Annotated in this window: 53 protein-coding genes and 2 pseudogenes (2 of these 55 cut by a window edge); 37 read left to right on the top strand and 18 right to left on the bottom strand. The window is 58.2% G+C overall.

Going from position 1 to position 57,671, the window contains the following annotated elements:
• The 3 genes from AC07VV_RS19685 to mnmH all read left to right on the top strand — a co-directional run.
• Positions 1-7,499, top strand: the 3' portion of a protein-coding gene (locus AC07VV_RS19685) for an autotransporter-associated beta strand repeat-containing protein (RefSeq protein WP_495037198.1). 3,022 nt of this gene lie to the left of the window's left edge; only the last 7,499 of its 10,521 coding nucleotides appear in the window; the start codon falls outside the window, past its left edge; it ends in the stop codon at positions 7,497-7,499.
• A gap of 99 nt (positions 7,500-7,598) precedes the next feature.
• Positions 7,599-8,633 carry a selenide, water dikinase SelD gene (gene selD, locus AC07VV_RS19690; protein ID WP_096823073.1) on the top strand — a complete coding sequence of 345 codons (1,035 nt, stop codon included), beginning with the start codon at positions 7,599-7,601 and terminating at the stop codon, positions 8,631-8,633.
• Positions 8,633-9,736 (top strand): tRNA 2-selenouridine(34) synthase MnmH, encoded by a 1,104-nt coding sequence (mnmH, locus tag AC07VV_RS19695; RefSeq protein WP_495037199.1) that lies wholly within the window; start codon positions 8,633-8,635, stop codon positions 9,734-9,736. Before selD ends, mnmH begins: the two co-directional genes overlap by 1 nt.
• A 31-nt stretch (positions 9,737-9,767) precedes the next feature.
• Here the strand turns inward: mnmH and AC07VV_RS19700 are convergent, their stop codons facing one another.
• Positions 9,768-10,442 carry a histidine phosphatase family protein gene (locus tag AC07VV_RS19700; protein ID WP_096823071.1) on the bottom strand — a complete coding sequence of 225 codons (675 nt, stop codon included), beginning with the start codon at positions 10,440-10,442 and terminating at the stop codon, positions 9,768-9,770.
• Between the two features lie 297 nt (positions 10,443-10,739).
• Here AC07VV_RS19700 and AC07VV_RS19705 point away from each other — a divergent pair, with 297 nt between their 5' ends.
• From AC07VV_RS19705 to hemB, 3 genes are all read left to right on the top strand, one after another.
• Complete coding sequence (locus tag AC07VV_RS19705) at positions 10,740-11,438, top strand: glutathione binding-like protein (RefSeq protein WP_495037200.1); 699 nt, start codon at positions 10,740-10,742, stop codon at positions 11,436-11,438.
• A gap of 75 nt (positions 11,439-11,513) precedes the next feature.
• Positions 11,514-13,250: a caspase family protein gene (locus AC07VV_RS19710; RefSeq protein ID WP_495037201.1), complete on the top strand. Its 1,737-nt coding sequence runs from the start codon at positions 11,514-11,516 to the stop codon at positions 13,248-13,250.
• Between the two features lie 101 nt (positions 13,251-13,351).
• Complete coding sequence (gene hemB / locus AC07VV_RS19715; protein ID WP_003223551.1) at positions 13,352-14,326, top strand: porphobilinogen synthase; 975 nt, start codon at positions 13,352-13,354, stop codon at positions 14,324-14,326.
• Between the two features lie 4 nt (positions 14,327-14,330).
• Here hemB and AC07VV_RS19720 read toward each other — a convergent pair whose 3' ends face one another.
• Entirely contained in the window at positions 14,331-15,866 is a 1,536-nt protein-coding gene (locus AC07VV_RS19720) for an FAD-dependent oxidoreductase (protein ID WP_495037202.1), read from the bottom strand.
• A 184-nt stretch (positions 15,867-16,050) separates the two neighbouring features.
• Between AC07VV_RS19720 and AC07VV_RS19725 the strand changes: the two genes are divergently transcribed.
• Positions 16,051-17,139: a DUF1615 domain-containing protein gene (locus AC07VV_RS19725; RefSeq protein ID WP_495037203.1), complete on the top strand. Its 1,089-nt coding sequence runs from the start codon at positions 16,051-16,053 to the stop codon at positions 17,137-17,139.
• 78 nt (positions 17,140-17,217) lie between these two features.
• Here AC07VV_RS19725 and AC07VV_RS19730 read toward each other — a convergent pair whose 3' ends face one another.
• The 12 genes from AC07VV_RS19730 to AC07VV_RS19785 all read right to left on the bottom strand — a co-directional run bounded on the left by AC07VV_RS19730 (position 17,218) and on the right by AC07VV_RS19785 (position 30,161).
• Complete coding sequence (locus AC07VV_RS19730; RefSeq protein WP_495037204.1) at positions 17,218-17,580, bottom strand: hypothetical protein; 363 nt, start codon at positions 17,578-17,580, stop codon at positions 17,218-17,220.
• Between the two features lie 113 nt (positions 17,581-17,693).
• A complete protein-coding gene (locus AC07VV_RS19735; RefSeq protein ID WP_495037205.1) occupies positions 17,694-18,389 on the bottom strand; it encodes an anti-sigma factor in 696 nt (231 codons plus the stop codon).
• Entirely contained in the window at positions 18,386-18,919 is a 534-nt protein-coding gene (locus AC07VV_RS19740; RefSeq protein ID WP_495037206.1) for a sigma-70 family RNA polymerase sigma factor, read from the bottom strand. The genes AC07VV_RS19735 and AC07VV_RS19740 overlap by 4 nt, the downstream gene beginning before the upstream one ends.
• 42 nt (positions 18,920-18,961) lie before the next feature.
• Positions 18,962-19,483, bottom strand: a complete 522-nt coding sequence (locus AC07VV_RS19745; protein ID WP_493155750.1) for a DUF3455 domain-containing protein — start codon at positions 19,481-19,483, stop codon at positions 18,962-18,964.
• Positions 19,484-19,572: 89 nt separating this feature from the next.
• Complete coding sequence (locus AC07VV_RS19750) at positions 19,573-21,198, bottom strand: ABC transporter ATP-binding protein (protein ID WP_495037207.1); 1,626 nt, start codon at positions 21,196-21,198, stop codon at positions 19,573-19,575.
• A gap of 14 nt (positions 21,199-21,212) precedes the next feature.
• Complete coding sequence (locus AC07VV_RS19755; protein ID WP_096823062.1) at positions 21,213-22,235, bottom strand: ABC transporter permease; 1,023 nt, start codon at positions 22,233-22,235, stop codon at positions 21,213-21,215.
• Positions 22,235-23,299: a microcin C ABC transporter permease YejB gene (locus AC07VV_RS19760; protein WP_096823061.1), complete on the bottom strand. Its 1,065-nt coding sequence runs from the start codon at positions 23,297-23,299 to the stop codon at positions 22,235-22,237. Before AC07VV_RS19760 ends, AC07VV_RS19755 begins: the two co-directional genes overlap by 1 nt.
• Before the next feature lies 1 nt (position 23,300).
• A complete protein-coding gene (locus AC07VV_RS19765) occupies positions 23,301-25,172 on the bottom strand; it encodes an extracellular solute-binding protein (protein ID WP_495037208.1) in 1,872 nt (623 codons plus the stop codon).
• A 110-nt stretch (positions 25,173-25,282) separates the two neighbouring features.
• On the bottom strand, positions 25,283-27,988 hold the full coding sequence (locus AC07VV_RS19770) for a TonB-dependent receptor (protein WP_495037209.1): 2,706 nt from the start codon (positions 27,986-27,988) through the stop codon (positions 25,283-25,285).
• A 208-nt stretch (positions 27,989-28,196) separates the two neighbouring features.
• Complete coding sequence (locus AC07VV_RS19775) at positions 28,197-28,598, bottom strand: ExbD/TolR family protein (RefSeq protein ID WP_085703293.1); 402 nt, start codon at positions 28,596-28,598, stop codon at positions 28,197-28,199.
• Positions 28,598-29,302, bottom strand: a complete 705-nt coding sequence (locus tag AC07VV_RS19780) for a MotA/TolQ/ExbB proton channel family protein (protein WP_007959058.1) — start codon at positions 29,300-29,302, stop codon at positions 28,598-28,600. The genes AC07VV_RS19775 and AC07VV_RS19780 overlap by 1 nt, the downstream gene beginning before the upstream one ends.
• Before the next feature lie 49 nt (positions 29,303-29,351).
• Positions 29,352-30,161, bottom strand: a complete 810-nt coding sequence (locus AC07VV_RS19785) for an energy transducer TonB (RefSeq protein WP_495037210.1) — start codon at positions 30,159-30,161, stop codon at positions 29,352-29,354.
• A gap of 1,090 nt (positions 30,162-31,251) precedes the next feature.
• Here AC07VV_RS19785 and AC07VV_RS19790 point away from each other — a divergent pair.
• Positions 31,252-31,875: a glutathione S-transferase N-terminal domain-containing protein gene (locus tag AC07VV_RS19790; RefSeq protein WP_495037211.1), complete on the top strand. Its 624-nt coding sequence runs from the start codon at positions 31,252-31,254 to the stop codon at positions 31,873-31,875.
• Positions 31,876-31,887: 12 nt separating this feature from the next.
• Here AC07VV_RS19790 and AC07VV_RS19795 read toward each other — a convergent pair whose 3' ends face one another.
• Positions 31,888-32,328 carry a CBS domain-containing protein gene (locus AC07VV_RS19795; RefSeq protein ID WP_096823056.1) on the bottom strand — a complete coding sequence of 147 codons (441 nt, stop codon included), beginning with the start codon at positions 32,326-32,328 and terminating at the stop codon, positions 31,888-31,890.
• Positions 32,329-32,517: 189 nt separating this feature from the next.
• Here AC07VV_RS19795 and AC07VV_RS19800 point away from each other — a divergent pair, with 189 nt between their 5' ends.
• The gene (locus AC07VV_RS19800; RefSeq protein WP_495037212.1) at positions 32,518-34,878 is read left to right on the top strand and encodes a DNA polymerase II; all 2,361 of its coding nucleotides are present in this window, start codon (positions 32,518-32,520) and stop codon (positions 34,876-34,878) included.
• Here AC07VV_RS19800 and AC07VV_RS19805 read toward each other — a convergent pair.
• Together AC07VV_RS19805 and AC07VV_RS19810 are read right to left on the bottom strand one after the other, a co-directional pair.
• Complete coding sequence (locus tag AC07VV_RS19805) at positions 34,843-35,313, bottom strand: DUF1810 domain-containing protein (protein WP_495037213.1); 471 nt, start codon at positions 35,311-35,313, stop codon at positions 34,843-34,845. The genes AC07VV_RS19800 and AC07VV_RS19805 overlap by 36 nt on opposite strands.
• A 29-nt stretch (positions 35,314-35,342) precedes the next feature.
• Positions 35,343-36,164: an aldo/keto reductase gene (locus AC07VV_RS19810; RefSeq protein WP_495037214.1), complete on the bottom strand. Its 822-nt coding sequence runs from the start codon at positions 36,162-36,164 to the stop codon at positions 35,343-35,345.
• Between the two features lie 432 nt (positions 36,165-36,596).
• On the opposite strand from AC07VV_RS19810, the gene AC07VV_RS19815 reads away from it, so the two are divergent.
• The 28 genes and pseudogenes from AC07VV_RS19815 (at position 36,597) to AC07VV_RS19950 (ending at position 57,510) form a co-directional block, all read left to right on the top strand.
• On the top strand, positions 36,597-37,112 hold the full coding sequence (locus AC07VV_RS19815) for an Hcp family type VI secretion system effector (protein ID WP_007918282.1): 516 nt from the start codon (positions 36,597-36,599) through the stop codon (positions 37,110-37,112).
• A gap of 127 nt (positions 37,113-37,239) precedes the next feature.
• A pseudogene (locus AC07VV_RS19820) lies at positions 37,240-40,145 on the top strand (type VI secretion system Vgr family protein).
• Positions 40,142-44,854, top strand: a complete 4,713-nt coding sequence (locus AC07VV_RS19825; protein ID WP_495037215.1) for an RHS repeat-associated core domain-containing protein — start codon at positions 40,142-40,144, stop codon at positions 44,852-44,854. The pseudogene AC07VV_RS19820 and the gene AC07VV_RS19825 overlap by 4 nt, the downstream one beginning before the upstream one ends.
• Before the next feature lie 13 nt (positions 44,855-44,867).
• A complete protein-coding gene (locus AC07VV_RS19830; RefSeq protein WP_495037216.1) occupies positions 44,868-45,461 on the top strand; it encodes a hypothetical protein in 594 nt (197 codons plus the stop codon).
• A 190-nt stretch (positions 45,462-45,651) separates the two neighbouring features.
• Positions 45,652-46,008, top strand: coding sequence for a hypothetical protein (locus tag AC07VV_RS19835; protein ID WP_495037217.1), 357 nt, complete (start codon positions 45,652-45,654; stop codon positions 46,006-46,008).
• Positions 46,009-46,057: 49 nt separating this feature from the next.
• On the top strand, positions 46,058-46,390 hold the full coding sequence (locus AC07VV_RS19840; RefSeq protein ID WP_192558488.1) for a hypothetical protein: 333 nt from the start codon (positions 46,058-46,060) through the stop codon (positions 46,388-46,390).
• A gap of 67 nt (positions 46,391-46,457) precedes the next feature.
• Complete coding sequence (locus AC07VV_RS19845) at positions 46,458-46,721, top strand: PAAR domain-containing protein (RefSeq protein WP_495037218.1); 264 nt, start codon at positions 46,458-46,460, stop codon at positions 46,719-46,721.
• 191 nt (positions 46,722-46,912) lie between these two features.
• Positions 46,913-47,317: a hypothetical protein gene (locus tag AC07VV_RS19850; protein WP_495037219.1), complete on the top strand. Its 405-nt coding sequence runs from the start codon at positions 46,913-46,915 to the stop codon at positions 47,315-47,317.
• Between the two features lie 140 nt (positions 47,318-47,457).
• Positions 47,458-47,856 carry a hypothetical protein gene (locus AC07VV_RS19855; protein ID WP_495037220.1) on the top strand — a complete coding sequence of 133 codons (399 nt, stop codon included), beginning with the start codon at positions 47,458-47,460 and terminating at the stop codon, positions 47,854-47,856.
• Positions 47,857-47,947: 91 nt separating this feature from the next.
• Positions 47,948-48,193: a hypothetical protein gene (locus AC07VV_RS19860; RefSeq protein ID WP_495037221.1), complete on the top strand. Its 246-nt coding sequence runs from the start codon at positions 47,948-47,950 to the stop codon at positions 48,191-48,193.
• A 27-nt stretch (positions 48,194-48,220) separates the two neighbouring features.
• Positions 48,221-48,319, top strand: a pseudogene (locus AC07VV_RS19865) (PAAR domain-containing protein); the annotation flags it as partial.
• A gap of 37 nt (positions 48,320-48,356) precedes the next feature.
• Positions 48,357-48,725: a hypothetical protein gene (locus AC07VV_RS19870; RefSeq protein WP_495037222.1), complete on the top strand. Its 369-nt coding sequence runs from the start codon at positions 48,357-48,359 to the stop codon at positions 48,723-48,725.
• Between the two features lie 101 nt (positions 48,726-48,826).
• Positions 48,827-49,423 (top strand): hypothetical protein, encoded by a 597-nt coding sequence (locus AC07VV_RS19875; protein ID WP_495037223.1) that lies wholly within the window; start codon positions 48,827-48,829, stop codon positions 49,421-49,423.
• Positions 49,424-49,611: 188 nt separating this feature from the next.
• Positions 49,612-50,073 carry a hypothetical protein gene (locus AC07VV_RS19880; protein ID WP_495037224.1) on the top strand — a complete coding sequence of 154 codons (462 nt, stop codon included), beginning with the start codon at positions 49,612-49,614 and terminating at the stop codon, positions 50,071-50,073.
• Positions 50,074-50,139: 66 nt separating this feature from the next.
• A complete protein-coding gene (locus AC07VV_RS19885) occupies positions 50,140-50,439 on the top strand; it encodes a hypothetical protein (protein WP_495037225.1) in 300 nt (99 codons plus the stop codon).
• Complete coding sequence (locus AC07VV_RS19890) at positions 50,436-50,906, top strand: hypothetical protein (protein ID WP_495037226.1); 471 nt, start codon at positions 50,436-50,438, stop codon at positions 50,904-50,906. The genes AC07VV_RS19885 and AC07VV_RS19890 overlap by 4 nt, the downstream gene beginning before the upstream one ends.
• A gap of 224 nt (positions 50,907-51,130) precedes the next feature.
• Positions 51,131-51,481: a hypothetical protein gene (locus AC07VV_RS19895; protein WP_495037227.1), complete on the top strand. Its 351-nt coding sequence runs from the start codon at positions 51,131-51,133 to the stop codon at positions 51,479-51,481.
• 216 nt (positions 51,482-51,697) lie between these two features.
• Complete coding sequence (locus AC07VV_RS19900; protein WP_495037228.1) at positions 51,698-52,084, top strand: hypothetical protein; 387 nt, start codon at positions 51,698-51,700, stop codon at positions 52,082-52,084.
• A 142-nt stretch (positions 52,085-52,226) separates the two neighbouring features.
• Positions 52,227-52,808: an Imm15 family immunity protein gene (locus AC07VV_RS19905; RefSeq protein WP_495037229.1), complete on the top strand. Its 582-nt coding sequence runs from the start codon at positions 52,227-52,229 to the stop codon at positions 52,806-52,808.
• A 4-nt stretch (positions 52,809-52,812) separates the two neighbouring features.
• Complete coding sequence (locus tag AC07VV_RS19910; RefSeq protein WP_495037230.1) at positions 52,813-53,436, top strand: hypothetical protein; 624 nt, start codon at positions 52,813-52,815, stop codon at positions 53,434-53,436.
• A 52-nt stretch (positions 53,437-53,488) separates the two neighbouring features.
• Complete coding sequence (locus tag AC07VV_RS19915; protein WP_495037231.1) at positions 53,489-54,160, top strand: hypothetical protein; 672 nt, start codon at positions 53,489-53,491, stop codon at positions 54,158-54,160.
• Between the two features lie 131 nt (positions 54,161-54,291).
• Complete coding sequence (locus AC07VV_RS19920; RefSeq protein ID WP_495037232.1) at positions 54,292-54,723, top strand: DUF4265 domain-containing protein; 432 nt, start codon at positions 54,292-54,294, stop codon at positions 54,721-54,723.
• A 222-nt stretch (positions 54,724-54,945) separates the two neighbouring features.
• Positions 54,946-55,200 carry an Imm32 family immunity protein gene (locus tag AC07VV_RS19925; protein WP_495037233.1) on the top strand — a complete coding sequence of 85 codons (255 nt, stop codon included), beginning with the start codon at positions 54,946-54,948 and terminating at the stop codon, positions 55,198-55,200.
• 85 nt (positions 55,201-55,285) lie between these two features.
• Positions 55,286-55,717, top strand: a complete 432-nt coding sequence (locus AC07VV_RS19930; RefSeq protein ID WP_495037234.1) for a hypothetical protein — start codon at positions 55,286-55,288, stop codon at positions 55,715-55,717.
• A gap of 86 nt (positions 55,718-55,803) precedes the next feature.
• On the top strand, positions 55,804-56,274 hold the full coding sequence (locus AC07VV_RS19935; protein ID WP_495037235.1) for a hypothetical protein: 471 nt from the start codon (positions 55,804-55,806) through the stop codon (positions 56,272-56,274).
• A 70-nt stretch (positions 56,275-56,344) separates the two neighbouring features.
• Positions 56,345-56,788 carry an SUKH-3 domain-containing protein gene (locus AC07VV_RS19940; RefSeq protein WP_495037236.1) on the top strand — a complete coding sequence of 148 codons (444 nt, stop codon included), beginning with the start codon at positions 56,345-56,347 and terminating at the stop codon, positions 56,786-56,788.
• Between the two features lie 149 nt (positions 56,789-56,937).
• Positions 56,938-57,153 (top strand): hypothetical protein, encoded by a 216-nt coding sequence (locus AC07VV_RS19945; protein ID WP_495037237.1) that lies wholly within the window; start codon positions 56,938-56,940, stop codon positions 57,151-57,153.
• 93 nt (positions 57,154-57,246) lie between these two features.
• A complete protein-coding gene (locus tag AC07VV_RS19950) occupies positions 57,247-57,510 on the top strand; it encodes a PAAR domain-containing protein (RefSeq protein WP_495037238.1) in 264 nt (87 codons plus the stop codon).
• 109 nt (positions 57,511-57,619) lie between these two features.
• Here the strand turns inward: AC07VV_RS19950 and AC07VV_RS19955 are convergent, their stop codons facing one another.
• On the bottom strand, positions 57,620-57,671 hold the final stretch of the coding sequence (locus tag AC07VV_RS19955) for an aldose epimerase family protein (protein ID WP_495037239.1). 1,097 nt of this gene lie beyond the right edge of the window; the window shows 52 of its 1,149 coding nt (coding positions 1,098-1,149); the start codon falls outside the window, past its right edge; the stop codon is at positions 57,620-57,622.

The raw sequence follows: 57,671 nt of genomic DNA on the forward strand, positions 1-57,671 counted from the left end.
GCCTGACCAAAAGCGGCCCCGCCGATCTGATCCTCAACGGCGCCAACACCTACTTCGGCAACACCGCACTCAACGTCGGCAAGCTGATTGTCGGCAGCAATACCGCGATCGGCAGCGGCGCATTGAACGCAGCGGCCGGCACCACACTGGATACCAACACGGCCGTCACACTTGGCAACCAGGTCAACCTGGCCGGTGCGATGAACATCGGCGGCAGTGCGGATCTGACCCTCACCGGAACCGTCGCCGGTGCCGGCAGCCTGGTGAAAAACGGCGCGGCCAACCTGAACCTCAACGGCACCAACACCTACGTCGGCGGCACCACACTGAACGCCGGTACGGTAACCGTCGGCAATAGCTCGGCACTCGGTACCGGTGCCTTGACCGTCGGCGGTGCGGCAACCCTCGACAGCAGTTCACCGCTGGCCAGCCTGGCCAATGCGGTGGTGCTCAATGCGGCGCTGAGCGTCGGCGGCACCCAGGACCTGACCCTCGGCGGTGTGATCAGCGGCGCAGGCCAGTTGATCAAGAACGGCGCGGCCAACCTGACCGTCAATGGCACCAACACCTTCAGCGGTGGCAGCACGCTCAACGCGGGCACACTGACACTGGGCTCGGCCGCTGCACTGGGCAGTGGCGGCTTGACCGTCGGCGGCGCGTCGACGCTGGATACCAGCACCGGCATGAGCGTCGGCAACAACATCACCCTCAACGCCGGTCTGACCCTGGCCGGCAGCAACACCCTGAACCTCAGCGGTGTGATCGATGGCGCCGGCAGTCTGACCAAGGACGGGTTCGGCGATCTGACGCTCAGTGGCAACAACACCTTCACCGGTGCGCTGAACATCGCCTCCGGCAGCGTCACTACGGTGAGCAGTGGGGCGCTGGGCAACACCTCCGGCGCCAACATCAGCGCCGGTGCCAATCTCTATCTCAATAGCAGCGCCAGCCTCAACGGGCTGAGCGGCAGCGGCAGTGTGCAGATCGCCGGCGGCAACACCCTGACGGTGGGCGGCGTGAGCAGCACCAGCACCTTCGACGGCGACCTCGGTGGCAGCGGCGCCCTGACCAAAGTCGGTACCGGGACGCTGAACCTCACCGGCAGCAGCGGCCTCACCGGCAATACCAACGTCAACGCCGGTACGCTGAACCTCACCGGTTCGCTGGCCAGCACCCAGCTCAACATCAACAACGGCGCCACCCTTACAGGCACCGGTTCGGCGCTTGGGTTCATCACCATCAACAGCGGCGGTCATCTGGCGTTGTCCTCGGGCAATACCTTGTCCACCTCGTCGCTGATCCTCACGGCCAACAGCAATGTCGACGCGAGCCTCGCCACGCCATCGACCAGCTCGCTGATGAACATCGGCGGCAACCTGACCCTCGACGGCAATCTGAACGTCACCGATGCCGGCGGTTTCGGCGTCGGGGTCTACCGCTTGTTCAACTACATCGGCGCGCTGACCGACAACGGCCTGACCGTGGCCGGTGTGCCGGTGGGTTACGGCCTCGGCGACATCCTCGTGCAGACCCTGGGTAACCAGGTGAATCTGGTGGTGTCGGCGCCGAACACCAACCTGCGTTTCTGGGACGGCAGCCAGACGATCGCCAATGGCACCGTGGATGGCGGCACTGGTACATGGACTGCCGGCGGCACCAACTGGACCAATTCCAACGGCACGCTGAACCAGACCTGGGCCGGCGACTTCGCGGTGTTCCAGGGCACGGCGGGCACGGTGTCGGTCAACGGCACGCAACTGTTCACCGGGATGCAATTCCTCACCGATGGCTACAACGTGGTGAACGGCACGTCGGGTCTGCTGACCGCCGTCAACGGCACTGGCGGCACCACGGCGATGCGGGTCGATCCGGGCGTGACCGCCACGGTCGGCGTGAACATCGACGGCAGCGGCATCCTCAACAAACTCGACGCGGGCACCCTGGTGCTCAACGGCGCCAACAGCTACACCGGCGGCACACAACTGGATGGCGGCACTCTGGTGGTCGGCAGCAACACCGCCCTGGGCACTGGCGCGTTGATCGCCAACGCCGGCACGCAACTGGACAGCAACACCGCCGTGACCCTGGCCAACGCGGCCACGCTCAACGGCAACCTCACCGTGCTCGGCAGCAATGCCTTGACCCTCAACGGTGTCATTTCCGGCACTGGCGGCTTGATCAAGAACGGTTCGGCCAGCCTGACCCTCGGTGGCAACAACGCCTTCCTTGGCCCGGTAGCCCTGAATGCGGGCGGCCTGATTCTGGCGTCGAACAGCGCGCTGGGCTCGGCCACCCTGAACGCTGCGAACGGCACCACCCTGGATGCCAGCGGCGCCTTCACGGCGGGTAACGCGATCAACCTGGCGGGCAACCTCGGCATCGTCGGCAGCAACGATCTGACACTCAGCGGAGGCATCAATGGCGCCGGCAGCCTGACCAAAAACGGCGCGGCCAACCTGATCCTGAGCGGGGCCAACAACTTCCTCGGTGGCATCACCCTCAATGCCGGCACCCTGACCACCGGCAGCAACGGCGCCCTCGGTCTGGGCAACCTGACCGTGGCCGGGGCGTCGTCGCTGGACAGCAACACCTCGGTGTCGCTCGGCAACAACGTGGTGCTCAACGCCAACCTGACCAACACCGGCAACAGCGACGTGGCCCTCAGCGGCGTGGTCAGCGGCAGCGGCGGACTGATCAAGAACGGCGCCTCCAACCTGACCCTCAATGGCATCAACACCTACAGCGGCGGCACCACGCTGAATGCCGGTAACGTGACCCTTGGCACCTCGTCGGGCCTGGGCTCTGGCGCGGTGACCGTGGCGGGGGCGTCGACCCTCGACACCACGGCGCCGCTGGTGCTGGCCAACAACATCAACGTCAATGCCAACCTGAGCGTGGCCGGCAACAACAACCTGACCCTGGGTGGCGTGATTGCCGGGGCGGGCACCCTGACGAAGAACGGTCTGGCCGACCTGACGCTGTCCGGCAACAACACCTTCAGCGGTACCTTCGACGTGCAGGCCGGCAGCCTGACCACGCTGGGCAACTCGGCACTGGGCAGCAACGCCGGGGTCAATCTCGGCGCTGCGGCGACCCTCAATCTCGGCGGCTCGGGCAGCCTCGCCAGCCTGACCGGCAGCGGTACCGCACTGATCGGCGGCGGCAACACCCTGAGCATCGGCGGCAACAACGCCAGCAGCATTTTCGACGGTGTGCTCACCGGCACCGGCGAACTGAGCAAACTCGGCACCGGCACGCTGACCCTTAGCGGCATCAACAGTCTGACCGGCAACACCACGGTCAACGCCGGCACCTTGAACGTCAGCGGCTCGCTGGACAGCGCCAGTGTGCTGGTCAACAGCGGCGGCACCCTGACCGGCGGCGGCTCGCTCGGCGGGGCCGTGACCGTGGCGGACGGCGGTCATCTGGCCGGCGCCACCGGCAGCACGCTGTCGGTGAATTCGCTGGTGTTCAACGCCAACTCAAACTTCGATGTCGGTCTCGGCGCACCGGTTTCCGGTGGTGGCAACGCGCTGGTCAACGTCGGCGGCAACCTGACCCTCGACGGCACCCTCAACGTCAGCGACATCGGCGGCTTCGGCAGTGGCGTGTACCGGTTGATCAACTACACCGGCGGCCTGACCGACAACGGCATGCTGATCGGCACCGTGCCGGGCAGCGTCACGCCGGGTGATCTGACCCTGCAAACCGCACTGGCCAACCAGATCAACCTGCTGGTCACCGCCCCGGGCGTTACCGTGCAGTTCTGGGACGGCAATCAACTCGTCGCCAACGGTTCGGTGGATGGCGGCAGCGGAACCTGGGGCACCGGTACCACCAACTGGACCGACGTTAACGGCACCACCAATCAGGCCTGGACCAACAGCTTCGCGGTGTTCCAGGGCGCAGCGGGCACCGTGACCGTCAACGGCGCGCAAACCATCACCGGCATGCAGTTCGTCACTGATGGCTACAGCCTGCAAAACGGCACGGCTGGTTCGCTGAATCTGGTCAACGGTTCGCTGGGCAATGCGACCGTGCGGGTCGATCCGAACGTCACCGCGACCGTGGGCGTCGCGCTCAATGGCGCCGGCACGCTGGGTAAATACGACACCGGCACCCTGGTGCTCAACGCGGCCAACGGCTACACCGGCGGCACCGCGCTCAACGGCGGCAAGATTGTGGTCGGCAACAACGCGGCCCTCGGCACCGGCGTATTGACCGCCGCCAACGGCACGGCGCTGGACAGCAACACAGCGGTCAGCCTGGCCAACGATGTGGTGCTCAATGGCGGACTCACCGTCGCCGGCTCCAACGCATTGACCCTCGGCGGTGTGGTCAGCGGCAGCGGCAGTCTGATCAAGACCGGCGCTTCGAGCCTGACCCTCAACGGCAGCAACACTTACAGCGGCGGTACCCAACTGTCTGGCGGTACGCTGATTCTGGGCAACAACAGCGCGATCAGCAGCGGCGCTCTCAGTGTGCTGGGCAACGGCACCCTCGACAGCACCTCTGCGCTGCAACTGGCCAACGCCATCAACCTGGGCGCGCAACTGACCCTGGCCGGCAACCAGAACACCACGTTGATCGGTGCGATCACCGGCAGCGGCAGCCTGGTGAAAAACGGCGCTGGCGACCTGGTGCTCAGCGGCGCCAACACCTACAGCGGCGGCACGACGCTGAACAGCGGCAGCACCCGTGGCGACACCAGCAGCCTGCAAGGTGCAATCGTCAATAACGCGGCGCTGACCTTCGAGCAGAACAGCGACGGCAGCTACACCGGCAATCTGACGGGCACCGGCACCCTGAACAAAACCGGCACTGGCGCCTTGTTGCTCACCGGCAACAACACCTTTATCGGCAACACCGCCGTGCAGGCCGGTACGCTCAACGTCAACGGCGTGCTCAACAGCGCCAACGTCAATGTCGCCAGCGGTGCGAAGATCGGTGGCAGCGGTCAATTCGGTGGGACTGTGCAACTGGCCAGCGGTGCGACGCTGCTTGGCGGCAGCAACGCCGCGCCGTTGTCGGTTGGTTCACTGGTGTTGTCTTCGGGGACCAATCTGGACTTCACCCTCGGCTCGGCGGCCAGCTCCACGACCGTGGTCAACGTCGCCGGCAACCTGACCCTCGACGGCACACTGAACATCACTAACGCCGGTGGCTTCGGCGTCGGGGTGTATCAGCTGTTCAGCTACGGTGGCACGCTGACCAACAACGGTCTGGTCTACGGCAGCCTGCCGGTTTCGGCGGCCAATCTGACCCTGCAAACCGCGCTGGCCAATCAGGTCAACCTGCTGGTGCAAGGCACGCCGGGCGAAGTGCAGTTCTGGAACGGTGGCAAGACCAACCCGGACGGCAGCATTGGTGGCGGCAGCGGCGTGTGGGGGCCTGGCACCAACTGGACCGACCCGACCGGCACTCAGGCACTGGGTTCCAACGGCCAGTTTGCAGTGTTTGGCGGGCAGGGCGGGACGGTCACCATCCAAGGCAACCAGAACTTCACCGGGCTGCAATTCCTCGTCAACGGCTACAGCCTGGAACCGGATGCCGGCGACACGCTGACCCCGGTCAACGGGCCTGGCGGCACTCCTGCGCCAATCCGCGTCAATGCCGGTGCCACTGCGCAAATCGATGTGCCGCTGATCGGCACTGGCGGGATCGAGAAACTCGACTCTGGCACGTTGGTCCTCACCGGCGCCAACACTTACAGCGGTGGCACCACGGTCAGCGGCGGTACGCTGATCGGTAACACCACCAGCCTGCAAGGCAACATCATCGATAACGCTTCGTTGGTGTTCCAGCAGAATACCAATGGCCAGTTCAATGGTGTTCTCAGCGGCCTCGGTGCGCTGGCCAAGCGTGGCGTCGGGACTTTGCTGTTGACCGGCGATCAACCGTTCAGCGGCACCGTGTCGGTCGATCAAGGCGTGCTGCAGGTCGGCAGCCGTTCAGCGCGGGCCTCCCTGGGCGGACAAGTGACCGTGGCCAACGGCGCGGCCCTGAGCGGTAACGGCAGCGTCGGTTCGGTGGTCAACCACGGTGTGGTGGCCTCCGGTGGCGCAGACGGCACCTTGAGTGTGGCGGGTAACCTGACCAACGCTGCCGACGGTGTACTGGCCCTGACCGTCAGCTCGCCCACCGCTACGCCTCTGGCCGTCGGCGGCACCGCAACCCTGGGCGGTGGCCTGCAAGTGAACAGCCTGGCGCCGTTCACCGGCAACACCGTGTATTCGCTGATCACCGCCGGCGGTGGGGTGACCGGCACCTTCAGCGCAGCCGATCTGCCGCAATATGCGTTCCTCGACACGGCGCTGGTGTACAGCCCTGACGCGGTGAACCTGGTGGTCAGCCGCAACGGCAATTCGTTCGCCGACGTCGCCGCCACGAGTAACCAGCGCAACACCGCCTCGGCGTTGATGAGCAACGGGCCGGCGGGTGCTGCGTTGCAGAACGAGATCGTCAACCTCAGCGTGGCCGGCGCGCGTCATGCTTTCGACAACCTGTCCGGGGAGATCCATGCCAGCACCGCGAGCGCGGTTCTCGAGGATTCACGCTTTGTGCGTGAAGCAGTCAATGACCGTATGCGTCAACCGACCTGCAGCGCATCGGATGATCCACACCGTACATTGGCACCGAGCGACACCCAACTGAGCAGCAACGGCTGCCACGGTGAAATGGTCGGCTGGGCCCGGGCCATTGGCGCCTGGGGCGACATGGGCGGCGACAGCAACACGGCGAAAGTCGATCGCAGCCTCGGCGGTTTCATGCTCGGCACGGACAAGCAACTCGACGATCAATGGCGCGCCGGGATGGCAGCGGGCTACACCCGTGGCAATCTCAACGCCCATGATCGCAACTCCGATGCCAAGGTCGACAGCTACCACCTGGCGGGTTACCTGAGTTCGCAGTTCGATGCACTGGCCGTGCGCCTCGGCGCGGCTTACAGCTGGCACAGCATCGAGACCAAACGCGACGTCAGCGTCGGTGCCTACAACGATCGCCTGAAGGCTGACTACGATGCCCGCAGTGCCCAGGTGTTCGGCGAAGTGGGTTACGCCATCAATGCGGCAGGCGTGGCCATCGAACCGTTCGCCGGCCTGGCCTACGTCAACTACGACAGCGACACCGCCAAGGAAAAAGGCGGAGTGGGGCGCCTGAAAGGCGATGCCGATCAGGACATCACCTACTCGACCCTCGGCGTACGCATCGGCAAGTTGGTGACCCTGGCCAACGGCAGCCAACTCACGCCACGGGCGGCGATCGGCTGGCGGCATGCCTACGGCGACACCAAACCTGACGCCGACCTGACCTTCATCGACGGCGGCGCGTCGTTCAGCACCCAGGGCGTGCCGATTGCCAAGGACAGTGCGCTGCTCGAAGCCGGCGTGGACTTCCAGATCAGCCCGACCGGCAAGCTCGGCATCGGCTACTCGGGTCAGGTGTCCAGCGACAACAACGACAGCGCGATGACCATCAGCTTCAGCCAAAGCTTCTGATCATGGTCGAAGCACTTTAGCCGCCCGAAAGGGCGGTTTTTTTTGCCCGCCAAACCCTCTGCTAGAATTCGCCCCTGTCCCTTCCCGGAGATTGCCCCGATGAGCGAGCCCATTCGTCTGACCCAGTACAGCCACGGCGCCGGTTGTGGCTGCAAGATTTCGCCCAAAGTGCTGGAGGTGATCCTCGCCGGCAGCGGGGCGCAGAACCTTGATCCGAAACTGTGGGTCGGCAACGCCTCGCGTGATGACGCGGCGGTGTACGAGATCGATGCCGAGCGCGGCGTGGTGTCGACCACCGACTTCTTCATGCCGATCGTCGATGATCCGTTCGATTTCGGTCGGATTGCCGCGACCAATGCGATCAGCGATATCTACGCCATGGGCGGCGATCCATTGATGGCCATTGCCATTCTGGGATGGCCGGTGAACGTGCTGGCACCGGAAGTCGCGCGCGAAGTGATTCGTGGCGGTCGCGCGGTATGCGATGCGGCGGGAATTCCCCTGGCGGGCGGGCATTCGATCGATGCGCCGGAGCCGATCTTCGGTCTGGCTGTCACCGGACTGGTGGAAAAACGCTTCATGAAGCGCAACGACACGGCCACCGCCGGGTGCCTGCTGTACCTGACCAAACCGCTGGGGATCGGCATCCTCACCACCGCCGAAAAGAAGGGCAAGTTGCGCAACGCCGATATCGGTCTGGCCCGGGACTGGATGTGTACGCTGAACAAACCCGGCAGTCGCTTCGGCAAACTGGCCGGGGTCACCGCGATGACCGACGTCACCGGTTTCGGCCTGCTCGGGCATCTGGTGGAAATGGCTGACGGCAGCCACCTCACCGCACGCATCGTCTATGACCGGGTGCCGCGTCTGGACAGCGTCGAGTATTACCTCGAACAGGGCTGTGTGCCGGGCGGCACCTTGCGCAATTTCGACAGCTATTCGGACCGACTCGGGCGGGTGCAGGAACTGCACAAACGGCTGTTGTGCGACCCGCAGACCAGCGGCGGGTTGCTGGTGGCCGTGACCCCGCAAGGCAACGCCGAATTCCTTGCCGTGGCGGCGGAACTGGGCTTGAGCCTGGAACCGATTGGCGAACTGGTCGAGCGACAGACCCACGCCGTCGAGGTGTCTTGATGGACCCTGACTACGGCGATTACCGGGATATTTTCCTCAACGACCGACCGCTGATGGATGTTCGCGCGCCGGTCGAGTTTCACAAAGGTGCGTTCCCCGGCGTGGTCAATCTGCCGCTGATGAATGATCTGGAGCGGCAGAAGGTCGGCACTTGCTACAAGCAGCATGGCCAACACGCTGCCATCGAACTGGGCCACCGCTTGGTGTCCGGCGCGGTAAAGGCCGAACGTATCGAGGCCTGGGCCGAGTTTGCCCGGGCCCATCCCGACGGTTATCTCTATTGCTTTCGCGGCGGCTTGCGTTCGCAGATCACCCGGCAATGGCTCAAGAGCGAGGCCGGGATCGACTATCCGCGCATCGCGGGCGGTTACAAGGCGCTGCGCAATTTCCTGATCGACACCCTCGAGCAAGCCGTGACCCAGTGCGATTTCGTGTTGCTGGGCGGCATGACCGGCACCGGCAAGACCGAACTGCTGGTGCAGTTGGACAACGGTCTGGATCTGGAGGGCCACGCCAATCATCGCGGTTCCAGTTTCGGCAAGCGCGCCACGGGGCAACCGTCGAACATCGATTTCGAAAACCGCCTGGCCATCGACCTCCTCAAGAAACGTGATGCCGGCATCGGTCAGTTCGTGCTCGAAGACGAGAGCCGGGTAGTCGGCAGCTGCGCCTTGCCGCTGCCGTTGTATCAGGGCATGCAGCAATACCCGATGGTCTGGCTGGAGGACAGTTTTGAAGATCGTGTACAGCGCATCCTGCGCGATTACGTGGTGGATCTGTCGGCCGAGTTTTCGGCAGTGCACGGCGAGCAGGGTTTTGCGCTGTTCTCTGAACGGTTGCTCGAGAGCCTGAACAACGTGCAGAAGCGTCTGGGCGGCGAACGCCACCGCCGGATGCTGCTGTTGATGGAAGACGCACTGGCAGAGCAGGGGCGCAGCGGCGCGGTGGATTTGCACCGGGGCTGGATCGAAGGGTTGCTGCGCGAATATTACGACCCGATGTATGTGTTTCAGCGCGAGAAGAAGGGCGCGCGGATCGAGTTTGCCGGGGAGCGCGGGGCGGTGATCGAGTATCTGCGCCAGCGGTTGAATCAAAAACGCTGAAACCGTAAACCCGGCGCCGGCTCCAGAACACTCAAGTCGGGCACGTGACCTTGCCGTTATCCAGCCCCTGCTTGTAGCTGTGGCTCTGCAGGCTGGCCTTGCCGTTGTGCCAGGTCAGGGTCAGCACGTACAGCGAGTCGTAGTCGCCGGACGCCCAGTCCTCGGTGATGGACTGTTTCTCGCCAACAGCCTTGCCGGCGACCTTGTTGATCAGCTCCGGCAGGTAGCCGTGGGACCACGCGGTGTAGATGGTCGAGTTGTGATACTTGTCGGCGGTCAGCTCCCGAGCGAGGTCGCTGGTGTCGTTGGCCGAAAACTCGATGTTCACCGGCAGGCCGAGCTTGATCGCGGCGGGGCTGATGGTCATCAGCGGGCGGATGTAGCTGTAGGAGTTGTCCAGCTCACCTTCCTCGACATTGCGCGTCGGGTTGGCGGCGAACACGTAATCGGCCTTGCCGAATTTCTCCGGCAGCAGCGTCGACAGCTCGATGGCGCGGTTCAGGCCCTGGCAGTTGAGCTGGCCGAGGCCGCCGGCAGGTTTTTCCCCGTGGCGCAGGAAGATCAGGGTCTGGGTGCCGTCCACCGGTTGTGCACGGCTTTCGCTGGATTCGAGCGACAGAAACAGCGCGCTCACCGCCAGCAGCGAGGGCAGGGCAACATAGGCGCGATGTTTGAAGCGTTTGGCGACTTTCATCAAGTTCGTCATGAGATCAGGATTCTTCAGCGTGTTCGGTTAAGGCTGACAAACCTCTACACCACGGGCTGCCGGGGCCGGGTGTTTTTCCCTGTCTTGATTGGTTTTCTTGGAGCCCCCGCAGGCCTTTTGGTTCGATCCGCTTGCCGGGGCGCACTCTAATGGCATCGTCCAAAGGCTTGAGGGAAGGTTAGCGACAGGATGTTGCGGATTTAAGTAAGCACGGCGGCCACAGCAAAAAAGAACCCGAGCCAGAGCGGAAAACGTGGATTATGCTCAGGCCTTTCATTTTGTGACTGGATGCTACACATGACTGATCTGTCCGCGTTCCCGATCACCCAGAAATGGCCGGCGCAGTACCCTGACTGGATTCAGCTCTATTCCCTGCCGACCCCCAACGGCGTCAAGGTCTCGATCATGCTCGAAGAGATCGGTCTGCCCTACGAGCCGCACCGCGTGGGCTTCGACACCAATGACCAGATGTCCCCGGAATTCCTGTCGCTGAACCCGAACAACAAGATCCCGGCGATCCTCGATCCCCACGGCCCGGATGACAAACCGCTGCCGTTGTTCGAATCCGGTGCGATCCTGATTTATCTCGCCGACAAGAGCGGTCAGTTGCTGGCCCAGGAAGGCGCGCTGCGCTACGAAACGATCCAGTGGCTGATGTTCCAGATGGGCGGCATCGGCCCGATGTTCGGCCAGCTCGGCTTCTTCAACAAATTCGCCGGCAAGGACTACGAAGACAAACGTCCCCGTGACCGCTACGTCGACGAAAGCAAACGCCTGCTCAGCGTCCTGAACACCCGCCTCGAAGGGCGCGACTGGATCATGGGCGAGCGCTACACCATCGCCGACATCGCCACCTTCCCGTGGGTGCGCAACCTGATCGGCTTCTACGAGGCGGGCGACCTGGTCGGCATCAAGGACTTCCCGAACGTCACCCGGGTACTGGAGCGTTTTCTGGCGCGGCCGGCCGTGGTGCGCGGGCTGACCATTCCCGGTTGATCAGGGCAAAACCCGATTTTTGAGCATTTGCAGGATGGCTTGCGCGAGCCTTCCTGCCTTTAAAGGAATAAGTCTGTGGAAAAGCTGGCGCTGATCATTGGTAATGCAAATTACGCTTTCGAACCGATCCCTAATGCCGTCAATGATGCGCGCCTGATGGAGGAGACATTGACCGCTCGCGGATTCACTGTCACCCGGCTTGAGAATCAGGACGCGAACGATATGGAGGCGGCGGTCACGGTGTTCGCCCAAAAAGCCCTAGAACAGGGCGCTCTTGCGTTGTTTTATTTTGCGGGCCACGCGATTGAATTGAATGGTGCTGCATATCTCTTGGGAACCGGAATGTCACAGGACCTTCGCCCGGATAGCGTCCTGCGTGAAGCGTTTGCCTTGTCAGAGTTTTTTCAACTGACGACGGATGTCAAAACTCCTCGTATTGTCGTACTGGATGCTTGCAGAACGACGACGTCAGATTGGAGTGTTGATCAATGGCGGATGTTTGCCGAACGTATTTCCCATGAACGTCTTGAGGGTAAGAACAGGCATGACAATGTTTTGATCGGATACTCGACGAGTTCCGGGGATCCAGCGGCCGACGGGCTGGGTGAGAACAGTCTGTACACCCTGGAACTGTGCCAGCGGATTTTGATGCATGGCATCACGATCGAGGACAGTTTCAAGGATATTGGCCTGTCGATTGTTCAACAGTCGGAACAGCGACAGAGGCCATGGTTTTATTCGAGTTTGAATGCCCAGGTAACGTTCAGTGATCTGCCGTCTTATCGAAAGTTTCACAGTTTTCATGTCCCTATCAACCCTCTTGAGGGCGGTTTGTTTTCACCACCTAATGATGAGCTGAAGGCATTCTCGATTGTGGGGAATGTGTTACACCTGAATAGTTCCGGATTTGAGTTGAGCAAGTTTTTCACCAAGATTTGCAGCTGCGCTGTTACTGCAAAAGGCGAATTTATTGTGGTCAATCCTGAGGGGCAGGTGATCATTGGTGACCAAGTGCTTAAGTGTCATGAAGCGCATGAGTATGGAGTGGTCGTCAGTCCAGGCGGCACTAGCTTTATTGTTTTTGGTGAGAGCACTTTTCAGGTTTTTCGTCGCAGTGGTAAATCCTGGGAGGTTGTCGCCAGTCATGTAGGGAAGCAGGGCAAACCCTGGGTGTGTGCGTTGTTCGTGTCCGATGACGTGGCTCTTGTTGGAGGTCATTCGAATCAGTTGGTGCGGATTCAGGGCATCAAAGGCAAGCCGACAGTCACGTCACTGGTTTCAAAGTACTTGGGCGACGTCAACTCTATGGTGGCATTAGGTGGTGGTGATGTGCTGTGTACCCTTTCCGAGGGTGAACTCCGGATTGTTTCATCAAATTCTGAGTGTGCAAGTCAGTGGGGCTCTTTGGGGCGTTTTGTCAAAACGGCCTCTTCGCGTCGGGGTTCGCTGATCAATAGCGTCAATGATGACGAAACAGTTCACAGACTTGTATTTGAGCCGGAAACCTACACCGAGGCAGACATCAGGTTTCTTGAGTCACATCTCCAGTCCAATCATCTTTTGTTCAGCGCGTTGAGCCCGCTGTATCCATTACTCGCAGTGGGCAGCGGGGAAGGATTGATTTACTTCATCGACACTCGAAACACTGTCACCGTGCAAATCATCAATCATGGTGTTGGACAGGCTGATAGCCTCGATGGCCTGGCGTTTGCGGACAATGGCAATCTGGTCGTTTTGGGGCGGAACACGGTGAGCTATTACGAGCCCGTGTTTGAGCCTGGCAAGTCAGACGAATTGTTGCCTGATCTGTAACAGACCTTTCTTCGGCTGCTATTTGTGCCTTGCACCACGCAAGGCATAAGCTTCGCCCCCTACGACTTTCGTCTCATCTGCCCGTTTTCAGGAAAGGCCCCATGTCCAGTCAGTTCCCCGAAGCACGTCCACGCCGTCTGCGCCGCAATGCGAGCCTGCGCAGCCTGTTCCAGGAAACCGAGTTTTCGCTCAACGATCTGGTGCTGCCGATCTTCGTCGAAGAAGAGATCGACGACTTCGTGCCGATCAAGAGCATGCCCGGCGTGATGCGCATTCCGGAGCGCAAACTGGCCAGCGAGATCGAGCGTTACGCCCGGGCCGGGATCAAGTCGGTGATGACCTTTGGCGTGTCTCATCATCTCGACGCCAACGGCAGCGACACCTGGCGCGAAAACGGTCTGGTGTCGCGCATGTCGCGGATCGCCAAGGACGCCGTGCCGGAAATGATCGTGATGTCCGACACCTGCTTCTGCGAGTACACCGACCACGGCCATTGCGGCGTGATGCACAACCATGAAGTCGACAACGACCAGACCCTGATCAACCTCGGCAAGCAAGCCGTGGCTGCCGCCCGTGCCGGCGCTGATGTGATCGCACCGTCGGCCGCGATGGACGGTCAGGTGCGGGCGATTCGCCGGGCACTGGACGATGCCGGGTTCACTCAGATTCCGATCATGGCTTACTCGACCAAATTCGCCTCGGCGCTCTACGGCCCGTTCCGCGAGGCCGGTGGCAGCGCGCTGAAAGGCGACCGCAAAAGCTATCAGATGAACCCGATGAACCGCCGCGAAGCCCTGCGCGAGTCATTGCTCGACGAGCAGGAAGGCGCCGACGCGCTGATGGTCAAACCGGCGGGCGCGTACCTGGACATCATTCGCGATATCCGTGAAGCCTCGAACCTGCCGCTGTCGGCGTATCAGGTCAGCGGCGAGTACGCGATGATCAAGTTCGGCGCCCAAGCCGGGGCCATCGACGAGGATCGTGTGGTGCGCGAAAGCCTCGGTGCGATCAAGCGCGCAGGTGCGGATCTGATCTTCACCTACTTCGCGATGGACCTGGCCCTGGCCGGGATCTGATCCGTCAGGGGCAACTGAAAAACGGCCGGATCCCGTGATCACGGAAATACCGTTCGATCACCTTCGGATCCGCGCTGTTGTCGGCAATCGCCACGTAGGTATCCGGGCGCAACAGGTAAAAGCCGTTGCGCCCCAGTCCTGCCGATTCAAACGCCGGGCGCCAGTCGAACACGTGCAGCGGCAAGTGGTGTTCATTGCACCAGGCGATCATCTCGTCGCTGGTGTCGCCGTACACATGCACCTGCCAGCATGGATTGCGCAGCGGTTCGTAATTATCCCCCTCGCCATCATGGGCCCACGGCAAGCGGTCGCCGCCGTGCACATGCCCGGCCACTCCCTCGCTCAACGCCATGCCCCGATAATTGACGGTGATTTGCGAGACGGTGCGAAACAGGAATTCGCGACTGGTTTCGAATGAGGCCATTTTCGGGATCAGGAACGGTGCCAGTCGTGTGCGCAACAGATCGGCCATCCGGCCTTCGGCAGTCACAAAACTGAAGACTTTGTCAGTGGTCGACACCAGTCGCCGGGCGAAGGCGATGCGTTCGGTTTCGTAGCTGTCGAGCAGCTTCGCCGTGGCGCCACCGCTGAGCACTGCCGCAAGTTTCCACGCCAGATTGATCGCATCGCCGATGCCGGTGTTCATGCCTTGGCCACCGGCGGGGCTGTGCACGTGCGCTGCGTCGCCGAGCAGAAAGGCCCGACCCTTGCGAAAGTGATCCGCCACCCGATGATGCACGCGATAGGTGGAGAACCAGTTGACGTCCTCGATGTGCACGTTCAAATGCTCGATGGCGCGGCTGCTGACATCGGAGAATTCCAGAGTTTCGGCGCGATCTGCACGTTCGTCGCGCACGGTGCCGATCAGCCGCGCACGGCCTTCGCCGGCCAGCGGGAACACCGCGAGAAAATCCGCCTCATCCAGATCCAGATGCAACTCGCCGTTGAGCGCCGGGCCGCTGGCTTGCACGTCAGCGACATAGAAAATCTGTTGATAGGTGCCACCGGGGAAGCCTGTGTCGAGGGTTTTGCGCACGACCGAACGGGCGCCGTCACAACCGGCCAGGTAACAGGCCTGGCAGATCTCCTGCTCACCATCCGGCAGACGCAAATGCGCGGTGAGGCCGTCGCCGTTTTCCGTGAAACTCTCAAGCGTAGTGTTGCGCTCGACAGTCACGTCGTAGTCCTCGAGACGGTCGATCAGCAACCGCTCGTGTTCGTCCTGCGGGTAGATTTCCAGGAAGGCGTAAGGCGTCAGGCCTTCGCCGATGCGGTTGAGCGGCAGTTGGGCCACGGGGTTGCCCTTGACCCAGAAATTCGCCGCCGCCACCCGGTGGCCGTTGCGCACTACCGCGTCGGCCAGGTCCAGTTGCCGGTACAACTCCAGCGTGCGCGCCTGTACCGCCAGCGCCCGTGAGGTGGTGCCCGGCACGGAGCTCTTGTCGATGATGCGCACCCGCACGCCCAGTTTGCTCAGCCACAGGGCCAGTACCAGTCCGGTGGGGCCTGCGCCGATGATCAGAACGTCACTGCGGTTCATGGTCTGTCCTCCTCGCGTGCCCTTTGCCACTGAGTGTGCAGCAGCAAGTATGGATCAGCAGGCGAGGGCAGCCAGTCGGTCTGCCAAACGGGACGATGGAACAGCGCCGCCGGCCCGCAGTCCTATCCTGCACCCTGCGATTGAGCGTAGGGTTAACCCGGCTCAACGGACTGGATGAAGCGTTATGCACACCCCTCGATTATTCGTCAGCCTCGCCGCATTGCTGGTGCTGGCCGGTTGCGCAGGCCAACGCGGGCAGGAACCGGCCCCGCGTTCGCCGGCCGAGGTCAAGGCGCAGATTGTGCGCCTGCTGCCAGCGAAAACCGCCGACCGCCAGGGCTGGGCCACGGACATCTACACCGCGTTCGCTGCCCAGGGCATCAGCCCGACCACGCAAAACCTTTGTTCGGTGCTGGCCGTCGCCGAGCAGGAATCCAACTTTCAGGTCGATCCGCCGGTGCCCGGCCTGGGCAAGATCGCCCGCGACGAGATCGACCGGCGCGCGGCCAAGGTCCACATCCCGAACCTGTTGGTCAGCGGCGCCTTGCAGGTGCGCTCGCCCAACGGCAAGACTTACAGCGAACGCCTGAGCGCAGCACGCACCGAGAAAGACCTGAGCGGTATTTTTGATGACTTCATCGGCATGGTGCCGATGGGACGCACGCTGTTTGGCGGCTTCAACCCGGTGCACACCGCAGGACCCATGCAGGTCAGCATCGAATTCGCCGAACAGCATGCCAAGGGTTATCCGTATCCGGTGAGCGGCACGATTCGCCACGAAGTGTTCACGCGCCGTGGCGGCATGTATTTCGGCATCGCCCATTTGCTGGGGTATCCGGTGAGTTATCGCGAGCCGCTGTACCGTTTCGCCGACTTCAATGCCGGGTGGTACGCCAGTCGCAACGCGGCGTTTCAGAATGCAGTCAGTCGCGCCTCGGGCGTTCCGCTGGCGCTGGATGGTGACCTGATCCGCTACGACTCGATCATGCCGGGCACGACCGAACTGGCGGTGCGCAGGCTCGGCAAGTCACTGGGCCTGCGCAACCCTCAGATTCGCGATCAACTGGAGAAGGGCAACACACTGGGATTCGAGGAGACCAGGCTGTATCAACGGGTCTTCGAACTGGCGGATAAGGCAGAAGGCAAATCATTGCCCCGGGCCGTGCTGCCGGGGATTGTCCTGCAAAGCCCGAAGATCACCCGCAAATTGACTACTGCGTGGTTTGCCAAGCGGGTCGAAGAGCGCTATCGACGCTGCATGGCCAAGGACTGATGAGGCAAAAAAAGGCATAAAAAAACCCGGCTGACGGGAGCCGGGTTTTCTCTGGGTTACTGCGGTGGAGCCCTTCATTCAGGCAACGCGGCGTTCGATCAGACGATCCGAGCCACCTTCGGCAACGCGACGTTCTTGCAGACGATCCGATCCACCTTCAGCAACACGGCGTTCCAGCAGACGATCCGAGCCACCTTCGGCAACGCGGCGCTCTTGCAGACGATCCGAGCCACCTTCGGCAACGCGACGTTCTTGCAGACGATCCGAACCACCTTCGGCAACGCGGCGTTCCAGCAGACGATCCGAGCCACCCTCGGCAACGCGCTGTTCGATCAGGCGATCCGAACCGCCTTCGGCGATCATGGTGTGGGCAGGTTTGGCGGCAAACGCGTTGAAGGCCAGAACCGAAAGGGCAATGCTGAGGATGACTTGGCGTTTCATGATTTTGTGCTCCGGGGGTGTTGTTTGTTTGGTATGGAGCAGATGTTACGCCCGGCATTTTTTAAGAGAACTTCATTGACGTGATGGTGAACATCGACGCCGATGATGGTTTGTCACAGCACCTTCACCGCGCGGCCAATCGCCTGAATCGGCCCGGTGGGTTTGCCGATCGGCGAACCGTTGGCGCCTTCCAGCGTCAGCTCGAACAGCTGGTCAGGTTGCAGCGGCGGCAGCTTGTCCAGCGGAATCGACAGCGCTTGCCCCGGCTTGACCAAACCCAGCGACACCGGGCCTTGCCAGCCGTCGGCCTTGGTCCAGAACTCCAGCGCCTTGTCCGCCGGCACCTCGACCACGCCCAGCGGAATCAACTGAATCTCCCGGGGACTGCTGGCCTGGATCACCCAGCCCGGTGCCTTGTCTTGTGGCGCGACCAGCACCACCAGATAACTCGGTTTCGGCGTGGTCTGCGTCAACAGGATCGAACCCAATAACAAGGTTGCGGCCAACCCGGCAGCGCTCAATCCGCGCCACAGCGACAGGCGGTTCCACCATGAAATCTCTGGCGCCATTTTATGGGTGAGTTGCCCGACACTGCGTTCAATGCGTTGCCACAACTGCGACGAGGGCTGATGCGCCGGGGCGAGGTCGGTCAGTTCCAGCAGACGCCGTTCCCAGGCATCCACGGCCGCTTGCAGCTCGGGCTCGTTCGGCAGGCGTCGCTGCACTTCGGCGCGTTCTTCGGCCGAGAGCGTGCCAAGCACGTATTCGCCCGCCAGTTCATCGCGTTCCTGCGCCGATTCGGTGGTCATCCCATGCACTCCCGCAACGCATTGAGGCTGCGTTTGATCCAGGCTTTGACGGTGCCCAGCGGCGTGTCGAGGCGTTGGGCGATCTGCGCGTGGCTGTAACCGTCGACGTAGGCGTGAAGGATGCAGCGGCGCCTTTGCGGTTCCAGTTGATGCAGGCAGCGGTGGATGCGCGTCGATTGCGCCAGCGTGTCGAAGCCGTCATCACTCGCCAGTGATTCGTTGCTGTCGTCCAGCGATGTTTCCCGGCCATGATCGCGCAACACATTCAGCGCCAGATGCCGGGTCACGCTGAACATCCAGCCTCGAGCCGAACCGCGCGCCGGATCGAACCCCGACGCGCCGGCCCAGATCTTGATGAACGCATCATGGACGATGTCCTCCGCCAGCGCCGTATCACGCACCAGACGCCGGGCCACACCGAGCAGCCGCGGACCTTCCTGCACGTACAATTCGCGCAGGGCCTCGCGCTCGCCGCGAGAACAGGCGGCGAGGCGGGCTTCGTAATCGAATGCAGTTTCGGGCAAGGGCATGTCCTGCAATCTAGCAAGCATCGACCAAACGTCCAGTCAGGCTCAGTTCGCCGCCCAGAAAATGTAGTCGGCCTGGTACTTCACCACTTCCTGTTTACCCTTGTTTGCGGCCGTACATTCGCTGCCCGGCGCCACACCGCCCTTGAGGGCGACGCGCTGGATGTAGCTCACGCCGCTCATCGCGCCTTTGCCTTCAGCGGGGTTAGCCTTCACCAGTTGATAGGGCAGGTTGCCCGGACTTGAGGGTGCAACGGCCAGTTGCGTGCCGGTGACTTTCGAACCGTCCTGCGCCTGCCAGGTGGCGGGCGGGCCGAAGTAGGTGCCGACCTGTTTGCCGCTGCGATCATTGAGCACCGCCTTCGGGCCGACGAACACCCACTCGGTTTGCCCGGCGGCATTGGCCTTGTCCCGGCATTCGTAGGTGATCTCGCCGACCCCGGTGGTCTCCAGGGCGATCTTGTGGCCGTCCGGCACCTTGATCGCGTCGGGATAACTGCTTTGGGCAAAGCTTGTCGAGGCGACAGCGAGCAAACCGGTGAGGCCAATCAATTGGGTGATGTTCATCAGTGTTTCTCCGAAAAGGGTAAACCGCTGACAGCCGAAAGAGGGCTGTTACAGGGACTACCCGTGACGGAGCGGTTTGGATGCAGGGCTCATGAGAAAATTTTTGCAGCCGTTGCAGATCCCTCAATTTGGCGTGCCTGCACGAGCCCGGAAGCCTTGAGCAACGCCTGGGTATAGGCATGCTGCGGCGCCGCAAAAATCTCGCGCGACGCTCCCTGTTCCACCACCTTGCCATCCTTGATCACCATCAAGTCATGCGCCAGCGCATGCACCACCGCCAGGTCATGGCTGATGAACAGGTACGTCAAGCCATGGCGGATCTGCAACTGCCGCAGCAATTCCACCACCTGTTTCTGTACCGTGCGATCCAGCGCCGAGGTCGGCTCGTCGAGCAGAATCAGCGCCGGTTCCAGCACCAGCGCCCGGGCGATGGAAATGCGCTGGCGCTGGCCGCCGGAGAATTCGTGGGGATAGCGATGCCGGCTCTGCGGGTCGAGGCCGACTTCCTCCAGCACACGGATCACTGCTGCCTCACGTTCCTCGGCCGTGCCGATGCCGTGGGTCAGCAGGCCTTCGGCGATGATCTGCTGCACCGACATCCGTGGGCTGAGGCTGCCGAACGGATCCTGGAACACCACCTGGATCTGCCGGCGCAACGGGCGCATCAAACGCTGATTGAGCAGGCTCAATTGCTTGTTGCCGAACCGAATATCGCCCTCGGATTCCACCAGCCGCAGAATCGCCTGCCCCAGCGTCGACTTGCCCGAGCCGGACTCGCCGACAATGCCCAGGGTCTTGCCCCGTTGCAGACGGAAACTCACGCCGTCTACCGCCTTGATGTATTCCTGGGTGCGGCTGAACAGCGCCTTGGGCAGCGGGAACCAGACTTTCAGGTCGTCCACTTCCAGCAAGTTGTGATCGTAGCGACTCGGCACCGGTGCGCCGGATGGTTCCGCCTCGATCAGCAGGCGGCTGTAAGGATGCTGCGGGGTGCGGAACAGCGTTTCGCACTCGGCCTGTTCGACGATTTCCCCGTGGCGCATCACGCACACCCGTTGGGCGATGCGCCGCACCAGATTGAGGTCATGACTGATCAGCAGCAGCGACATGCCGAGGCGTTGCTGCAACTCGATCAGCAGTTCCAGAATTTTCTGCTGCACGGTCACGTCCAGCGCCGTGGTCGGCTCATCGGCGATCAGCAATTCGGGTTCGTTGGCCAGCGCCATGGCGATCATCACTCGTTGCCGCTGGCCGCCGGAGAGTTGGTGCGGATAGGCCTTCAACCGTTGCAACGGTTGGCGAATGCCCACCAGTTCCAGCAGCTCCAGCGTGCGCTGGCGAGCGGCGCGACCCTTGAGCCCCTTGTGGAGCTCCAGCACTTCGCTGATCTGTTTCTCCACCGTGTGCAACGGGTTCAGCGAGGTCATCGGCTCCTGGAAAATCATAGCGATGCGATTGCCGCGCAAGCTGCGCAGTTGTTTTTCGCTGGCGTGCAGCAAGTCCACGCCGTTGTAGCGGATGCTGCCCGTGCTGCTGACGGTTTTGCCTGGCAGCAAACGCAGAATCGAGTGCGCCGTCACCGATTTGCCCGAGCCGGATTCGCCGACCAGTGCCAGGCACTCGCCACGGCGGATGTCGAGGTTTACGCCGTGCACCACTTCATGCCCGGCGAAGGCGACGCGCAGGTCGCGGATTTCAATCAGGTTATCGGTCATTTCAGCTCCGGGGATCAGGATCGCGGATCGAACGCGTCACGGCAGGCTTCGCCGATAAACACCAGCAAGGACAGAATCAGCGCCAGGGCGAAAAACGCCGTCAGCCCCAGCCACGGCGCTTGCAGATTGCGCTTGGCCTGGCCGATCAGTTCCCCCAGCGACGCGGTGCCGGCGGGCATGCCGAAGCCGAGAAAGTCCAGTGCGGTGAGGGTGGCGATGGCGCCGGTCAGAATGAACGGCAAGTAGGTGAGGGTGGAGGTCATGGCGTTGGGCAGAATGTGCCGGCGCATCAGTTCGCTGTCCGTCAGCCCCAGCGCCCGCGCGGCCTTGACGTACTCCAGACTGCGCCCGCGCAGGAACTCGGCGCGCACCACGTCCACCAGTGCCAGCCAGGAAAACAGCGCCATGATCCCCAGCAGCCACCAGAAACTCGGCGAGACGAACCCGGACAAAATGATCAGCAGGTACAACACCGGCAGCCCCGACCAGATCTCCAGCACCCGTTGCCCGAGCAAGTCGACCCAGCCGCCGTAGTAACCCTGCAACGCCCCGGCGACGATGCCGACCAGCGCACTGACAGCGGTGAGGATCAGCGCAAACAGAATCGAAATCCGCGTGCCGAATATCACCCGCGCCAACACGTCCCGCGCCTGATCGTCGGTGCCCAGCCAGTTGCTGGAGGACGGCGGGCTTGGTGCCGGTTCCGTGAGGTCGTAATTGACCGTGTCGTAGCTGAACGGGATCGGCGGGAACAGCATCCAGCCGCCCTGATCCTCGATCAGCCTGTGTACGTAATTGCTGGCGTAATCCGGCTGGAACGGCAGTTCGCCACCGAAATCAGTTTCCTGATAATCGCTGAGGATCGGGAAGTAAAAGGCGTTGTGGTAGCGGATCACCAGCGGCTTGTCGTTGGCGATCAGTTCGCCGCCGAGGCAGATCAGGCACAGCCCGATGAACAGCCACAGCGACCAGCGCCCGCGACGGTTGGCCTTGAATTGCGCGATGCGCCGCCGGCCCAGAGGAGAGAGTGTGAACATCAGGCAGTCCTCGCCGAAAAGTCGATGCGCGGGTCGAGCAGGGTGTAGCAGAGGTCGCCGATCAGCTTGATCAACAGGCCGAACAGGGTGAACAGGAACAGCGTGCCGAACACCACCGGGTAGTCCCGCGACACCGCTGCTTCGTAGCTCATGCGCCCGAGGCCATCGAGGTTGAAGATGGTTTCGATCAGCAGGGAACCGGCGAAAAACACCTCGATCAACGCCGACGGCACACCGGCCACCACCAGCAGCATCGCGTTGCGAAACACATGGCCGTAGAGCACGCGTCTTTCGGTCAGCCCCTTGGCGCGCGCGGTGATCACGTACTGGCGGCTGATCTCGTTGAGGAAGCTGTTCTTGGTCAGGATCGTCAGCGTCGCAAAACCGCCGATCACCAGCGCCGTCACCGGCAACACCAGGTGCCAGAGGTAGTCGCCGACCTTGCCCCACAGGCTCAGACTGTCGAAGTTGTCCGAGACCAGCCCCTGCACCGGAAACCAGTTGACGTAGCTGCCCCCGGCGAACACCACGATCAACAGGATCGCGAACAGAAACGCCGGCATTGCGTAGCCGACGATGATCGCCGTGCTGCTCCAGACATCAAATGCGCTGCCATTTCGGATCGCCTTGCGAATGCCCAGCGGGATCGAGATCAGGTAGGTGATCAAGGTTGCCCACAGGCCGAGGGACAGCGACACCGGTAGTTTCTGCACGATCAGATCTGTAACCTTCGCACCGCGAAAGAAACTGCTGCCCAGGTCCAGTTGCGCGTAGTTCTTGAGCATCAGCCACAGGCGTTCGTGCATCGGTCGGTCGAAACCGTAGTGGTGTTTGATTTCTTCGATCAGCGCCGGGTCCAGGCCACGGCTGCTGCGCCCGGCACCGCCGATGGCGGTTACCTCGCTGGCGCCGCCCATGCTGTGCCCGCCGAAGCCTTGCAGGCGGGCGATGGCCTGTTCCACCGGGCCGCCGGGCGCGGCCTGCACGATGACGAAGTTGACCACCAGAATGCACAGCAGCGTCGGGATGATCAGCAACAGACGTCGACTCAGATAACGCCACATGTCACTGGCCCCCCGCGAGCTGGTGCAGGGCGCTCATCTGCTGATTGGTCAGCGGCTTGGCCGAGACCTCCCACCAGGTATCGAGGCCTTCGCTGTAGACCGGCTGCACCGGCGGCCTGCCGAAGCGGTTCTGATACACCGTCGGCGTGCCTTTGGAGTAGTAGTTGGGAATCATGTAGTCACCCCATTGCAGCACCCGGTCGAGGGCGCGGGCGTAACGCACCATGGCGTCGCGGGTATTGGCCTGGACCAGACCGTCGATCAGCCGGTCCACGGCCGGGTCGGCCAGCACCATCGAATTGGAGCTGCCGATTTGCGTGGCGCTCTGTGAGGCATACAGGCTGTACAACTCGCGGCCCGGCGAGACGATCGGGTCGCCGCTTCGGGGGAAACTGGTGACGATCATGTCGTAGTCCCGGGCGTTGAGCCGGTTGACGTACTGCGCCGAATCGATGCGTCGCAGATTGAGGGTGATGCCGATCTGCGCCAGGGTGCGTTTGTACGGCAGCAGCATGCGGTCGAAACCGCCCTGGCCGTCGAGGAAGGTGAATTCGAATGGCTCACCGGCGGCGTTCACCAGTCGGTTGTTTTTCGGTGTCCATCCGGCCTCGGCCAACAGCTTCAGAGCCTGCAACTGCTTGTCGCGGATGTAGCCGCTGCCATCGGTTTTCGGCGCCTGATAGACCCGGCTGAAAACCTCGTCCGGAATCTGTCCGCGCAGCGGTTCGAGGATCGCCAGTTCTCCGGCGTCGGGCAGGGCGGTGGCGGCCATTTCACTCTTCGGCCAGTAGCTGTTCTGGCGCACGTAGAAGCCGCGCATCATCTGCTTGTTGGTCCACTCGAAATCCCACAGCAGGCTCAGCGCCTGACGCACGCGGCGATCCTTGAACAGCGGGTTCTGCAGGTTGAACACAAAGCCCTGGGCGCTGGTCGGTTTGTCCGGGGCGAGAATCGCCTGTTGCAGGCGTCCGTCGCGCAGGGCCGGACTGTCGTAGCCGACCACGTAGCCAGACGAGGAAAACTCGCGGTTGTAGTCGAACGCCCCGGCCTGCAGCAGTTGTCGGGCGACGTCGGTGTCGCCGTAGAAATTCACGGTCAGGCTGTCGAAGTTGTACATCCCGCGACTGACTGGCAGATCTTTGCCCCACCAATCCGGATCGCGCTGGAAACCGATGCTGCGCCCCGCGTCGACCTTGCTCACCCGGTACGGGCCGCTGCCCAGCGGGGGTTCGAAACCGCCGCCGTTGGCGAAGTCGCGGGTCTTCCACCAGTGTTCGGGCACCGGTCGCAGCGACGCCAGATCCAGCGCCAGGGTGCGGTTGAGGTTGTTCTTGAAGGTGAAGCGAATCTGCCGCGGGCCTTCGATCAGCACGTCCTGCACGTCGGCGTATTGCTGGCGATAACTCAGGCTGCCCTTGGTCATCAATAGCTCGAAGGTGTAGCGCACGTCCTCGGCGGTGATCGGCGTGCCATCGGCGAAACGCGCCTCGGGATTCAGGTTGAAACGCACCCACAGACCGCCGGGATCGCGCTCCATGGATTGCGCCACCAGACCGTAGACGGTGTAGGGCTCGTCCAGCGAGCGGAACGCCAGCGGCGAATACACCCAGTCGTTGACCTGCACCACGGAAATGCCCTGATCGGCATACGGGGTGATGTAGTTGTACTGACCGATCTCCATCGAAGCGCGGCTGAGCGAGCCGCCCTTCGGGGCGTCGGGATTGACGAAATCGAAGTGGTGAAAGCCGGCAGGGTATTTCGGCGCCTCGCCGTACACCGTCATCGCGTAGCTGCCGCCGGCCAGCGCAGATGCCGCGTTGCACAGCAGCGCGCTGCCGAGCAGCAAGCCGGCCATGTTGCGCATGAATGTCATGAAGTCGTTCCTCTGAGCCGGAAAAACCCGAAGCGGCGGCTGGCCGCTGCGGGATGCGAATTCGCAAGGGGAGGGGGCCGGCCGGAGTCTTGCTCGGCCCCGACCGTGACTCAGAAGTGGTACGTCATGCGCGCAAACAGCGTGCGGCCCAGCGGATCGGTGTAGCGCGGGTCATAGCCGCTCTGGAAGTTGTAGGCCTGGTTGGAGAACGGCGGATCACGGTCGAACAGGTTCTTCACCCCGGCATCCACGTCCAGCACCTTGTCGAAGGTGTAACCGGCCGACAGGTCCCACACCGAATACGACGCGACCCGCGCGTTGGTCTCGCGGTCGTAGTCGTTGTAGCCGGTGGTGAAGCGGTTGGTCAGCGCCGCACGGGCCGCGCCGAAGGTCCAGGAACCGGTCAGGTTGTGTTTCCAGCGGGCAATCACCCCGTCACCCTTGAAGTCGCCGACCTTGTCGGTGAACGGGCCCTTGATGGTGCTCTGAAAGTCGTACTCGTCGACATAAGTGCCTTGCAGGCCCAGACCGAACTGACCGTACGGTGTGTTCGGGAAGCGATAGTCCAGCGACACATCGACGCCGTTGGTTTCGACGATGCCGAGGTTGGCGTTGCCGGTGACGATGTAATTGAGCGTGCCGTCGGCGTTGCGCACGAAGCGGTCAGGGTAGCTGCCGGCCTGATCGAACACGGTGGATTCCGGGAACGGCTGGATCTGGTTGGAGATGTGAATCCACCAGAAATCCAGTCCCACGGACAGATTGCTGACCGGCTGATAGACGAAGCCCAGCGTCACGTTGCGGGCTTTCTCCGGGGCCAGGTCTTCGTTGCCGCCGATCTGGTTGAGGAACTGCTGACCGCAATCGCGCCCGCCGTTGCCGCCCGGTTGCACGACGCCGCCGGTACACAGCACCGGGTCGTTGTAGTAGCCCTGGGTGTAGGTGATGCTGCGCGGCGAATACAACTCATACAGCGACGGGGCGCGGAAGCCTTCGCTGTAGGCGCCGCGCACCACCAGCTCCTTGAGCGGCTGATAACGGAACGAATATTTCGGGTTGGTGGTGCTGCCGAAGTCACTGTATTTGTCGTGACGCACGGCGGCGGACAGTTCCAGGCTGTCGAGCACCGGCACGTTGATTTCCGCGTAGGCGGCTTTCACGGTGCGGTCGCCTTCAACGCTGCCGGCCGGGTCGATGCCCAGGCTCTGGATGTCGCCGGCGAACGGCTCGAAGTCCTGGTGGAATTTCTCTTTGCGGTACTCGCCGCCCAGCGCCAGACCCGACGGGCCGGCACCGAACCAGTCACCGATTTCGCGGCTGATCCGCCCGTCGAAACCCGCCACCCGACCGACCGCCGTGGAATAGGCGCCGTGGTACATGGCCTGATTGATGTATTGCTGACCGGCGCTGCTCTGCGGTCCGAACGGGTTGAGCAGACCGCTGGCCAGACCGCTGATCATCGCTTGATCGCTGACATAGCCGCTGGTGACGCTGGAGACGATCTTGTTCTGGTTGTACGAGGCGCCGACGTTGTAATCCCAGCCGCCGACCAGACCGTCGAAGCTCAGCAAGAAGCGCTGGCTGGTGTTCTGGTCTTTCGATTCGCGCGGGCCGGCGGCGGTTTCGCGCCAGTTCACGTCCACCGGTTGTGTCGGGTCGAGGGCGAAACCGGTGGGCGCCGGGGTTATGCCGTTGCCAGGGTAGTAGGGCGAGGACGAATCCAGGCTCAGGCCGGTCAATGGCGCCGGGCCGACCGCGGTGGCGTTGTTGTTGCGCGACCAGAAGTATTCAAGGTTGACGTTGTGATCATCGGCCAGTTTGCCGGTGGTCTTGCCGAAGAACGACGTCTTCTCGGTCTGCGGCACCAGGTCGATGTATTCGCGGGTGCTGAAGCGGCAGAGGCCGTCGCGGGCCACCAGGTTGGGGCCGTTGCAATTGCTGTTGGCCAGCGGGTTGGTGGCGTTGCCGTTCTGGCTGTAGTTGCCGGGGAACGCGGTGCCGGAGGTCTGGTCCAGGCCACGGCCGGGCACGTAGTCGCGGGCGAAGGAGCGGTCGTTGGCGTCGAGGTTCTGCTGCTTGTTGTAGTTGAACACGCCGAGCACGTTGAAGCGGTCCTGTTCCAGATCGCCGTAACCCCAACTGGCGCTTATGTCCTTGGTCGCACCGCCGCCGCTGTGTGTCGGGGTTTCGCCACCGAGGGTGAGCTGGCCGTCGGTCATGGATTTCTTGGTGATGAAGTTGATCACGCCGCCGATGGCGTCGGTGCCGTACAGGGCCGAGGCGCCGTCGCGCAGCACCTCCACGCGCTCGATCGCGGCAAACGGGATCATGTTCAGATCCACCGCGCCGCCGGCCGAGTTGGTGCCCGACAGGGCGTTGTTCGCCAGCCGGCGACCGTTGAGCAGCACCAGCGTCTTGTTCGCGCCGATGCCGCGCATGTCGGCAAACGATGCGCCGCCGGTGGCCGCGCCGACCGAGCCTGCGCTGTTGTTGATCGACTGGCTGCCGGTGATGCGCTGCACCAGTTCGGCGGTGGTGGTCACGCCCTGTTTGCGCAGTTCTTCGGCCTTGAGCACGGTGATCGGCACCGCCGTTTCCGCATCGACCCGACGGATCGCCGAACCGGTCACTTCGACCCGTTGCAGTTGCGTGGTCGGCGCGACCACCGCAGCGGCGGCCGGGACGCTGTTGTCGTCCTCGGCAGCCTGAACCCCGGCGCCCATCCCCATGGCCACCAGGTACAACGGAACGAAACGGTGACGGGAAATCGTCGCCACCAAGGGTTTGAGCGTGAAGCGTGGAGTGTTCATCAGCATGGTTGTTTCCGACTTTGTTAGACGTTTATCGAAATGGCCTTGTGAGCCCTCTTTGCACGGAGCACGGTGGTGCCGCGCCGCGAAAACCACTTTCTTCAAGCAAGCCGATCCCCTCCGAAGACGCGCTGCGTTTTTTCGGTCGGCCGATTGCGACGGGATTCAACGAACGGTGTCGGGCGCGTCCCTCACAGCGCGCCCGGCACCGCCGTCAGCGGGTGGTCATCACCGATATCTTGGTGATGCCCGAGCGCTCGATGGACGCCATGGCTTTGGCTACCTGGCCGTAATTCACGGCGGAGTCGGCCTGCAGCTGCACGCGCACTTCGGCGTCCCTGGCCTTGACCTCCTTGAGGCTGGCCTCCAGTGATTCCGGCGCCAGCTCGGTCTTGGCCAGGAAGAACTTGCCGTCCTGATCGACGCTGACCACCACCGGGTCTTTCTTTTCGGCGGGGGCGACGGCATCGGTTTTTGGCAGGTTGACCTTGATCGCATTAGTCATCAGCGGCGCGGTGACGATGAACACCACCAGCAGCACGAGCATTACGTCCACCAGCGGCGTGACGTTCATTTCGCTGAGCACTTCATCGCTGTCTTGAGTGGAAAAGGACATCAGCTGGCCTCCCGCACGGCGGCCGTGGATTTGGCGATGGCCTGGCGGCTGATGGAAAACGCACTGCGCGAGGCGAGGGCGTCGAAGTCGTGGGCGAAGTCATCCATGTCTGCCGAGGCCAGCTTCAGGCGCCGCAGGAAGAAGTTGTAAATCAGCACTGCCGGCACCGCGACGGCAATCCCCACGCCGGTGGCAATCAGTGCGTGGCCGATGGGGCCGGCCACGGTTTCCAGGCTGGCCGAACCGCTGGCGCCGATGCTTTGCAGGGCTTCCATGATTCCCCACACGGTACCGAACAGGCCAATGAACGGCGCGGTGCTGCCGATGCTGGCGAGGATCGCCTGGCCGTTTTCCAGCGAGCGGCGTTCCTTCTGGATCTGCTGGCGCAGGTTGCGCTCCAGTCGGTCGGAGCGGTTGATGGTGTGCGCCAGTTGCTGGGTGGTGCGGGGGGATTCTTCCACCAGCAGGGCTTCGAAACCGCTGCTGGCGATCCGCGCCAGCGAGCCCGGATATTGGCTGGCGTGCTCGGCGGCGGTCAGCAGATCCGGCGCGCCCCAGAAGGCTTTGCTGAACTGTCTGTTCTGGGTTTTCTGGCGCAGGTATTGCGCCGACTTGACCAGCAGGATTGCCCAACTGACCACGGAAAACAGCACCAGCCCCCAGAGCACGCCGGGGACAATCATCGAAGACAAAGAATCGTTCATGGCTACACCTCGCTTGCGTTAATCGGTTGTGAGTTCGGTTGTCGCGCCGTCATTGCGGCAATTTGAAATCGATGGTCTGGGTGGCGAAGCCGTCGATCGGCGTGTCGCCGCGCTTGGCCGGAATAAACTTCCAGGCCTTCACCGCCGCGACCGCTGCGTCATCCAGTTGCGGCTTGCCGCTGGATTTGGTCACCGTCACCGAGCCTGCACGACCGTTGGCCAGCACCTGAATCCGCAGCACCACGCTGCCTTCCCAGTTGCGCCGCAGGGCCAGCGACGGGTATTCCGGTGGCGGGTTGCCGAGGCTGGCGAGGCCGGAAATCGCCGCCGACTCTTTCACCGGGCTCGGAGCCGCCGCAGGTGCCGGCGGCGCGCTCGGGGTGGCCGGAGCGGCAGGCGCTGCCGGTTGCGCAGGGGCGGGTGGCGCTTTCGGCGGCTCGACCTTTTTCACCGGTTTGGGTTTCTCGACCGGTTTCGGTTTTTCGATCGGCTTGGGTTTTTCCACCGGTTTGGGCGGTGGCTTGACCGCGTCCTCGTCTTCCACCGGTTGTTCCGGTTCGGGCGGTGGGGGCGGCGGCTCCGGTGTCGGCGGGGCCGGAGGTGTCGGGCTGGTGAGCTCGACGGTCATTTCCGGAATTTCCGGTGGCGTGGGCAACGGCTCGGCCCTGGCCTGCTGGAAAAACCACCAGGCGCCGCCGTGTATCAACGCCGACACCGCCACCAGCAACAGCATCTGCTGTTTGTTAAGGCCGCCGGGCTGCGAAGTGTTGGCCTTATAGACGGGCCGACCCGCCACCGACGCAAGTGGTGCGTTCCGTAATGGCCCCGGCGGCGTTCTGTGCTTTACCGCATCGTTCATTAAAGCTCCCTCGGGTGGATGAAGGGCAATAAGGTGCCGTTCGAACAACAAAGCGTTGTTCGAGTGAGTGGTCGCAACTTTCATACAGGTGTGCAGAAGCCGATAGTTGAACTATCTATTGAACAGGGCTTGTGCAGCTTATTGTTTCAGTAACATCGACTTCGATTGTTCATTGACCCGGTCCGTGGCTGTTTTTTTATGAGTGAGTGTGCAATTGAGTGGCTTGTCTCATTCTTGCCCTCATGATTGATGCAATAGCAACCGCTGTGCCAAAGAGTGACCCATTGTGTAGTGTTTATTTCTCGACTGATACGTATGTCGCATTTATATAAGTTTCATCAAGCACGCCGGTTTTCATGGGCACATAACCTCCCGAAGGCCCTGTTTGCAGGGCTTTTTTCAAGGCGAGACAGGCCGGGCGCGGTATCGCGCTGATCAGCGAGATAGAGCGGCTGTTCTCGTGTCAGCCAGGGCGCGTGATGGTGCGTGGCGGACTGATTTGGTGCGGGTCAGTGTTTTAGCGGGTCACAGGCGATGTTCCTTGTTCTTGTTTAAGTAAAGTCGGTTTTTCCGCGTGAGCGGTGTATTGACTGCAAGTGCAGTTTTGGTGCGTTCCGAACATTAACGCCGAACAGCAAAAGTTGTAGCAGTGTGCTGTCTGGAAGTTATTGTCGAACAATGTGTTGTTGCGTTCATTAATGCAGCGCGCACGCAATGACTTTTTGCGAGCTATTTAAAAAATAAATAGTGCAAGCGTTCAGGTAATAAAATGAATGCACGGACTGTTCGGAGGACGAACACCGCGCAGGTACAGGGGCACGGAGAGAAGAGAATGGCGCAGCAGATGAAGATTCACGCGGTGAACTCCTTGTTGCCAGCTCGGATACGCGAACTTTTGGTTCGGTATCGCACCTTACAAGAACGCGGATAGCGTTCGCTGATTGCTCTTGGTGCGGGATGGGCACCGCCAGCGCTGTTTTGCGAGATCAGGGATTCGCAAGCTGCCGATGAATGCGCAATCCGTGCCAAATTCGATACAACAGCTATAAATAGGGCCAGGCAGGATGCCTTTCGCAGTGGAGGAGGGGATATGTATCAGCTCTACGGACATCGCAATTCAGGGGCAGCGGCCATCGAGGCGGCGCTCGAGCTGTGCCAGATCGCTTATCGCTTCATCGACATCGAAGCCAGCGCCGAAGCGGCGCAGGAACTGGCCAGGCTCAATCCGCTCAAGCAGATTCCGACTTTGCAACTACCCGATGGCAGTGCGCTCACTGAAAGCGCGGCGATCCTGATTCACCTGGGGTTGAGCTTTCCCGCGTCTGGCCTGTTGCCGGCCAACGCGGCGGATCGTGATCAGGCGATTCGCGGTCTGGTGTACATCGTCAACAATTGCTACGTGGCCATCGGTGTCCTTGACTACCCCGAACGCTGGCTGGTGATGCCGGATGAAGCATCGCGGCAGAACCTGATGGCGGGAGCGCGGGAGCGATTGCACTGGATGTGGGAAGTATTCGCCGACCAGTTTTCCGCCGAGTTGTACCTGGACGATGAAACACCGGGAGCGCTGGATGTATTGGCGGCGGTGGTGACGCGCTGGGCCGGCACCCGCGAACACCTGCGCCAGGCCCGGCCCGGTTTCCATGCGTGGTTGCAACGCATCGACCGGCACCCGGTGCTGGCGCCGGTCTTTGCGCGACATTGGCCTGCTTGAGACTTCGGCCGATCACTCCCCGCGAATGTACTGCTCCAGCTGTTTGATCAGCTCGGCCTGTTCGGCAATCGCTTCCTTGACCAGGTCGCCGATCGACAGCAGGCCCAGCAGCTTGCCGTTTTCCACCACGGGCAAGTGGCGCAGACGTTTGTCGGACATGATGCTCAGGCAGGTGTCGACGGTCTGGTGGGTGTCCACCGTGATCACGTTCGCCACCATGATGTCGCGTACCGGCGTGCCTACCGAGGAGCGCCCGTGCAGCACCAGTTTGCGCGCGTAATCGCGTTCGCTGATGATGCCCACCACTTTATCGTCCTCCACCACGAGCAAGGCGCCGACGTTTTTCTCGGCCATCTTCATCAGCGCTTCGAGCACCATGTGATCGGGCTTGATCTGGTGCACTTCCTGATTTTTCTGATCTTTGAGCTTGAGCAGCTGGGCGACGGTTTTCATGGTGGTTACTCAGGTGTTGTCGTTGTTCTCCAAGCATCGTAGACCGTGGCGCGCAGAGCAAGGCCGCAAAACGGCAGATAACACGCAAAAAACGTCATCTGACGGTTTTTTTCATGGCGAGGCCTTTGTCACCCGTTGCTGCAATGCCGCGTAGAATGCCCAACTGAATCAATTCTTGAGGTCGCAGTGGTGGATTTACAGCAGGGCTTCGTCCTGACCCGGCATTGGCGCGACACCCCGGCCGGCACCGAAGTCGAGTTCTGGCTGGCGACCGACGCCGGGCCGCGCCGTGTGCGCCTGCCGCATCAGCCGTCGGTGGCGTTCATCCCGGCGGCGCAGCGCGAGCAGGCCGAGCGTGTGCTGGTGGGCGAAAAGAACGTCGAACTGCGCCCGTTGGCCCTGCAGGATTTCGAACATCGCCCGGTGCTCGGGCTGTATTGCCAGCAACACGGCCAGTTGATGCGCCTGGAAACGGCGCTCAACCGTCACAGTGTCGACGTCTTTGAAGCCGATGTGCGACCGCCCGAGCGTTACCTGATGGAGCGTTTCATCACCGCGCCGGTGTGGTTCAGCGGTACGCCCGATGCCGACGGTGTGCTGCTCGACGCCCACCTCAAGCCTGCGCCCGACTATCGCCCGACACTGCGGCTTGTTTCGCTGGACATCGAAACCACCGAGCAGGGCGAGTTGTACTCCATCGCGCTGGAAGGCTGTGGCGAACGTCAGGTGTACATGCTCGGCGCGCCGAACGGCGATCACAGCTTCGTCGACTTCGATCTCGAGTACTGCGAATCGCGGACCCTGATCCTCAAGAAGCTCAACGACTGGTTCGCCCGCCACGACCCCGACGCGATCATCGGCTGGAACCTCGTGCAGTTCGACCTGCGCATCCTCCACGAACACGCCCGACGCCTTGGCGTGCCGCTCAAGCTCGGGCGCGGCGGTGAAGAAATGCAGTGGCGCGAACACGGCAGCCGCAATCATTACTTCGCGGCAGCGGCAGGGCGGCTGATCATCGACGGCATCGAATCCCTGCGTTCGGCGACCTGGAGCTTCCCCTCGTTCAGTCTGGAGAACGTCGCCCAGACCTTGCTCGGCGAGGGCAAGTCGATCGACAACCCGTACCAGCGCATGGACGAAATCAACCGCATGTTCGCCGAGGACAAACCGGCGCTGGCCAAGTACAACCTCAAGGACTGCGAACTGGTCACGCGGATCTTCGCCAAGACCGAGCTGCTGAAGTTTTTGCTGGAGCGCGCCAGCGTCACCGGCCTGCCGGCGGATCGCAGCGGAGGCTCGGTGGCGGCATTCACGCATTTGTACATGCCGTTGATGCACCGCCAGGGTTTTGTGGCGCCGAACCTTGGCACCAATCCACCGCAGGCGAGCCCCGGCGGATTTGTCATGGACTCGCAACCGGGGCTGTACGAATCGGTGCTGGTGCTCGACTACAAGAGTCTTTATCCGTCGATCATCCGTACGTTCCTGATCGATCCGGTGGGGTTGATCGAAGGCTTGCAGCATCCTGACGACAAAGACTCGGTGCCGGGTTTTCGCGGCGCTCGTTTCTCCCGCACCCGGCATTGCCTGCCGTCCATCGTCGCCCGGGTCGCCGAGGGCCGCGAGACCGCCAAGCGTGAACACAACGCGCCGCTGTCCCAGGCGCTGAAGATCATCATGAACGCCTTTTACGGCGTGCTGGGTTCCAGCGGTTGCCGGTTTTTCGATACGCGGCTGGCGTCATCGATCACTCTGCGCGGCCACGAAATCATGCTGCGCACCCGGCAATTGATCGAGGCTCAGGGGCATGCGGTGATCTATGGCGACACCGACTCGACGTTCGTCTGGCTGCGTCGCCCCCACGGTCAGGAAGAAGCGGCGACCATCGGCCGGGCGCTGGTGCAGCACGTCAACGACTGGTGGCGTGAGCATGTGCGTGAGCAATACGGGCTGGAAAGCGCTCTCGAATTGCAGTTCGAAACCCACTACAAACGCTTTTTGATGCCGACCATTCGCGGCGCCGAGGAGGGCAGCAAGAAACGTTATGCCGGTCTGGTGACCCGCGCCGACGGCAGCGAGGAAATGGTCTACAAAGGCCTGGAAACCGTGCGCACCGACTGGTCGCTGCTGGCCCGGCAATTCCAGCAGGAGTTGTACGAGCGGATCTTCCAGCGCAAGCCGTATCAGGATTACGTGCGTGAATACGTGCGCAAGACCCTGGTCGGCGAGTTCGACGAGCGACTGGTCTACCGCAAGCGCCTTCGCCGAACCCTCGACGATTACGAACGCAACGTGCCGCCCCACGTGCGCGCCGCACGGCTGGCCGACGATTACAACGCGCAACACGGTCGCCCGCGCCAGTACCAGAACGGCGGCTGGATCAGCTACGTCATCACCCTGGCCGGCCCCGAGCCGCTGGAAGTGCGCCGCGCGGCCATCGACTACGACCACTACATCACCCGCCAGCTGCAACCGGTGGCGGATGCGATCCTGCCGTTTGTCGACGACGATTTCTCAACCCTGATCGGGGGGCAACTGGGCTTGTTTTGAGTCCAGCAGTTGCAGGGTCCATTCGTCCTGAATGCCGTGGAAGTAACGCTCCAGCGCTTGATGCCAAAGGCTGTTGTCGTCGGCGAACTGGGCGAACAGGGTCATTGATGAGTGGAATTTCAGGTCGTCCGGATGGCCGAAAATCTCGGCAATCGAACGCTGCTGCACGTTCAGCACCAGTTGCGCGCAGGTGCGCAGCCGGGCGCCGAGCAGCTCATGGGCCAGATAAGCCTTGGCTTCCCCGGCCGAGCCGATGGCAAAGCGCCGGGACATCTCGCTGCCCCCGAGCCCGGCGAACTGCGGAAACACAAACCACATCCAGTGGCTGCGCTTGCGGCCCTCGTCGAGTTCGCGTTGCACCCGTTCGAACACCGGGTCCTGGGCCAGGACAAATCGTTGCAGGTTGAACGGGTCGTACTGATCAGTGCTTCTCATGGCGAAGCCCTCTGCCCGTCGGCGGTGGCTCAGACCATGGCCAGCCGCTGCTTGCGTTGTGGCGCGTGAAACGCCTGGTCCAGCGCCGCCAGATCCCCGGCATCGAGCTGTAGCTGCGCCGCTTGTGCATTGAGCTGCACATGTTCCGGACGCACTGCCTTGGGAATCGCAATCACCCCATCCTGACGCAGAATCCACGCCAGCGAAACCTGTGCCGGGGTCACGCCGTGACGAACGGCAATCTGTTTCAGCACGGTTTCCGCGAGCATCGCGCCGCCCTGGCCGATCGGGCAGTACGCCATCAATGGCATGCGCTGTTGCTGGCACCACGGCAAAAGATCGAATTCGATGCCGCGCTCTTCCAGGTTGTACAGCACCTGATTGGTCGCGCAGGCCGAATTCGACAGTTCCTCAAGATCGTCGATGTCGAAGTTCGACACGCCCCAGCGGCCGATCTTGCCGTCCTCGCGCAGACGCTCGAAGGCCTCGACGGTTTCTTCCAGCGGATACTGGCCGCGCCAATGCAGCAGATAGAGATCGATGTAATCGGTGTCGAGCCGGCGCAGGCTGCGTTCGCAGGCCTGGGGAATGCCTTTGCGGCTGGCGTTGTGCGGGTAGACCTTGCTCACCAGAAACACTTGATCGCGCAGGCCGGAAATGGCTTCGCTGACCACGGTTTCGGCACCGCCCTCGGCGTACATTTCGGCGGTGTCGATCAGGGTCATGCCCAGTTCGATGCCACTGCGCAGGGCCGCCACTTCACGCTTGTGCGCCGAGCGGTCTTCGCCCATGCGCCAGGTGCCCTGGCCAATCACCGGAACCTGCATGCCAGCCAATTCGAGGGTACGCATTCAAACCTCCTATCTGAAACGGTCGATACCTTTAAGTGGGCAGCAGGATAGCCCATGGGTTCCATATGAGGGTGTCGGCCCGTTGAGGCGTTTATGGCGAGGTTCTGTTGTTCCGATGTTTCGAACGGGCGTTTCGCAAGTGTGCAAGAAGTTGCGCAGTTGTCCGTAATAAAACCCTACTCAAAACCGCTGGAGGCCTTGTCTGTAAAGGCCTGCAGTCAAGTGCGCAAGAAGTTGCGCAGTACTGCGCAACTTCTTGCGCACTTTTAGACGAATTCAGTGGGAAGTTTCGCCGTATCTGCGAAGAAAACATACCAAGCCCCAGGTTTATAAGGGTTTGAAAAAGTTGGCATGCTAATTGATGGCCATTGGCCGCCTCTTGGGTGATATCACCTATCGGCGCACCCAATGATTCAGCAAGGAGCACACCCCATGGCAACACCAGCGTACATGTCGGTTACCGGCGAAAAACAAGGCCTGATCACTGCCGGCGCCTTCACCGCCGACTCCGTTGGCAACACCTACCAGGAAGGCCACGAAGACCAGGTCATGGTTCAGGCTTTCACCCACGACGTGATCATCCCGCGTGACCCACAATCCGGTCAGCCAACCGGTCAGCGCGTTCACAAGCCAGTTGTGATCACCAAGGTCTACGACAAGGCTTCGCCACTGCTGCAAGCGGCTCTGACCTCCGGCGAGCGCATGAGCGAAATCGTTATCCAGTGGTATCGCACTTCGGCGCAAGGCACCCAAGAGCACTACTACACCACCAAACTGGAAGACGCGATCATCGTCGCCATCAACAACAAAATGCACAACTGCCAGGACCCAGGCAATTCGCACTTCACCCACCTGGAAGAAGTGCAGTTCACCTACCGCAAAATCACCTGGACCCACGAAGTATCCGGTACTTCGGGTTCTGATGACTGGCGTGCTCCAGTCGTTTAATTACGGCTGATGGTTGTACCGCCTCGGCCGGTTTCGCCGGTCGAGGCACCTTTACGACTCAAAGAATTTTTGCTGCCCGATCCTTAGCGATCTGGCGGCGTCGCAGCACTGTGCGAGGGACAAGGGAATGTTCTCACCGGCCAACCAGGCTCATTTCAATCTGACCATCGATGGCGCGGACAGCGATTTCCAGGTGCTGTCGTTCACCGGTCGGGAGGCCCTCAACACGCCCTTCGAATTCGAGCTGGAACTGGTCAGCGAAAAGGCCTCGATCAACCTCGAAGCCTGCTGCACAAACTGGCGTTTCTTCAGCTGTCGCCGAGCGGCACCGGGATTCACGGGCTGATCTACAGCATCGCCCAGGGCGAGGCGGGCAAGCGCCTGACCCGCTACAAGATCTCGCTGCGCCCGCAGCTTTCGTACCTCGCGCACCGTTTCAACCAGCGCATTTTCCAGCAGATGACCGTGCAGCAGATCATCAGCCAGGTGCTGGAAGAACACGGCATCCTCGCCAGCGATTACCACTTCCAGCTCAGCGCGATCTATCCCGAGCGCATCTACTGCACGCAGTACGACGAGAGTGACCTGCATTTTGTCCAGCGCCTGTGCGAAGAGGAGGGGATTCACTACCACTTCCAGCACACGTCCAGCGGCCACAAACTGACCTTCGGCGATGACCAGACGGTGTTCCCGAAACTGGCGCCCGTGGCCTATCAGCAGGACTCCGGGCTGGTGGCGGACAAGCCGGTGGTCAAGCGTTTCGGCCTGCGCCTGGCGACCCGCACCAGCCGCACCACGCGGCGCGATTACGACTTCGTCAAACCGAAGATCGAGCTGGAAAGCGACGCCAAGAGCAGCGCCCAGCCGGACCTGGAAGATTACGATTACCCGGGGCGCTTCGTGGATCGCGAGCGCGGCAAGCACCTGGCCAACCGCAACCTCGAACGCCACCGCAGCGACTATCGCCTGGCCGAGGGCAACAGCGACCAGCCGATTCTGGTCACCGGGCATTTTCTGGCCCTGACCGACCACGCCAACCCGAGGTGGAACGACCTCTGGCTGCTCACCGAGATCTTCCACGAAGGCAAGCAGCCGCAAGTGCTGGAAGAGTCGGTGACCAGCGACACCACCGACAACAAAGACGATTTCCATCAGGGCTACCGCAACCGCTTCAACGCGATCCCGTGGGACGTGCCGTACCGCCCGCCACTGGATCACCCGAAACCCAAGATCCTCGGTTCGCAAAGCGCTGTGGTCACAGGTCCCGAAGGTGAAGAAATCTTTTGCGACCAGTACGGCCGCGTGAAGGTGCAGTTCTTCTGGGACCGCGAAGGTCAGCACGACGACAAGACCACCTGCTGGATGCGTGTGGCCTCCAGTTGGGCGGCAGAAACCTTTGGCTCGATCAACATTCCGCGGGTCGGCATGGAAGTGCTGATCACCTTCCTCGAAGGCGATCCCGACCAGCCGCTGATCACCGGTTGCCTGTACCACGGCGCCAACCTGCCGCCGTACAAACTGCCGGACTTCAAGACCCTCGCCACGGTCAAGAGCAAGGAATACAAGGGCAGCCGCGCCAACGAACTGCGCATCGACGACACCACCAGCGAAATCAGCATCGCGCTGCGCAGTGACCATGGCGCGAGTGCGATCAACCTCGGTTACCTGACCCACCCGCGCCCAAGCGGCGGCCAGCCGCGCGGCGAAGGTTTTGAACTGCGCACCGACCGCCACGGCGCCGTGCGTGCCGGTGCCGGCCTGCTGATCACCACCGAGCCGCGCCCGAACGAATCCAAGCACCACAAGGACCTGCCGGAAACCGCCGAACGCCTGGCCACGGCCAGCGATCAACAGGACGGTTTCGCCACGCAGGCCAAAGAACTGCAAGCTCAAGAGGCCGGCGACCAGGACGACGTGGCCAAGGCGTTGCACGCCCAGCACCAAGGCGTGCTCGGCTCGGGTCCGGCAAACCTCACCGCCAACGAATTCCCCGAGTTCACCGAGCCGCATCTGGTGCTCGCCAGTCCGGCCGGCATCGCCCTGACCACACCGCGCTCCAGCCACATCGCCACCGGCGAACACCTGGCGCTGAGCAGCACCGGGCACACCAGTTTTTCCGTCGGCAAACGCCTGCTGGCCAGTGCCAGTCGCGGCATGCGCCTGTTCGTGCAGAGCATGGGCTGGCGGCTGGTGGCGGCGTCCGGCGACATCGACGTCAAGGCACTGAAGGACAGCATCAACCTGCTGGCCAAACTCAACATCACCGCCAACGCCGACCGCATCACCATCACCGCCAAGACCGAACTGGTGATCCAGGGCGGCGGCAGCGCCACGACCTACAACGCCGGCGGCATCACCCACGCCACCAGCGGCCCGTACACCGCGCATGCGGCGAACTTCGCCTACACCGGGGCGAAATCCCTGGCGGGCGTGTTCCCGGAACCGCCGAAACCGGGCAAGGGCAATCTGGAACTGTTCAACCAGTACGCCGGGCGACAGGGCATCAAGGAAGGCGACTACGAAGTCATCGATGCGCTGGGCAAAAGCATCAAGGGCAAGCTCGACGGCAAGGGCTTCGCCAGCGTCGCCGGCGCGGCACCGGGCCCGGCGCGCGTGCTGTTCGGCAAGGATCCAGCGGACACCTGGAGCGATGGCAGCTACATCGGCAAACCGGAATGGCCGTTGAATCCGCCGGGTGCGGAAGACATTCCGAGCCAGGTGCAGGCCATGGTCGCGCAGGCGCTGCCGAGCAAGAACTGGGACATGCTGGAGAAGGGCAAGGAATTGGCACAGACAGGGATGGGTGCAATGCAGACCGCACAAGGCGCGATGCAAACGGCGCAGCAGGTGAAGGGCGTTGTGCAGGGCGGGGTGGCCGGGCTGCCGAAACTGGCGAGTGCGGCGATGCCGAGTGCGTCGGGAATCCTCGGCGCAGCGAGCAAGGCGGGCAAGTTGCCGAGTCTGCCGGCGCCGTCACTTCCAAAAACTTCCTTGAAAACCCCGGGCCTGCTGGCGGGTGAGATGCTGTCATGACGACTGAAAATGCTGTTGTAAAACGTGAACCTCAGGTTGCTATTGTTCCCCTGAATGCCATCGACATTCAGGACGTCGCCAGCGGTGCGGCGACTTTCGATGCCTGGCTGCAATCGGCCAGTGGCGGCGTGGTCACCCTAGATCGGATCAAGAACGTCGCCGGCGCCTTACCCGTGGTGGGCAACATCATGGCACTGGTCGATGCGCTGGGTGACATCGTCACGTTGTCGAATGCGCAGAAGCGTGATCTGCTCGCCTGGGCCAGTCTGGGCATCAACCTGATCGGTGTTTTGCCGTTGCCACCGGCGATGGCGGCAGCCCGAATGACCCTGCGCCCGACGCTGTTTCTGGTGCGTCAGGAGATGAGGGCCAGCAGCAAGTTGTTGCTCAGCACCTCCGTGATCGAGGTGCTGGTAGGTCACCTGAACGCCTCGATTATCGGCACGCTGGATGATTTTGTTGAACAGGCCAAAGGCAAGCTGCCGGGCATTTTGGCGGACGCTGGCAAGCTGGGCGAAGACGTCGTCAACGAGATTGCCAAAGGCCTCGAGACGGTGGCCAATGGCAAGCTTGATGCCAAGGGCGACCTAAACGCGGCTGGCGCACAAGCGAGTGCGGCGGTCGATCAATTCAAGAATGATCCCCTTGCATCGTTCGGAAACATCTTCGGCGCCGCGTGCAGCGCTTATAAGGCCGCAGGCAAAGGCTTGGCCAACAGTGCGGCCGATCACCTGCTGCCCGATGAGGTGAAGAAGCGGGTTGCCACGGAAACCGCGAAACTGCGGGCGATGGGTCCGGAGCTGCGCACCCAGTTGAGCAAGCTGGACGACGAGTCCGTTCAGAACTCCATCGGTTGGTTGCTGCTGATTCTTTCCAGCGCCGTGACGTTGTGGCGCAAGCGCAATGCCCATGGCCAGAACGCCGCCGTCCATCCGGAGAAGACCGGACAGGCGAAGCGTACGGCATCTGAGGGGCAGTTGGCCGCCCACGGCCAACAGGCACCGGCGAAAGGCGCGCCCAATCCAAAGAAAGGCCCTTGCAAATGTGCCACGGACTTCAGCATCAATTTCGCCTTGGGTTCGGAAAGCCTCAGCCATACCGATTTCAGCTTGCCCGGCCCATTCCCGATCGAATGGACACGCACTTACAACTCTCGCCTCGACGCCTACGATCAGAGCGAAATCGGCGCTCGCTGGGTCAGCGAGTTCACCACACGTTTCGACTGCGTGGACGATGGCCTGACGTTCTACGACGCCGATGGCCGCGACCATAGCTATCCGTTGCCCAAAGTCGGTCTGTTTCACTACGACGCCATTGAAAACATCACCCTGGTTCGCAGTGGCGAGGAGCAGTTGCTGTTGTGTCGTGGTTTCGAACGCAAGGAAACCTACGTCCGCCGTGGCCAGCGTTTTGTGCTGAGCAACATTTCGCTGCGTAACGGCGCCGGAATCATGCTGCATTACGAGCATCGCTACGGCGAACACTCGGTGCTCTCTGACCTGATCACCTATCAGGAAAACGACACCAGCAAGGTGCACTTGCACCTCGGCACAATGATCGACGACCACGGCCGGTTTATCGGCCTCTGGCAGATCGTTGACGGCGAACCGTTGCGACAACTTTGTGCCTACCAATACGACGCCTATGGCGACCTGATTCAAGCACAGGACGAGAACGGCGCAGTCTGGTCGTATCAGTTCCAGCATCACCTGATCACCCGCTACACCGACCGCACCGGGCGCGGCATGAACCTGCAGTGGGACGGCCCCGGCGCCAAGGCCAAAGCCATCCGCGAATGGGCCGATGACGGCAGCTTCGACACGCGCCTGGAGTGGGACGAAAACATCCGTCTGACCTACGTCACCGATGCGCTCGGCAACGAGACCTGGCACTACTACGACATCCTTGGCTACACCTACCGCATTCGCTATGCGGACGAGCGTTCGGAATGGTTCTTCCGCGACGAGGCCAAGAACATCGTGCGCCGCGTCAATGCCGACGGCAGCACCGATCGCTACAGCTACGATGAACGTAGCAACCTGCTCGAACACATCCGCGCCGATCACACGGTGATGCATTACGCCTACGATGATCAGGACATGCTGATCAAGATCAGCGACGCCGAGGGTGGTCAGTGGCAACGCGCCTATGACGACCAAGGCAACCTGGTCGAAGCGCTCGATCCGCTGGGCAACAAAACTGAATACGCCTACAACAAATCCGGTCAGCCCACCGCGATCAAGGATGCCAACGGCAACGAAAAGACGTTGGACTACAACGACGCCGGGCAACTGGTCGAGTACGTCGACTGCTCAGGCAAGACCGGCGCCTGGGAATACAACGAACTGGGGCAGATGATCTGCTTCACCGACGCCGCTGGAAACGCCACCGAATACGAATACAAGGCTGGCCAACTGGTGCTTATCAAGCACCCGGACAAGACTGAAGAACGCTTTGAGCGTGACGCCGAAGGCCGGCTGTTGACGCATGTCGACGGTCTCGATCGCTGCACCACCTGGAGCTACAGCGCGGCTGGTTTGATCGCCGAACGTGTCGATGCCGCCGAGCAAACCCTGCGCTATCGCTGGGACCGTCTCGGCCGGCTAACGGCCCTGGAAAACGAAAACGAACAACGCGCGCACTTCCACTACGACCCCGTCGGACGCCTGCTTGAAGAACGCGGCTTCGACGGCCGCACCACGCGCTATCAATACGATGCTCAAACGGGTCGCCTTGCCCAATCGATCAATGGCAAACGCGTCATCTCGGTGAGCTTCGACCCGATGGGCCGCTTGACCGAGCGTCGCGCCACTCTGGGTGACCAATCGCAAAGCGAAACCTTTGCCTATGACGGCGACGGCAACATGGTGCTGGCCGACAACGCCGACAGCCGCCTGCAATGGTTCCACGACCCGGCCGGCAATCTGCTGCGCGAACACCAACATTACCTCGGACTGGAAAAACCCACCGTCGCGATCTGGCAGCACGAGTACGACGTACTTAACCAACGAGTTGCCACCGTTCGCCCCGACGGCCATCGCGTCAGTTGGCTCACTTACGGCAGCGGCCATTTGTTGGCCCTGCGTCTGGACGAACACGAACTGGTCGGCTATGAACGCGACGACCTGCACCGCGAAGTTGCCCGTCATCAAGGTAACCATTTGCTGCAAACCCAAAGCTGGGACCCGGCCGGACGCTTGCAGGAGCAACTGCTGGGGCGCAGCGATGACAAAAGCACTCTGCTCAAGCGCGAATACAAATACGACGCTGCCGGCCAACTGACTGACATCAACGACAGTCGTCGCGGCCCGCTCGCCTATCGTTACGATCCCGTCGGTCGACTGCTCAGCGCCGTGACGCGCCAAGGCGTTGAAACGTTCGCCTTCGACCCGGCCGGTAACCTGCTGGATGACAAGACTGCCGAAATCCGCCGTCCACTGGATCTGACGCCGCCGCGCAGCAAACTGGTCGACAACCTGCTGCGCGAATACGCCGGCACCCACTACGACTACGACGAACGCGGTAATCAGATCCAGCGCTGGCACAACGGTCAGCGTAGCGATATGCGTTGGGACCTGTTTGATCGACTGGTGCATTTCGAAGATCCGCGCCTGAGCGTAGATTTCGCTTACGACGCACTGGGACGCCGCCTGCACAAAAACTCCCGCGCGCACTATAAACAGCGTCCGGAAGCCGGTTCCCTCTGGAATAGAAGCGAGCACGCCCGCAAACAGCGTGAACTGGGCTGCGGTTTTACGCTTTACGGATGGGACGGCGACAACCTCGCGTGGGAAAGCAGTCTGGCGCAGGGCGATGGCGAGCCGGGTCGCACGGTGCACTACGTCTTCGAGCCGGGGACTTTTGTACCTGTTGCACAGGCTGTACGGCATGCGCCGATCAATCTGATGGGGCTGCCGGATTACAGTGGTGAATACAGCCTCGATGAAGACCCGGTGTGGAATCACAAGGCAACGGCGTTAGCGTTCGATGCGTTGGCCTGGTATCAGTGTGATCACCTCGGTACGCCGCAGGAACTGACAGATTCCCAAGGCAACCTGGCTTGGACCGCGCAGTACAAGGCGTGGGGGCAGGTGACGGAGCAGCGTTCAGAATGGGCGCAACAGCATGGCGTGACGAACCCGATACGGTTCCAGGGGCAGTATCACGATCATGAGACGGGGCTGCATTACAACCGGTATCGGTACTATGATCCGGGGGTTGGGCGGTTTATTAGTAAGGACCCGATTAGTTATGCGGGGGGTATAAACCTCTATCAATATGCACCTAACAATACTGGTTGGATTGACCCGCTAGGTCTGGCGCGTAAGTGTCAATTAGGAACCTACGGTAGTCTGACCGGGAAGGCTAACAGAGGAGATGAACTAGATGCTCATGAATTCGTTCGCAATGAAGCTTTGGAGCAGATGGGACTGACTCCAGAGGGGGTTCGAAATAAAGCTAACCCCTCTATTGCGCTTCCTCGGAGTATGCATACGCAGGTACACATCAATGAGAATGTACTGGCCGCTCAGCATTTGAATGTAGGGCGCGACGAGTTTCAGCTTGGAGCAGATGGGCTACCTTCTAAGCGCCAAATGGATGTTTGGCAAGGAGCTTTAAGAACTTCGGGTCTTCCAGCTTCTCGAGCTAGGCAGCTCAGAAAACAGGCTAAAGGTTTCTTGGCAGGCTGTCCCTGCCCATGCAATTAAAGAGGAATAATCGATGTTCAATGAACTGGTTTTTTCGAATGGTAACCCTGACAAGATGTATCCATTTCTTGGCGGTAACCCTTACCTGCCTGAGTCGATCGCTTGGCCGACCGACTCGACTGGCGCACCTTTGTTACATTTAGCGAGTCTTCCGGCAGCGTTCATCAATCGCTACATTCCGCAAGTGAAAATAAGCGAAGATATCATGATCTCGCTTTTTACACCTTACTCGGTATCCTCCGACTCCTACATCAACACGGCGATGAACGAAGGGGGCAGAGTTCTAGCGTACAGACCTTCCGATCGGCAAGTGGACGGTTATGGAAAACCAATTTTTCCCTCGCTATTAATTACTGCAATCGAAAATACAGGTGAAGATAGCGATGAAAATGGAGTCGCTAAGATTGCTGGCATTCCTGCATGGATTCAAGATGATGAGAGTCGAGATGACTTGACTTATGTTCTTCAGATCAACAACTCTCGGCTTAACAAAGCGGCGCCTAGCCATAAGAGTATTTTTGTGGGTGGTATGGGGTATCTGTTATTGAAGAGAAATATTGTCGATGAAGATTTGTTGGCGGGAGAGCTTGTAATTCAAGTCTCATGAGAGGAAGGTTTTTATTAACTTTAAATGACATCGGATTTATTGTTGTCGTTATTGGTTGATTGGACTGGTAAAGGGGGGCGGATTTGTTTTTGCATCATTTTTGCATTATATAAATCTGTCACCTTTAATACTTCAATCACGCCCTGACTGACGGTGTGTTGAAATCAATAAGCCGCAAAGGGGTGAAGTAATGACTGAAAAACAAAAATGCGTTGATCTACTTCAGGAATTTTTAGACAGGATTTATGGACAGGCGTCGAGAGAACAGAGCGGTGTATTAAGTAGAAACTGTGGTCATTACGATTATGCGGGTGACAAGTTCTCTGTATATGTTACGGTTTTCCCCGAGGAAATTGAGCTTGTTTTTGAAGGTGAGCAAGTAGAGGGCGGGAGTTATGTTGTGAGTCTGGATATATGTACTCCTGAAGGGGAAATGTTGAAGGGCAAGGTGGTGTCTGCAAAAGGCGGTTGTGACGAAATCAGGAAAACTTTGGAGCGTTCAGAGGCCTCAGTACTTGCAGAACTTTTGAGGTTTCTCAACGAATGAAGTCAATGCATGTTTGGTTCCAATAATTGGGACGGATTTATTTTTTGCAATGAGTTATGAATGCAAGCTGGTGTTCGACGACACCACTTCAGCCAGCAAAGTAATGAAGAAAGTAGAGGGCAGCGGCGCATGCGTTCGCGTGCAACAGCCTGGTGACTTCTACCTGAAAGATCAGTCGCTCAACAGCAGCGCTGATTATGACGCTCGATTGATGTATGAAAGTGAAAGCGTTCTGTGGCTTCAGGTCAATTTCAAGTCATTGAGCCTTTACCAAACCATGCTCTCGGCGTTGGGCGGCAGCGACTATAGATGTCTTGAGGATGGTGATGACGATAAAAAGGTGCCGCTCAAGGAAGCATTTCGCATCAAGGGCAATGTTTGAAGAGCGGTTGAAGGTCTGCATCGTGCGTCAGTGCAAATAGACAGGCCATGCTCAAAGGAGTGACAACATGAAAGACGCCATTCGCTTGGGCGACTCCACCACTCACGGTGGCAAGGTCCTTGAAGCGTTCTCCCGGACCGACCTCAACGGCAAGCCGATTGCCGGGGTCGGTCACAAGGTCAGTTGCCCGCTGTGCAAGGGGATTTTCCCGATTGCCGAGGGCAGCAGCATTTACACCGTGGACGGCACACCCATCGCACTGGACGGTATGAAAACCGCCTGCGGGGCGGCGCTGATTGCCAGCGGCCCGAAAGGCGCCGTGAGCAGCTAAGTCTCTGAATTTCGATTCGGCATACTTCAATGTCGCGTATTTTACGTGTGAGATCCTTAACCACGATCACACCAGCGAGCTGGCCTTCTGAGTACGCTTCCCTGCCCAGCGAGTAAAAGTAGTCTGTCTCCCCCTTGAAGGTTGGTGAAGAAATTTAACTTGAATGTTGTCGGTGGGTGCGGAGGAAAATCATGATGTCAGAGCTTTCAAGCAAGCTTTTCAATCTTTCTCCGAGGGATTTACAACTCTACGCATCAAAGCTATTACATGCTTATTGCGTAGCAAAGTCTATTCAGCACGTGGCAGTCGATGAGTTGATAGCCCACCTTAATAGTTTTCCTGAAGGTCGTGACTTGGCTGAGTGGGAGAGAAAGGGTGCACTATTGCCACTCAATGGAAGGGGGGATGATATGCCCCAAGACCTTAGCCAATCGATTCCATCTCAAGATATTGACGACTTTTGCCATATTGTGGATAGCGCGGTTGAAGTCGGCATAGTAGATGTCTATGGAGCTCCAAGCGAGCTGCCGGTCAAACTCATAGAAAAAATAACTTCAATTCTTCGAAAAAAACACATCGATATTCCTCAGTTGTGATTAATAGAGTAATGGGGGGTATTTTTTGTATAGCTTTTGCAATATATAAACCTATCACCTTTGTGCTCAAGTAAGGTTTCCGAAGGTTGGGCGAAGATACCAGACGGCATTCAACCGTCGACACCTATAGGTAAATGAAAATGTCAGAATCTGCAGAAAAAATAAGTGAGATATTGCAAGCTTTTCATCGTTTCGAAGATGGGTTGTTATTGTCATTTGAATTTAATTATGCGCCAGGCGAACGACTCGCGGCGCAGGTTTTATTTCATGCCAGAGATCATCGGGCTGAGGGCAATGTATGGACGAGGGTTAAAGTAACTGTTAGTGGTGTTGAGGAGTTAAGCGCGAAAGTCATGGGGCATCAATTTAACTCAATTTGCTCAGGGGTTCGGTTGTTAAAGTTTGGCGATTATTGGTGTGTCGATATTGATGGGAACTACGCTTTGAATGCTGATCCATCTTCAATTGATGAAATACGTCAGGATGGGGATCTATATATTATTGGTCGTAATATTGAGGTTTACGAACTTGAGGGGTAGTCTGTAAAGGTTGTGGTTCTTGCATTGTCTGGTGTGCTATATAAATCCATCACCTTTAAAGAAAGTAGAGTGCAGCGGCGCATGCGTTCGCGTGCAACAGCCTGGCGACCTCTACCTGAAAGATCAGTCGCTCAACAGCAGCGCTGACTATGACGCTCGATTGATCTATGAAAGTGAGAGCGTTCTGTGGCTTCAGGTCAATTTCAAGTCATTGAGCCTGTACCAAGCCATGCTCTCGGCGTTGGGCGACAGCGACTATAGATGTCTTGAGGATGGTGATGACGATGAAGAGGTGCCGCTCAAGGAAGCGTTTTGCATCGTGCGTCAGAGCAAATAGACAGGCCATGGTTAAAGGAGTGACAACATGAAAGACGTCATTCGCTTGGGCGACTCCACCACTCACGGTGGCAAGGTCCTCGAAGCGTTCTCCCGGACCGACCTCAACGGCAAGCCGATTGCCGGCCAACACCGCAACACCTTCCAAGAGACGGATTCGATAAATGAGTATACCCACTAAGCAGCAAGCCTATGCCAAGACCAAGTTGCTCGTAGAGGCTATTGAACGGCGTGACCAGTCGACCCTAGAAAGTGATTTTGGAATATCCAACGTGGTTGCTGTTGAGATTTACGAATCTATCGATGATTACTTCGACAAAGGAACCAATATATCCATTGCACCTCAAGGAAAAGCTTTTGATGCAAGCGCACAGCACCGTACTTTCATTGATACATATGAAACTAACGGCAAAGCTCTCGGATTAGAATGTGTCCTTTTTGCCAATGGCGAACCCAGCGAAGCGATTCTTTATCTTGAGGTTTCCGAAGGCAATGGACAATTAATGGTTTATTATAAATACATAGGTTCCTGATAGCTGAAGCTTCGCAGGCCAGACGTCTGCGCAAGCGCGCTGGTCAATATATAAACTCGCTTAACTGCTGCTGTGATCAATAAGTTAGCGGAGAGATATAGATGTTTAATGAATTGGCTTTTACCCAAGAGTCGCCTACGACAGCTGATGCCTATGCAGGTGGAGGAGTCTATCTGCCGAGTGATGTGGTTTGGCCTCAATCGACAAATGGACAGCCACTTACACATTTTATCTCTTTTCCCGGTGCATGGTTTTCCGATGCGCTAGTAGATGAAACTTATTGGGTCTCGGTATTTATACCGTACCTATCGGGAGAGGTTGGGCATTACAGAAAACTAAGAGTCATCAATGGGGTGTCCAAAGCCGTTGTTATAGGGTATTTCCGATCAAGCGAAGAGCGGAATGAAGCGTCTAATAAAATACTGGATTGCGGAAGAATCCTGCTTTTGTCGAATCCCGATTCTGATGATGATGAAAATTTGGCGTCTAAACTCGATGGTGTAGATGCTTGGTTGCAGGCACCTATATCATCAAGTATAGGGCGCAGACGGCTGTCTATTTATGGTGGGGACTTAGATATTTCTCTCCCCAATAACAAAGGTATACTATCTGATGGTATGGGCTATCTTTTCCTGGATGATGAATTTTCAGGAAAAAAAGGAACCGGGTGCGGTAGTTTTTTTCTCCAGCTAGGTTAGTCGAACGGTTCTTTAAAGCAGCCATGACGGGGGGCAGCCGTTACTGTGCCAAAAGTTAGCGAGACTTGTTGGGGCGGATTTGTTTTTGCATAATTTTTGCACTATATAAATATGTCACCTTTAACATGATTCTGTAAGTCATGTAAAAGAGCCATGGGTAGGCTAGGAATGGAAGATGGAGCCATACAATGATTGATAGTATAGAAGTTAAAGAGTTTGATGATCTGGAAGAACAGTTGCTTGATGCGAATGTTTCTTATGGGGAGATGACGTGTGAGTACGCTAGTTATCTAATGGGCCTTATCCAAAGTGGTGAATTAAAAACCATTGCTGCCAGCAAGTTGGAAAAGTTGGTGCCGTTCCTGGAAGAGGCTATCTTGCGCGAGCGTATCGAAAGTGATGAGGTACTTCGAAAGAAGCTCACGGTCGATCTTTGGAGAATGGAGCAGCGAAGTTGTAAGGAAGATGAAGATTTCGCAAATTTCATCCGAGGTGTGCTCTATTGCTATGGGACAGAGGAAGTTTGGGAAGAGGAGGGGGATGGTCCAACCCCTATCTATCTTTACTTTTTGATTCTGAAAAAAATATTGCCAGGGCTGAGGAAAGATTTTATTAGTAGTTTTAATCGATTCCTTGAGGGGCGCAGCTAATTCGCCCTCTGTTGTTTTGCCGGGCTCAGATAAAAATTAATAATTGGGACGGATTTATTTTTTGCAATGAGTTATGAATGCAAGCTGGTGTTCGACGACGACGACGACGACGACACCACCTCCGCCAGCAAAGTAATGAAGGAAGTAGAGGGCAGCGGCGCATGCGTTCGCGTGCAACAGCCTGGTGACCTTTACCTGAAAGATCAGTCGCTCAACAGCAGCGCTGATTATGACGCTCGATTGATCTATGAAAGTGGAGTAAAAAGTAGTCTGTCCCCTTTGAAATTAAGAATGAGTAAGCATGGTCGTCCTCAGTTGCGCAACGGTAAAGAGAAGTCTTTTTACAAAGAAGGGTGCTGCAAATGAATATGGATTCTTATAGAAGAGAAATTCTTTATAGAAAGTCTCAGGGGAAAAGAATGCTGAGCCAATATCAAGTAAAGATAGAGTCTCTTTTAAAGCTGCCTTTTGATGAGTTGCTGCTTTTAAGTTTGGCGGAAACAGATAATATAATTGCAGAGCTGATGACGATGCGCGAAATTTCTTGCGCGCGCAAAGAGTGTTCATTATCTACTGAAGCGTTTAATTTTGTCCTGTCGGTAATCGAGGACCGAAAATACTACTTGCTGATAGATGAAGATTGGAAATGCTGTGGGGCATACATGGTCGAAAGCGGTGCTTCTCTATGCGCGAGTTTCGATTTTGACGAAGCCACAAGCGACGAGATTAGATTGATTAGTACTGACCTTTCCACGCTAATCTCTATTGATTACAGTGAGATTTGCGGCGAGAAAGTTTTTGAATGCTGTGTAAAAACATATCAGCAATTTTAAAGAGCTAGTCGACATTAAAAATACAAATTCATCTGGGGCTGGCTACATTTTTAAAAATTGTTTAAGCGGAGTCTGTGCATACCAGACTCCACGGTTTCAGGCCGTTCGATGCATTGGCGTGGTACCAGATGCGCACATCAGTCAGACGTTCATGGTAAAAGACACAAAAAGTAAGCGTGTTGATATCGAAGTGATAACTGGCAACGCTTTTGTGGAGTAGCAAAATGTTCAATGATTATCTGGATAATAAAGATTGCTATCTCGAGTTGGAGCGGAGTCTTTATGATTATTTTCGATTGAAGCTTCAGATGAGCCAAGTTGGTGCAGAGGCATTTAAAGTGCCTTATTACAATTCTTATTTTTCAAATGGCTTGCCGTTTATGGACGGTAATCCAATTTTCTCGGCGAAAAATGAAGTCAATGGACAGGTCCTCAGAGTTGTATTGGCTGAGAATGTTCATGAGCTTTGTTCATATCGTGATAAGGAAGCAGGGTGTGAGCTAGTTATAATCGGCAATCTAGCCCTGCTGGAAGAAATAAAGAAAAAAATTTCCGCTTGGATCAGCGCTCAATAGCTTTTCGGGAGTCGGAATTGCTTGCTGTCGTCAGCTGAGAAGACGCACTTCGATATTTTAGAATAATGGGGTAATTGCACAGCAAAGTACGGACCTAGTGCGTAAGCATGATGCTGACGTTTATGGGGGGGGTATGACAGGGAAATACAAAGGTCCGCCAGGTAAAGTAATACCAATGAAAAACATGACGTGCCGAAAGTCTTGAGGTTGGAGCTGATGATTAACAGTGCTGATGATTTTAAGTGTTATGCGGAAAGCAAAAATGAGATAGAGAATGCAAGAATAAATGAGGCTGCGACAGAGGAAGTATGGCTAGAGGTTGTCTCGAAGTACCCCGAGCTTTCACGCCTGGTTGTTGCGAATGGATCGATTTCTACTGATGTGCTCGAGAGGCTCTCACTAAGCGACGACGTTGATGTTCGCTGGGATGTTGCAATGAAGAGGCGTATCAATAGAAGCACTTTCGAGAGACTGGCAACTGATAAGTCTGTAGTGGTTAGACATAGAATTGCATGCAACCCGAAGGTGCCAGAAGATTTACTGATTCTACTTGCTGAAGATGAAAATGAAATGATCGCCGAGGCCGCAAAAAAAAGACTCTAAAAAGAATTTCCAACTGGCGAAATGATAGGCCAAGAGAATCTCTCGGTGGAATAATTGGGGGCATTTTTCATTTTTTTGCATTTTATAAATCTGTCACCTTTTACGTTGTCACCTTTTACGATCATCTTTAACGGCGTTTAGAATGAGATTTAAAGATCTTTACAGTAAAATAATTAGCAAGGAACCGTATAATGATATGGATATTTTCTTTGCGAACTATGAGAATTTTGAAGAGATTCCGCTTGTATCCAGATATAGCCGCTTAAAATGCTTGGAAGAGGAGATGAGCAGCGACGGGGTTTCTGATTTTCTAACTGGGTTTGCTGCGTTTCTTTTGAGTACTTTGAGATTGTTGGATGCGTCAAGAGGCAATGGTGTTTTTTTTGCAATTACTTTTACAGATTTTGAAGGGGGCGAGGAGCAGGGTGTCCTCGTGCCTAATATATTTATTTATCCAAAACCAGCCTCGGTAGGTTTTTTGGAAAAGATAAGAGAAAGCCATAGCGGACTTGCGTCGCAGGAGATTAAAAAAGTTAAAAGACATTTTTCTAACTGCGGATTAGAAGCTGCTTTTGACTTTTATGAGAGTAGGTTTTATGACGCGGTTTGCGGTGAGGATGTCGTAAGAGTCTTTGCTGTTTTTAAAGATCATAACTCTCCCCCTATTCATGCGAAGAACAAAAATGGAGAGAAGAAAGTGTTCACATGCCGGGGAGGAATATAACGTGGTGAATTACAGGATTTTATATTGGAGAGAGCGGTTTTGTGATTTTAGAAAGTCCTCCAGTCAGCGCGTCAACGGAATTCCTGCCAAAAAAAATGATGACTTTGCGTTGGTGAGTTCTGTTGATAGAGAAGGCGCTGTTGGATTTGATAGAGCTCCCCAGGGGCGTGTCGCGATCAATGCTCTGATTTCCAATTGTTATTTTATTGATATTGATGGGAGACTGCAGCCGCCATCGAGTAGGAAGTTGGGTTATATGCCGCTGTTTATCTTTAGAGATAAAGATAAACAGTTCGAGAAGGCAGTGAGTGCTCATGGTGAGTATGAAAAGAATTATAAAAAATACAAAGTGTTATCAAGGCATCGAGAGGTCGAAAGGCCTGTCCCAACAATCCTGACTAAGTTTCTTTTTGATGGCGAACTGTCAATGGATAAAGAAGTATATGAGTTCTTGGTCGGCGCGTGTCATTATGTGGCGGTCGCCAAGATCTCAGGTGAATATGGATTTGGTGCGTTTGATGTTTTCTCAGAAGATTTAGAGTTCTTTTTTGATGAGTTTCGCTTGTTTGCAGGTGACGCAGCGGAGTGGGTAGCGGTTGAGAAAGCTTCTGACTTGATAGTTTTTTGATAGTGCTAAAGCGTATGGATGGTAAACGTGAACCCGGATTGCTATCGTCCTGTTGAATGCCATTGACATCAAGGACGTTGCCAGCAGCGGTGCATTGAGCAAAGATTTTATGATTTCTACGACGTTTTACGAGTTATTTGATTCTTTCATGGGGGGAGCGCGAGATCTTCATCCCAAAAAAATGGGTGTGGACAGCTTTTCCAGATCAGAACTTGTGGGAAATAGCTACGAGCTAGTGGGTGATGCATCAGATTTTCATTTTTATGAAAAGGCATACGATGTGCCATATCATAATCGTAAAGTGATAATTGTATTTAAGTATTATTTCAGCGGTGAAGTGAGCCTTGGGGCAGGCCTTTCTGTAGGCGACGGAGTGAGGCTTACAGCGCTTCTGAAAAAGCTACTGATGGCTGTAAGCCGACAAAACTTAGACGATTTACAGTTGAGTTTCTTTTTTTCGGACGACAGACGTGAGGGAGCTGTCATCTTTGATGATCGGCTGGTCGTGCGTTTTGATCAGTGGGGAGCGCGAAACGCTTATACGGTTTCGACATTTGAGTGTGATTTTGTTGGGAGTGAGCTGTTTGGGGCTATAGCCAAAAATGCAGTTAAAGATTCCTTGGAATCAGTCAGCCAGAGTGTTATGAAAGTAGAAGTCGAGGCCGGTGATAAGCCAAGTGCTTATCTTCGTTTGGTTAAAATTCTACAGAAGTATTTTTGGTAGTTTCCAGAGCGCATTCAGATGATCTTCGGGTCCGGTGCTTGGCTTATGACAGCGGTCATCTTTTAGCATTGCGCCTTAACGAACATGAACTAATGGATTGCGAATGCGACGACATGCATCAAGGATCTTAAGTGGAAAAGGTTTTTTTTAGATTGGCGGTAACGGATGACTATCCACCTGTCTCTAGCGAAAGTGTCTGGGCAGAGCGATTGGCTTCCGGTGCATTCATTGTGAGGAACATTCCGTTCTACTCGAAGGATGCTTGTCTTGATGACGAGGTGCTAGTCAAGCCCGGTACCGACGGTGAGCATTATTTTGAACGGGTTATCACGAACAGTGGTAACAGCACAATCAGGATCGTTTTTTTTGATGCGGGAAAAGCACACGTATCCGCTGTCTTGGGTTCACTGGTCAACATTGGATGCACCTGGGAAGGAATGAGCAAATACTTCTTTTCTGTGAATATTCCGGCTGACGTTCCCCTTGATGAAATGATAGAAAAATTGGCCGATGGTGAGGAAAAGGGGTGGCTGGATTATGAATATGGGCTACTCCGTCAGTAAAGATTCTCAACTGTTCAAACAACGGAATAGGAGACTGTATTTAAGGGCTGAATACTCTGTGGAAAATACGAATCCAGAGGTTCATGCTCACGGTCACTTCAAGACAAGGAAGACTGAAATATTAGTTAACAAGGGAAGGGGCTCAGAGTGATAGTGCGCGGGGTAGCGTCTCTGAACTCACGCGGAAAGAAAAGGACTGCCTTCGGGATCAAGATTAAATCTATGGAAAAATTAACTAAATTCACTGTGTACGGAACCGATATCGGGAGTGGTGAAAGTATCCAGCTTGATGAGGTTTCGATTCATGCGGATCCACAAACGATTAGAGAGCTTGGTGTTTTTCTAATTAATGCGTCATATGAAATGTCTGCGAATGGCCTTGAACATATGCACCTTCAAGATGTGGTCAAAGACTTCGACCATGAAGCGAATGTGGACTTCATAGCACTGAATAGCTGTTTGGTGAAAGTTGTATAAGTGTGAGAGTCAGTCGTAAAGTTGTCAACTTTAACGACGGTAAGTTCTCTAGCCAAAAGAGTGATGAATTTAAGGTCGGCTTCGCATGAATCAAATTGATTTTAAGAGATATAATGTTGGCGCGATTGTTCGGCCGGCTGACAATTCCGAGGCGCTTAAGCAGCAGGTTGGATTTTTGATAAAGGTTTTGGATGCATTGGGTATTACATTTTCTGACTGTGAGAATGATCCTCTGCTTCTTGCTAAAGACTATGTGGACGGGAGGATCCCAATCGAAAGCTGTAAGATCGAAGCTTCTGTTTGGTGGGACAAAATCGATGAGGACGGAGCAATACGAAACGTGCAAGATAGGGAAATATTGCTGGCGAGACTAGCTATTTGCCTGCTGTCAAATGATGAAGATGATATTTCTGTAATGGGAGATAATCTTTCGTGGTTTTTTGAAGTGTTGGGTTTTTTGAAGGTGGACATGAAAACACCTATTAAGATGATGATTGAATACTTTGAATTTAAATGATATTTGACATTGGTAGGCTGAGGGGCTGAAGGTGGCGAATCAAGAGAGTCGTGGAGTTAATGATTTCGAAACACTTGGAGTCCACCATGATTAGTCATGAGAAAATTGTTAATTTTTCAGATCTGTTGAGTAAAGGTAAAGCTGAAGCCGATGCAACTCGGAACATAATGAAGTTCATGTGCGCGGGCGTCGGTATGGTTCTTCAGGACGAAGAAGTGTCCCCTGTTGTCAACGGTGCGTTTACAGCTGCGCACAGATACTGGTTTGAGGGGGGAGAAAATAAAAAAGAGGTGAATGCTGCCAGGGTCAAATGTTGGGATTTTCTGGAGACGAAGGGGCGCGATGTCGATATTGAAGATAACGAGGACGCTGCCATAAGAGCCTTATTTTGCGTCATGTATCCTGACAGAGTTTCCGATGAAGATTTTGTGCAGGAGTCTTTTGAGTGGTTTTTCGAGATGATCAACAGGATTGGCGATTTCAGTCGGGCGTTCGAACAGCTAGCCACAAAAGCAGCTCTTGATGGAGAGTCGAACTCAAGAGGGCCGAAGCGTTGAAATAGCCAGACGGCGCCTTTTTAAATCGTACGTTGTTGTTACCAACACTGATTGTGACCGGATGCTGAACATGCCCCCGCTGATCGAACTTACCGAAAGCCTGCGTCCACTGTTTCTCGCCGCAGGCTGGCCCACTACCAGCACCGAACCACTGCCGGTTTTCGTCCCACCTGAACACCCGGCCGCGGCCTTGATCGAGCAACTTGCCGGGTTGCGGGTGGGCACCTGCGGCGCAGGTGAGGAATGCGCTACCAGTGATGTCGAATTCGGCACCTTTGAACATCTGCATGGGAGCGAAGAGTTCCTTGAGTGGCAGCAACGCCTGGGCAGTACCTTGGTGAGCATCGCCGAAGTCCAGCACGGCCACGGCGCGCTGTTGATGGACGAGCGCGGTCGCTGCTACGTCTTGAGCCTTATCCATGACGCACTTTGGATGCAGGGACGTGACTTCATTCAGGCCATGGAAACCCTGATATTCGGGCGCAAGGCCCTTGAGTGGTGCGAGTCCCCATGACTTGGTGAGTGTAAAGAGTTCGTCTGTCTGTTGGTGCTGATACGATTTTGACCCCGTCGGCTGATGTTGAATGACTCATCTGCAGCCTCTGCTATATCAAGCAAGGCCATCGCTTACATCAATGCTTTTCCAGTGAAACAGGAACTGATATGCAATGCCCGACTTGTGGCGAGTACGGTGATCTGGCCATCGTTAAAGTAAAAAAAACAAGCGAAGAAGTCCTCGTCTGTACCGAATGCGATTCACTGTGGAAAACAGTTGAGGCAGAGCATCTCGGCGAAACCGTTCTGGACGTATCCGACTTTCTGGCAGAGCGCAATCTTGCGTCTGATTGGGGCGAGCTGGAGTTATTGCGCAGAGTCTGACGAGAACTTTCGCCAGGGCTTCCGATCGCAGGTGCTTGGCTCGCCGGACGTGCTGGTGGTCTGAGCCACCTCATCCGTCAAAGGAGTGACAACATGAAAGACGCCATTCGCTTGGGCGACTCCACCACTCACGGTGGCAAGGTCCTCGAAGCGTTCTCCCGGACCGACCTCAACGGCAAGCCGATTGCCGGAGTCGGTCACAAGGTCAGTTGCCCGCTGTGCAAAGGGGTTTTCCCGATTGCCGAGGGCAGCAGCACTTACACCGTGGACGGCACCCCCATCGAGCTGGACGGTATGAAAACCGCCTGTGGGGCGGCGCTGATTGCCAGTGGCCCGAAAGGTGCCGTAATCAGCTGAGTCTCTGAGTTTCTTTTACCCCTGTTTGCCCCGGTCGATATTCAGAGTGGGCAGCAGCTAGTCCAGGGGTTCAAAAAATAAAAAGATCGCAGCCTGCGATCTTTTGCTTTTACTTCGCGGAGAACTTCAACACCACGTTCTGGGTGTAGGCCTGACCGGGA

This window comes from Pseudomonas sp. GW821-FHT02C04 (genome assembly GCF_059421845.1).

Coding starts and splice junctions, on each gene's coding strand:
- selD (WP_096823073.1), top strand. CDS start 7,599: ATGAGCGAGCCCATTCGTCTGACCCAGTACAGCCACGGCGCCGGTTGT.
- mnmH (WP_495037199.1), top strand. CDS start 8,633: ATGGACCCTGACTACGGCGATTACCGGGATATTTTCCTCAACGACCGA.
- AC07VV_RS19700 (WP_096823071.1), bottom strand. CDS start 10,442: ATGACGAACTTGATGAAAGTCGCCAAACGCTTCAAACATCGCGCCTAT.
- AC07VV_RS19705 (WP_495037200.1), top strand. CDS start 10,740: ATGACTGATCTGTCCGCGTTCCCGATCACCCAGAAATGGCCGGCGCAG.
- hemB (WP_003223551.1), top strand. CDS start 13,352: ATGTCCAGTCAGTTCCCCGAAGCACGTCCACGCCGTCTGCGCCGCAAT.
- AC07VV_RS19720 (WP_495037202.1), bottom strand. CDS start 15,866: ATGAACCGCAGTGACGTTCTGATCATCGGCGCAGGCCCCACCGGACTG.
- AC07VV_RS19725 (WP_495037203.1), top strand. CDS start 16,051: ATGCACACCCCTCGATTATTCGTCAGCCTCGCCGCATTGCTGGTGCTG.
- AC07VV_RS19730 (WP_495037204.1), bottom strand. CDS start 17,580: ATGAAACGCCAAGTCATCCTCAGCATTGCCCTTTCGGTTCTGGCCTTC.
- AC07VV_RS19735 (WP_495037205.1), bottom strand. CDS start 18,389: ATGACCACCGAATCGGCGCAGGAACGCGATGAACTGGCGGGCGAATAC.
- AC07VV_RS19740 (WP_495037206.1), bottom strand. CDS start 18,919: ATGCCCTTGCCCGAAACTGCATTCGATTACGAAGCCCGCCTCGCCGCC.
- AC07VV_RS19745 (WP_493155750.1), bottom strand. CDS start 19,483: ATGAACATCACCCAATTGATTGGCCTCACCGGTTTGCTCGCTGTCGCC.
- AC07VV_RS19750 (WP_495037207.1), bottom strand. CDS start 21,198: ATGACCGATAACCTGATTGAAATCCGCGACCTGCGCGTCGCCTTCGCC.
- AC07VV_RS19755 (WP_096823062.1), bottom strand. CDS start 22,235: ATGTTCACACTCTCTCCTCTGGGCCGGCGGCGCATCGCGCAATTCAAG.
- AC07VV_RS19760 (WP_096823061.1), bottom strand. CDS start 23,299: ATGTGGCGTTATCTGAGTCGACGTCTGTTGCTGATCATCCCGACGCTG.
- AC07VV_RS19765 (WP_495037208.1), bottom strand. CDS start 25,172: ATGACATTCATGCGCAACATGGCCGGCTTGCTGCTCGGCAGCGCGCTG.
- AC07VV_RS19770 (WP_495037209.1), bottom strand. CDS start 27,988: ATGCTGATGAACACTCCACGCTTCACGCTCAAACCCTTGGTGGCGACG.
- AC07VV_RS19775 (WP_085703293.1), bottom strand. CDS start 28,598: ATGTCCTTTTCCACTCAAGACAGCGATGAAGTGCTCAGCGAAATGAAC.
- AC07VV_RS19780 (WP_007959058.1), bottom strand. CDS start 29,302: ATGAACGATTCTTTGTCTTCGATGATTGTCCCCGGCGTGCTCTGGGGG.
- AC07VV_RS19785 (WP_495037210.1), bottom strand. CDS start 30,161: ATGAACGATGCGGTAAAGCACAGAACGCCGCCGGGGCCATTACGGAAC.
- AC07VV_RS19790 (WP_495037211.1), top strand. CDS start 31,252: ATGTATCAGCTCTACGGACATCGCAATTCAGGGGCAGCGGCCATCGAG.
- AC07VV_RS19795 (WP_096823056.1), bottom strand. CDS start 32,328: ATGAAAACCGTCGCCCAGCTGCTCAAGCTCAAAGATCAGAAAAATCAG.
- AC07VV_RS19805 (WP_495037213.1), bottom strand. CDS start 35,313: ATGAGAAGCACTGATCAGTACGACCCGTTCAACCTGCAACGATTTGTC.
- AC07VV_RS19810 (WP_495037214.1), bottom strand. CDS start 36,164: ATGCGTACCCTCGAATTGGCTGGCATGCAGGTTCCGGTGATTGGCCAG.
- AC07VV_RS19815 (WP_007918282.1), top strand. CDS start 36,597: ATGGCAACACCAGCGTACATGTCGGTTACCGGCGAAAAACAAGGCCTG.
- AC07VV_RS19825 (WP_495037215.1), top strand. CDS start 40,142: ATGACGACTGAAAATGCTGTTGTAAAACGTGAACCTCAGGTTGCTATT.
- AC07VV_RS19830 (WP_495037216.1), top strand. CDS start 44,868: ATGTTCAATGAACTGGTTTTTTCGAATGGTAACCCTGACAAGATGTAT.
- AC07VV_RS19835 (WP_495037217.1), top strand. CDS start 45,652: ATGACTGAAAAACAAAAATGCGTTGATCTACTTCAGGAATTTTTAGAC.
- AC07VV_RS19840 (WP_192558488.1), top strand. CDS start 46,058: ATGAGTTATGAATGCAAGCTGGTGTTCGACGACACCACTTCAGCCAGC.
- AC07VV_RS19845 (WP_495037218.1), top strand. CDS start 46,458: ATGAAAGACGCCATTCGCTTGGGCGACTCCACCACTCACGGTGGCAAG.
- AC07VV_RS19850 (WP_495037219.1), top strand. CDS start 46,913: ATGATGTCAGAGCTTTCAAGCAAGCTTTTCAATCTTTCTCCGAGGGAT.
- AC07VV_RS19855 (WP_495037220.1), top strand. CDS start 47,458: ATGTCAGAATCTGCAGAAAAAATAAGTGAGATATTGCAAGCTTTTCAT.
- AC07VV_RS19870 (WP_495037222.1), top strand. CDS start 48,357: ATGAGTATACCCACTAAGCAGCAAGCCTATGCCAAGACCAAGTTGCTC.
- AC07VV_RS19875 (WP_495037223.1), top strand. CDS start 48,827: ATGTTTAATGAATTGGCTTTTACCCAAGAGTCGCCTACGACAGCTGAT.
- AC07VV_RS19880 (WP_495037224.1), top strand. CDS start 49,612: ATGATTGATAGTATAGAAGTTAAAGAGTTTGATGATCTGGAAGAACAG.
- AC07VV_RS19885 (WP_495037225.1), top strand. CDS start 50,140: ATGAGTTATGAATGCAAGCTGGTGTTCGACGACGACGACGACGACGAC.
- AC07VV_RS19890 (WP_495037226.1), top strand. CDS start 50,436: ATGAATATGGATTCTTATAGAAGAGAAATTCTTTATAGAAAGTCTCAG.
- AC07VV_RS19895 (WP_495037227.1), top strand. CDS start 51,131: ATGTTCAATGATTATCTGGATAATAAAGATTGCTATCTCGAGTTGGAG.
- AC07VV_RS19900 (WP_495037228.1), top strand. CDS start 51,698: ATGATTAACAGTGCTGATGATTTTAAGTGTTATGCGGAAAGCAAAAAT.
- AC07VV_RS19905 (WP_495037229.1), top strand. CDS start 52,227: ATGAGATTTAAAGATCTTTACAGTAAAATAATTAGCAAGGAACCGTAT.
- AC07VV_RS19925 (WP_495037233.1), top strand. CDS start 54,946: ATGGAAAAATTAACTAAATTCACTGTGTACGGAACCGATATCGGGAGT.
- AC07VV_RS19930 (WP_495037234.1), top strand. CDS start 55,286: ATGAATCAAATTGATTTTAAGAGATATAATGTTGGCGCGATTGTTCGG.
- AC07VV_RS19935 (WP_495037235.1), top strand. CDS start 55,804: ATGATTAGTCATGAGAAAATTGTTAATTTTTCAGATCTGTTGAGTAAA.
- AC07VV_RS19940 (WP_495037236.1), top strand. CDS start 56,345: ATGCCCCCGCTGATCGAACTTACCGAAAGCCTGCGTCCACTGTTTCTC.
- AC07VV_RS19945 (WP_495037237.1), top strand. CDS start 56,938: ATGCAATGCCCGACTTGTGGCGAGTACGGTGATCTGGCCATCGTTAAA.
- AC07VV_RS19950 (WP_495037238.1), top strand. CDS start 57,247: ATGAAAGACGCCATTCGCTTGGGCGACTCCACCACTCACGGTGGCAAG.